Below are 54,889 nucleotides of genomic sequence, written 5' to 3'. Positions count from 1 at the left end.
AGCCAGCGTAGCGCCCCCTCGGCGAAGCGCCCGACATGCAGGCTGTAGAAGGCTCCATGCGTCAGGGCCGTGCCGCTGTCGCGGTCATCCCGATCCAGCAGCGCACCGCTCACGCCATGGAAGACCAGGCTCTGGCGGCTGGCGGCCAGGCGGTCGTCATCGCCGCGATTGATGTCGATGCGCGCTTCCGCATCGCCCGGGTTGCGGATGGTGACCCGCGCGACGCGCCCCCCCTCCCAGAGCCGCGCCGCCTCGGCCAGGATGGGGTCGATCGCCACCAGCGGCGCGGCCTGACCGGAGCGGCGGACCGGCGGCTGGCTGCCGAAGACCTCGGCGGTGAAAGTGCGGGGATCGTCGCGATAGGCGGCCTGCACGCCCCAGGGCATGTAGAGCAGCATCAGCGTGATCAGCCCGGTATAGGTGATCATCAGGTGGTAGGGCAGCGCCAGCACGGCGGTCACGGCATGCGCGTCGAGCCAGGAGCGCTGGCCCTTGCGCGGGCGGAAGGTGAAGAAGTCCGAGAAGATGCGCCGGTGCGTGATGATGCCGCTGACGATGGCGACCAGCATGAACATGGAGCAGAGGCCGACGATCCAGCGCGCCCAGATCGGCGACATGTAGTGCAGGTCGAAATGCAGCCGGAAGAAGAAGTCGCCGCCGCGGGTCTCGCGCGCCTTCAGGGCCTCGCCGCTGACAGGGTCGAGCAGGGCGGTGCGGAAGCCCCGGCCGCTGGCCGTGGGGTCGCGCCAGAAGGCGGAGGCCAGGGACAGGCGGGGATTGGGCAGCGTCAACGTCAGGTCATTGCCGCCGCTCATCCGCAGGGCGGCGTCCAGCACGGGCTGCAGCGAGGCCACCTCGGCCTGCGGCCGATGCAACTCCGGCCGCGCCCAGAACGAGATCTCGGGGCGGAAGTAGCTGGCGGTTCCGGTCAGGAAGATTAGGAACAGCACCCAGCCGACCAGCAGGCCGGACCAGGTGTGCAACCAAGCCATGGATTGCCGGAAGCCGGTCTTCATGGCGCCACCCAGCCTTGCGCCAGGAAGGCGATGCCGGCCAGCAGCGCCGCGGGCAGCAGGATGCCAAGCCAGGCCCGCAGCACGTCACGCGCCGCGAAGACCCAGACCACGGCGCCGCAATAGACAGCGAAGCTGGCCAGCATTCCGGTCAGCACCGCATCGGCCCGCTGCATCGGCAGGGCGAGGGCCGCCGCCGTGGCGGCGAGCGCGGCCAGCGCATAGCCGCCGCCGATGGCGGCGACCACGCGCAGCAGGATACCGAGCTTCCTGCGCCATTCGGCGGCGGGCGGCGCGGCGCGGCGCGCCGCCGTGCTGCCGGATGCGGCCATCAGAAGCGGTAGCGCAGCGAGCCGGTGACGGTGCGGCCATAGCCATACCAGCACCAGGCATAGGACAGGCAGCTCGCCACGTAGCGCGTATCTGCGACGTTCTGGATGTTGACCGCGAGCTGCATGCCGTTCAGGTCGCGGCTGACCTGGCCGAGATCATAGCGCAGCGCGGCGTCGAAGAGGGTCGCGGAATCCACCTTGAAGGTGTTCGCCGGATCGCCCCAGGAGGAGCCGAGGTAGCGCACGCCGCCCGCCACGCCGAGCCCGCCGAAGCGACCCTCCGGCGCGGTATAGTCCAGCCAGGCCGAGGCATTGTGGCGCGGGATGCCGGTCGGCACCTTGCCCTCCTGCCGCACCGTGCCGCCGCTCGCCCGCCCCTCGATGCCGTAGTCGATGCCGACGCTGTTGTTGCTCTTGGTGTATTCCATGTCGAGATAGGAATAGGCGGCGGTCAGGCTCAGGCCCTGCGCCAGCGTCGCCTTGGCCTCCAGCTCGAAACCCCGCGTGCGCACCTCGCCGTTCTGCACGCTGAACTGCGGATTGACCGGATCGGTGCTCAGCACGTTCTCCCGCAGCAGGTCGAAGGCGGCGACGGCGATCGAGAGATTGGTGCCCGGCGGCTGGTAGCGCAGGCCGATCTCGTACTGCCGCCCCGTGGTCGGGTCGAAGGGGTTCAGGTTGCGGTCGGTGCCGGTCTGCGGCTCGAAGCTCTCGGAGTAGCTCACATAGGGCGCGAGGCCGTTCTCGAAGAGATAGACGGCGCCGGCGCGGCCGGTGAAGGCGCTGTCGGTCTGCCGCGAGGTACCGGTCAGGGCGAAGCTGCCGGCGCGCCGGTTCTCCGTCGTGCTGTCCGACCAGTCGATGCGGCCGCCGGCCATCAGCACCAGCTGGCCGATCCGCACCTGATCCTGCAGATAGACGCCGAGCTGGTTCTGCCGCTGGCTGCTGTAGGTGGCGAAGCCGGGCCAGCGGGTGTTCTGGTTGGCATAGACCGGATTGAACAGGCTCTGCCGCAGGACGCCGTTCGGGGTGCGGCCGTTATAGACGTTCGAGCCGGTATAGACGTCGTTGAGCACGCGGAAGTAGTCGAGCCCGGCCAGCAGGGTGTGCCGCGCCGGCCCGGTGTCGAACTTGGCCTGCACCTGGTTGTCCAGGTTGAAGACATCGAGGTCGGCATCCGTGCCGAAGACCGAGCGGATCAGCTGCGTCATGTCGCTGCTGATCGCCGAGCCGTAGAGGCTGCGATACTCGCCCTGCGTGTGCATGTAGCGGAAGTTCTGCCGCACCGTCAGGGTGTCGTTGAAGCGGTGCTCGGCGAGATAGCCGATCTGGTAGTGCTCGCGGTTGCTGCGCTCGAAGTCCCAGTCACCGTCATAGAAGCGCGTGGCGATGCGGCCGTTCGGATTGGGCAGCGCCGAGCCCCAGCCCGGCACGCCGCCATAGGAGCCGGATTCCGGGTCGCGCTGGTAGTGGCCGAGGACGGTGATGGTGGTGTTGCTGGTCGGCCGCCAGGTCAGCGAGGGCGAGAAGAAGTAGCGCCGCTCGCGCACCTCATCGAGTTCGCCGTTGCCCTCGGCGTAGGAGCCGATGAAGCGGCCGAGCCATTCGCCGTTCTCGTCCAGCTTGCCGCCGTAGTCGCCGGCGACCCGCCAGTGCTCGCGCGTGCCGGCCTGCAGCAGCACCTCGCGGATGCGCTCCTCGGTCGGGCGCTTGCTGACGGCGTTGATGATGCCGCCCGGCGGCGTGGTGCCGTAGAGCACCGAGGCCGGGCCGCGCAGCACCTCCAGCCGCTCCAGCCGATAGGCGTCGAGGCTCGGATTGGCGTCGCGGCCGCCGGCGAGGCGCATGCCGTCGAGATACTGGCTCGGCGAGTAGCCGCGGATGGTCATCTGATCGAGGCGCACCGCGGCCGAGCCGCGCGTCTCGGTGACGGCGCCGACCGAGTAGCGCATGATCTGGTTGATGTTCTGCGCGTCGCGCGCGCGGATCTCGTCCGCGGTGATGACCGAGATGGATTGCGGCGTCTCGATCAGCGGCGTGTCGGTCTTGGTCGCGGTCGCGCTGACGCCGGCGACGAAGCCCTGCACCGGGCTGTATCCGCGTTCCACGCCGGCCTGCACGTTCACCTCGGGCAGCTGCACGGCATTGGGCGCCGGCGCGGCGGGAGATTGCGCGGAAGCCGTGAGCGGGCCGCCTGCCAGACCGGTGGCCAGGGCGAGGAGGGAGACGCTTCGTCGGAGAGAGGCTGCGCGACCGCAGGTCATGATGGAGGGCGTGCCTTGATCTGATATTGAGAGTCGCTCGCATATACAGGACGCAAGCATCTCTCAAGGCCGCCCGGCGACGAAAGGTGCGAATTTGTCGCATTCCGAAACACAGCGTGGCGTCACGGGCACAGTCGGCCCGCTGTCACGCGCGGAAGGCTGCCGCCCTTGTGGTAGCGGGGGGTGTCAGGAATAGGCGCGGGCGGTGCGCGGGCGGATCACGCAGGGCCGGCCGGGCTCATACCCGGCGCCGCCCTCGACCTCGATCTCGATCGTCAGCCCCGCCAGATCGACCTCCAGGTGGCGCCGCCCGCCGGCGGGCCGGCTGGCGCGGATGACGGCATTCCCCCCACCCTCCCCTGGCCCCTTCCCTGGCCCCTCCCCTGGCCCCTCCCCGGCGCACCGCACCTCCCACTCATGCGGCCGCACGAAGGCCAGGGCCGCGCCCTCGCGCCGCGGCGCGACCGCCAGGGCCGCGCCCGGCAACGTGCCCAGGCCAGGGTCCTCGAAGCGCAGCGTGCCGCCCTGGAAGCGGGCCGGCAGGCGGGCGGCATGGCCGAGGAAGCCGGCAACGAAGGCATTGGCCGGCCGCTCCAGCAACACCTCGGGCGGGTCGAACTGCGACACCTCCCCGGCCTGCATGACGGCCACCTTGTCGGCCAGCTCCATGGCCTCGTCCTGGTCGTGGGTGACGAAGACGATGGTGATGCCGAGCTGCGCGTGCAGCTCGCGCAGCCAGCGGCGCAACCCCTTGCGCACCTCGGCATCGAGCGCGCCGAAGGGCTCGTCGAGCAGCAGCAGCGGCGGCTCGATGGCCAGGGCGCGGGCCAGCGCCACGCGCTGCCGCTGCCCGCCCGAGATCTGGTCGGGATAGCGCCGCTCCAGCTCCGGGATCTGCACCATCTCCAGCAGGCGCCGCACCCGGCGGCCGATCTCCGCCTCCGGCGGGCGGGCGCGGCGCGGCCGGACGCGCAGGCCGAAGGCGACGTTCTCGAACACCGTCATGTGGCGGAACAGCGCGTAGTTCTGGAACACGAAGCCGATGCCGCGCTCGCGCGCCGGCACCTCCGCCATGTCCCGCCCCTCGATCCGCACCGTGCCCGAATCGGCGAAGTCGAGGCCGGCCAGGATGCGCAGCAGGGTGGTCTTGCCGGAGCCGGAGGGGCCGAGGAGGGCCACGAAGGCCCGCGCCGCGATGGAGAGAGACACGTCCCGGAGCGCCTGCGCCTCGCCGAACCGGCGCGACAGGCCGAGGATCTCGACACTCATGCGGGCGGTCGGCGGAGGCGGGCCAGGTCGCCGGAACGCTCGAGCAGCGCCTTGGCCGCCAGGGTCACGAGCGCCAGCAGGGCCAGCAGCCCGGCCACGGCGAAGGCCCCCACGAACTGGTACTCGTTGTAGAGGATCTCGATATGCAGCGGCATGGTGTTGGTCTCCCCGCGGATATGCCCCGATACCACGGACACCGCGCCGAACTCCCCCATGGCGCGGGCGTTGCAGAGCAGGACGCCGGAGAGCAGGGCCCAGCGGATGTCGGGCAGGGTGACACGCCGGAAGGTCTGCCAGCCCGAGGCGCCGAGCGTCGCCGCCGCCTCCTCCGCCGAGCGCCCCTGCTCCTGCATCAGCGGCACCAGGGTGCGCGCCACGAAGGGGAAGGTGACGAAGATCGTCGCCAGCACCAGCCCCGGCAGGGCGAAGACGATCTGGATGTCGCGCTCCTGCAGCCAGGGGCCGAGCCAGCCCTGCGCGCCGAAGAGCAGCACCCAGACCAGCCCCGAGATCACCGGCGAGACGGAGAAGGGCAGCTCGATCAGCGCCAGCAGCAGGGCACGGCCGGGGAAGTCGAACTTGGCGATGCACCAGGCGGCCGCCAGCCCGCCCAGGGTGTTGACCGGCACGGAGATCGCCGCGATCAGCAGCGTCAGGCGGATCGCGGCGAGGGCGTCGGGGTCGGTGATCGCGGCGACCACCGGCGTCCAGCCGCGGCGCAGCGCCTCCGTCGCCACGGCGAGCAGCGGCAGCAGCAGCAGCAGGCCGAGCACCAGCACGGCCAGCAGGATGGCCAGGCGGCGGACCCAGGGCGCCTCGGCCGCCACCTCGACACGGGGCTCGCCGCCGCGCCGCCTCATGCCGGCCGCCAGAAGCGGCTGGCCAGGTTGAGCACCAGCAGCAGAAGGAAGGACAGGAACAGCATGGCCAGGCCCACCGCCGCCGCGCCGGCGTAATCGAACTGCTCGAGCCGCACCACGATGAGCAGGGGCGCGATCTCGCTGACCATCGGCATGTTGCCGGCGATGAAGATGACGCTGCCATACTCCCCGATCGCCCGCGCCGCGGCCATGGTGAAGCCCGCCAGGAGCGCCGGGGCCAGGGCCGGCAGGATGACGCGCCGAAAGGTCTGCCCGCGGCCGGCGCCGAGGGTCGCCGCCGCCTCCTCCGCCTCGCGCGGCAGGTCGCGCAGCACCGGCTCCACGGTGCGGACCACGAAGGGGAGCCCGACGAAGGCCATGGCCAGCATCACGCCGAGCGGAGTGTAGGCGACCTTCACGCCCAGCGCCGCCAGCGGCGCGCCGAGCCAGCCGTTCGGCGCGTAGAGCGCCGTCAGCGCCAGGCCGGCGACGGCGGTCGGCAGGGCGAAGGGCAGGTCCACCATGCCATCCAGCAGGCGGCGGCCCGGAAAGCGGTAGCGCACCAGAACCCAGGCCGCCAGCAGGCCGATCGGCAGGTTCAGCGCCGCCGCCGCCAGCGCCGCCAGGAAGGAGAGCCGCAGCGCCGCCCAGACACGCGGCTCCGCCAGCGAGGCCCAGATCCCCGCCGGGCCCAGCTCCAGGGGCCGCAGCACCAGCGCCAGGAGCGGGATCAGCACGATCGTCGAGAGCCAGGCGAGGGTCAGGCCGAGACTGAGTCCGAAGCCGGGCAACACCCGGCGCCGCAGGCCGGAGGCGCCCCCGCCCCTCATCGTCCTGGTCGGTAGAGGCGGTCGAACAGGCCGCCATCCTCGAAGTGGTCCGCCTGGGCCTTGCGCCAGCCGCCGAAGAGCGGGTCGTCGATGGTGATCATCTCCAGCTGCGGGAAGCGGTCGCCGGCGGCGGCCAGGGCGGCGGGGTCGCGGGGGCGATAGAAATGCTGCGCCGCCAGGCTCTGGGCCTCGGGCTCGTAGAGCCCCTTCAGGAAGGCCTCGGCCGCGGCGCGGGTGCCGCGCCGGTCCACGTTCCGGTCCACCACCGCGACCGGCGGCTCGGCCAGGATGGAGAAGCCGGGATAGACGATGTCGAACTGCCCGCGGCCGAATTCGGCGAAGGCCAGATGCGCCTCGTTCTCCCAGGCCAGCAGCACATCGCCCTGGCCGCGCTGCACGAAGGTCGTGGTGGAGCCCCGCGCGCCGGTATCGAGCACCGGCACGTTGCGGAACAGCGCGGCGATATAGGTCTCGGCCGCCTGGGGCGAGCCGCCCGGCTGGCGCTGCGCCCAGGCCCAGCCGGCCAGGTAGTTCCAGCGCGCCCCGCCCGAGGTCTTGGGATTGGGGGTGATGACGGCGACGCCCGGCTTCGCCAGATCGCCCCAGTCGCGCAGCCCCTTCGGATTGCCCTTCCGCACCAGGAAGACGATGGTGCTCGTATAGGGGGCGCTGTTCTGCGGCAGGCGGCTCTGCCAGTTGGCGTCGATCAGCCCGCGCTCGGCGATGGCGTCGATGTCATAGGCCAGCGCCAGGGTCACGACATCGGCCTGCAGCCCGTCGATCACCGAGCGGGCCTGCCGGCCCGAGCCGCCGTGCGAGGTGCTGGCGCGGATGGTCTGTCCCGTCCTGCGCTTCCAGTCCTCGACGAAGAGCGCGTTGTAGGCGCGGTAGAATTCGCGTGTCGGGTCATAGGAGACATTGAGCAGCTGCGTCGCGCCCTGGGCGCGCGCGCCGCCGGCCAGGGCCGTGCCGAGCGCCAGGCCGGCTCCGGCGACGCTGCGGCGGGAGACGGGAAATCCCTGCATGATGCTTCTCCTCCGGCGACGGCGGACCAGGCCCGGGCCGGGCACTGGCCGCACAGGATAACAGAGACAGCGCCCGAAGCTGCAAGCGCCTGTCGGAGCTTTGTCCCAAGCGGGGCGTCCGGACTGAATTCCGCTTCCCTGAATCGCCAATTCCCCGCCTGCGGCTGGATCTTGACGTTTTCAGAACGCTATTCGCGCGTCAACACAATTCAATGTGGTGAATTTGACGGCAGGCCCTATGGCGCGGGGGCGGCGTGCCGCAGGAAAGCGGCCAGTTCCCGATAGCTCTCCCGCCGCGGGTCCGTGCGCCGCCAGACCAGGCCGATGCTGCGCCCCACCCGAGCATCGGCCAGCGGCCGCATGGCGATCAGCCCGCCCAGGTCGGCGCCCTCCTGCACCGCCAGTTTCGGCAGCAGGGAGAAGCCCTCCCCGGCCGCGATCATATGGCGCAGCATCTCCAGGCTGCTGGCGAAGCGCTCCTCCCCGTCCGCGCGCGGCAGGCCGCAGAGGGAGAGCGCCTGGTCCCGCAGGCAATGCCCCTCCTCCAGCAGCAGCAGGCCACCGCCCTCGAGATCGGCGAGCGTCACCTCCGGGCGGGACTGCAGGGGATGGCCCTGGGGACAGGCCAGCAGGAAGGGCTCGAAGAACAGCGCCTCGCTGGCCAGACCGGCGGAGGCGACCGGCAGGGCCACCAGGGCGGCATCCAGCTCCCCCTGTTCCAGCGCCCGCACCAGGGCGGCGGTGCGCCCTTCCTGCAGCCGCAGCACCAGTTGCGGAAAGCGGTCGCGCACGGCGCGCAGCACCATCGGCAGGTAGTAGGGGCCGAGGGTGGCGATGGCGCCCAGGCGCAGCGGCCCCGCCAGGGGGGAGGCCTGCTCCTGCGCCAGGTCGAGCAGGCGCCGCGCCTCGCGCATCACCGCGCGCGCCTGGGCCAGCAGCACCGCCCCCTGCGGCGTGACGCCGACGCGGCGGGCCTGCCGCTCGAAGAGCGTGACGCCCAGCATGGCTTCCAGCTTGCGGATCTGTTCGCTGAGGGTAGGCTGACTGACGCCGCAACGATCGGCGGCCTGGCCGAAGTGACGCAGTTCCTCGACGACCACGGCGTATTCCAGGTCGCGCAGGGACAGGCCGGCCAGGGTCTGTGCCGCCATGATCACCCCTTTCGATAGGTTAGGCCTATCGCAACAGAATAGAGGATCGATTTAACCGATCAAGCGGCGACTGGTAGAAGATCCTCACCCCTGCCGAGAGGAAATTCCGGAATGTCCGAAAACCGCAAGCCTCCCACCCTGACCACCACCGCCGGCGCCCCCGTCGCCGACAACCAGAACAGCCTCTCCGCCGGCCCGCGCGGCCCGCTGCTCCTGCAGGACTACCAGCTGATCGAGAAGCTGGCGCACCAGAACCGCGAGCGCATCCCCGAGCGGGTGGTGCATGCCAAGGGCTCCGGCGCCTATGGCACCCTGACCATCACCGGCGACATCAGCCGCTACACCCGCGCCAAGGCGCTGCAGCCCGGCGCGCGGACCGAGGCGCTGCTGCGCTTCTCCACCGTCGCCGGCGAGCGCGGCGCGGCGGACGCCGAGCGCGACGTGCGCGGCTTCGCCCTGAAGTTCTACACCGAGGACGGCAACTGGGACCTGGTGGGCAACAACACCCCGGTCTTCTTCGTCCGCGATCCGCTGAAGTTCCCCGACTTCATCCGCACGCAGAAGCGCCACCCGGCGACCAACCTGCGCTCGCCCACCGCGATGTGGGACTTCTGGTCGCTCTCGCCGGAGAGCCTGCACCAGGTCACGATCCTGTTCAGCGACCGCGGCCTGCCGCAGAGCTACCGGCACGTGAACGGCTATGGCAGCCACACCTACTCGCTCTGGAACGATGCCGGCGAGCGCCACTGGGTGAAGTTCCATTTCAAGACCCAGCAGGGCATCCGGACCTGGACCAACCGGGAGGCCAACGAGGTCATCGCCGAGGACCGCGAGAGCGCCCAGCGCGATCTCTACGAGGCCATCGAGCGCGGCGACTTCCCGCGCTGGACGGTGCAGGTGCAGATCATGCCGGAGCTGGACGCCGAGAAGACGCCCTACAATCCCTTCGACGTGACCAAGGTCTGGCCGCATGCCGACTATCCGCCGATCGACATCGGCGTGCTGGAGCTGAACCGCAACGCCAGGCACTATTTCGCGGAGATCGAGCAGTCCTCCTTCTCGCCCTCCAACATCGTGCCCGGCATCGGCTTCTCGCCGGACAAGATGCTGCAGGGCCGCATCTTCGCCTATGCCGACGCGCACCGCTACCGCGTCGGCACGCATTACGAGGCGCTGCCGGTCAACAAGCCGAAGGCGCAGGTCAACAGCTACCATGCCGATGGCGCCATGCGCTTCGACGCGCCGGTGGGCACGGACCACTACTACGAGCCCAACTCCTTCGACGGCCCGGTGCAGGACCCCGGCGTGAAGGAGCCGCCGCTGCGGATCTCGGGCGACGCCGACCACTACGACCACCGCGCCGGCAATGACGACTACACCCAGGCCGGCAACCTGTTCCGGCTGATGAACGCCGAGCAGAAGCGGCAGCTCTTCGAGAACATCGCCGGCGCGATGCAGGGCGTGCCCCGCTTCATCATCGACCGCCAGCTCGGGCATTTCCGCCGGGCGGACCCCGCCTATGCCGCCGGTGTCGAGGAGGCCATCAAGCGGGTCCATACCGCCCCGGCCTCGGCGCCGACCACCGCGGCCGACGTCGCCGCCGGATAAGGCTCCGGCCATCAGGAGGCCGGGCGCCGCGCCCGGCCTCCCCCTTCCCTCCCCGAGAGACTTCCCCGATGTCCGCCGTCCTTGACACCGCGCCGCCCCCGCTGGCGCGCCCGCGCCCGGCCGCCCTGCTGGCCGGGACGCGACAGAGCCCCCTCGCCCTGGCCCAGACCCAGCTCGTCCTGGAGGCGCTGGCGGCGGCCGGCGGCGCGGAGCCTGCCCTGGCCGTCCCGATCGGCACCACCGGCGACCGTGAGGCCCGCCGCCTGGCGGATCTCGGTGGCAAGGGCCTCTTCGCCAAGGAGATCCACGAGGCGCTGCTCGACCGGCGGATCGACTTCGCCGTGCACAGCCTGAAGGACCTGGAGACCGAGCTGCCGCCCGGCATCGCCATCGCCGCCGTGCTGCCGCGCGCCGATGTGCGCGACGCGCTGGTGCTGGCCCCCTCCTGCCCGCCCGAGGAACACCGCCTGCCGCTGCCTTTCCTGCCCGTCGGCGCCCGCATCGGCACCGCCTCGGCGCGCCGCGTGGCGCAGCTGCGCGCCCTGCGCCCCGACCTGCGCTTCGGGCTGCTGCGCGGCAATGTGCAGACGCGGCTGGCGCGGCTGGAACAGGGCGACTTCGCCGCCGCGCCCCTGGCGCTGGCCGGCCTGGACCGGCTGCGCCTGCGGCACCGCGCCAGCCTGGTGCTCGAGCCGGAGGTGATGCTGCCCGCCGCCGGCCAGGGCATCGTGGCCATCACCGCGCGGGCCGGCGACCATGCCACCCGGCTGCGGCTGGCCGCCATCGACGATGCCGCAGCGCGGCTCGCGATGACCGCGGAACGGGCCCTGCTGACCGGGCTCGAGGGTTCCTGCCGCACGCCGATCGGCGCCCATGCCCGCCTGCTGCCGGGCGGCAGGCTGCGGCTGGACGGGCTGGTGGCGCGGGAGGATGGTGGCTTCCTGCTGCGCCGCCATATCGAAGGCGCGCCGGCCGAGGCCGCCCGCATGGGCGCCGCCCTGGCCGCCGAGCTGCGGCGCCTGAGCCCGGGAGACCTTCTCGCATGACCCGCCAGCCCCCCGGCGGCGCCTCCTTCTCCGCCCCCGGCATCGGCGTGCTGCTGGTCAATCTCGGCACGCCCGATTCCACGGGCTACCGGGACATGCGCCGCTATCTGTCCGAGTTCCTGTCGGACCGGAGGGTGATCGAGAACAACCCCCTCCTCTGGCAGCCCTTGCTGCAGGGGGTCATCCTGACCACCCGCCCCTTCCGCAGCGGCGCCGCCTACCGCCGCATCTGGAACACGGCGCGCGACGAATCCCCCCTGCGCACCCATACCCGCGCCCAGGCGGCCCTGCTGCAATCGGCGCTGCTGCGGGATTGCGGGCAAGCGCCCGTCATCGACTGGGCCATGCGCTACGGCCGCCCCTCCATCGCCGAGCGGCTCTCGGCGCTGCGGGACCTGGGCTGCGACCGCATCCTGGTCGTGCCGCTCTATCCGCAGTACAGCGCCACCACGACGGCGACGGTGAACGACGACGTCTTCCGCGCCCTGATGCGGATGCGGCACCAGCCGGCGCTGCGCATCGCCCCCTCCTTCCCCGACCACCCGCTCTACATCGCGGCGCTGGCGGAGAGCCTGCGCGGGACCCTGGCCGGCCTGCCGCGGCAGCCGGAGCGCATCCTCGCCTCCTTCCACGGCCTGCCGGAACGCTACGTCGCCTCCGGCGACCCCTATCGCGCCGAATGCGAACGGACCATGGCGGCGCTGCGCGCGGCGCTCGGCCTCTCCGAGGCGGAGATGCCGCTCACCTTCCAGTCGCGCTTCGGGCGCGAACCGTGGCTGCAACCCTATACCGCCGAGACGGTGGTCGGCATGGCAAGGCAGGGGCTGCGTCACCTCGCCGTCATCACGCCCGGCTTCCTGTCCGACTGCATCGAGACGCTGGACGAGATCGGCCATGAGCTGCGCGACGAGTTCCTCGCCGCCGGCGGCGAAAGCCTGACGCTGATCCCCTGCCTGAATGACGGGCCGGGCGCCATCCGCCTGCTCGCGGCCATCGTCGCGCGGGAGACCTCCGGCTGGGGAGAAGTCCAGCCCCGCTGAGGGCGGCCTCCGGCGGAATTCATCCCGCCGGGCTTGCCGGGCGGCCGGACCGGGCGCAATTCTCCATCATGGAGTTCCATGCCCTCTACCGCCACGGCTTCGCCCGGGTGGCCGCCTGCACCACCCGCTGCCACCTGGCCGATCCGGCCCGCAATGCCGAGGCCATCCTGGCGGCGGCGCGGCGCTGCGATGCCGAGGGCGTGGCGCTCGCCGTCTTTCCCGAGCTGAGCCTGTCGGGCTACGCCATCGACGACCTGCTGCTGCAGGACACGCTGCTCGACGCGGTGGAGGCAGCGGTCGCGGAGCTGCTGGCGGCGACGGCGGCGATGCGCCCGCTGCTGCTGGTGGGCGCGCCGCTGCGCCATCGGGGCCGGCTGTACAATTGCGCCCTGGCCCTGCAGCGCGGCCGCCTGCTGGGTGTGGTGCCGAAGGTGCATCTGCCGAACTACCGCGAGTTCTACGAGCGCCGCCACTTCGCCGCCGGCGAGGGCACCGAGGGCGGGCACATCCGGCTCGCCGGGCAGGAAGCGCCCTTCGGCCCCGACCAGATCTTCCGCGCCGACGACCTGCCGGACCTCGCCATCCACGCCGAGATCTGCGAGGACGTCTGGGTGCCGGTGCCGCCCTCCAGCCAGGCGGCCCTGGCCGGCGCGCTGGTGCTCGCCAACCTCTCGGCCAGCAACATCACCGTGGGCAAGGCCGACACCCGCCGGCTGCTGGCGCAGGCGCAGTCGGCGCGCTGTCTCGCCGCCTATCTCTACGCCGCCGCCGGGGCGGGGGAATCCACCACCGATCTCGCCTGGGACGGGCAGGTCTCGATCTTCGAGAACGGCGCCATCCTGGCCGAGAGCGACCGCTTCCCCGAGGCCGACCAGATCGTCACCGCCGACATCGACCTCGACCTGCTGCGCCAGGAGCGCGCCCGCCAGGGCAGCTTCGACGACAACCGCCGCCGCCTGGCTCCCGCCTTCCGCGAGATCGGCTTCCGCCTCGACCCGCCCACCGGCGACATCGGCTTCCGCCGCGCGCTGGAGCGCTTCCCCTTCGTGCCCGCCAATCCGGAGCGGCTGCACCAGGACTGCTACGAGGCCTACAACATCCAGGTCTCCGGCCTGGTGCAGCGGCTGCGCGCCACGGGCAACGGCAAGCTCGTCATCGGCGTCTCCGGCGGGCTCGATTCGACCCAGGCGCTGATCGTCGCCGCGCGGGCCATGGACCTGATGCAGCGGCCGCGCACGGAGATCATCGGCTATACCCTGCCCGGTTTCGGCACCTCGGCCGGCACCAAGACCAACGCGCACCGGTTGATGGCGGCGCTCGGCATCGATGCCCGCGAGCTCGACATCCGCCCGGCGGCGCGGCAGATGCTGAGCGACCTCGGCCATCCCTTCGCCGCCGGCGAGCCGGTCTATGACGTCACCTTCGAGAACGTCCAGGCCGGGCTGCGCACCGACTACCTGTTCCGCGCCGCCAACCACGCCGGCGGCATGGTGCTCGGCACCGGCGATCTCTCCGAGCTGGCGCTCGGCTGGTGCACCTATGGCGTCGGCGACCAGATGTCGCACTACAATGTCAATGCCGGCGTGCCGAAGACGCTGATCCAGCACCTGATCCGCTGGGTGGCCGCCTCGGGGCAGTTCGAGGCGGAGGTGAACGAGACGCTGCTCTCGGTGCTGGATACCGAGATCTCGCCCGAGCTGATCCCGGCCGATGCCGAGACCCAGGCGCTGCAGAGCACCGAGGCCAGGATCGGCCCCTATGCGCTGCAGGACTTCAACCTGTTCTACACGCTGCGCTACGGGTTCCGCCCTTCCAAGATCGCCTTCCTGGCGTTGCAGGCCTGGGGCGATGCCGCCGCCGGCCGCTGGCCGCCCGGCTTTCCCGAGGCGCGGCGGCAGCATTACGACCTGCCGACCATCCGCCGCTGGTTGGAGGTCTTCCTGCAACGCTTCTTCGGCTTCAGCCAGTTCAAGCGCTCGGCCATGCCGAACGGGCCGAAGGTGGTGGCCGGCGGCTCGCTCTCGCCGCGCGGCGACTGGCGCGCGCCCTCCGACGGCAATGCCCGCGCCTGGCTGGAGGAGCTGCGCCGCAACGTGCCCGGCGACTGACACCGGCGCGCCGCCCTGCATCCCTCGCGCTCCTGGCTCATTCTTCACTCCGGGACAACGGGAGAAGGACGCCATGAGCAAGAAACCAGGTCTGCGCCAGGGCCCGCTCTCGGAGCGGTGCCTGCATCTCTGCATCGACATGCAGCGCCTCTTCGGACTGGGCTCGCCCTGGCACACGCCCTGGATGGAACGGGTCCTGCCGGTGGTCGAGCGGCTGGTGGCGGCACATCCGGACCGCACGGTCTTCACCCGCTTCATCCCGGCCCGGCGCCCGGGCGAGGGGCACGGCACCTGGAAGCGCTATTACGAGAGCTGGTCGGAGATGACGCTGGAGGCACTGCCGCCCGGCCAGACCGAGTTGCTGCCCGAGCTGGCGCGCTTCGCACCGCCGGCGCGGGTGCTGGACAAGACCGTCTACTCGCCCTGGCTGGATGGCGCGCTCGACCGGCTGCTGCAGGAGCGCGAGGCGGACACGCTGATCATCAGCGGCGCCGAGACGGATGTCTGCGTGCTGGCCGCCGTGCTCGGCGCGGTCGATCGTGGCTACCGGGTGGTGGTGCCGATGGACGCCATCTGCTCCTCCTCCGACCGCACGCATGACGCGCTGCTGACCCTCTACAACGAGCGCTACGGCCAGCAGATCGAGACGGCAGACAGCGAGGAGATCCTGCGCGCCTGGGCCTGAGGGACGGGCGGCCTCACGCCTCCGGCGCGCCGCCGGGGGGATGGCGGGGGGGCAGGCTGGGCGCGAGGCGGTTGCGGGTCTCGCGCAGCGCGCGGTCCGCATAGCTGCCGCGCACCGCCTCCCGGCCCCCGGCCTCGTAGAGATCCAGCACCAGGGCGCTGTGGATCAGGCCGAGATGGCTGAAAGCCTGCGGGAAGTTGCCGAGGAACTCGCCCGCCTCGCCGATTTCCTCGGCATAGAGGCCGACATCGTTGGCCATCGCCACCAGGGCGGCGAAGCGCTCCCGCGCCTCCCGCTCGCGGCCGAGCGCCAGCAGCGCGTCGACCAGCCAGAAGGCGCAAAGGAGGAAGGTTCCCTCGTGCCCCGGCAGCCCGTCCTCGGTCTTGTAGCGATAGACCAGCGGGCCGTGCCCCAGCCGCGCGATCACGGCATCGACGGTGCGCTCCAGCACCGCGTCATCCAGCGGGAAGCCGAGCATCGGCGCCAGCAGCAGCGCCGCGTCCACGTCCTCGCCGCCCATGACCTGCGTGAGATGGCCGCGCACCGGATGCACGCCCTCGCGCCGGATCGCCTCCTCGATCGCCTGCCGCTCGCGCAGCCAGTGCTCGCGCGCTCCTAAGCAGCGGATGGCGCGGTCCAGTGCCACCCAGTTCATCAGCGCGGCATGGACGTAGTGCTGTTCCGGCTGGCGCGGCTCCCACAGCCCCGCATCCGGCTCGCGCCACTCCCGGGCCACGAGGTCGGCCAGGGCGATGGCGGTGTCGCGCAGCGGGCCTTCCACCGCGCCGCCGATGCTGTGGTGGAAATGGATCAGGTCCAGCACCTGGCCATAGACGTCGAGCTGGTGCTGCTCCGCCGCCTCGTTGCCGTTGCGCACCGGGCGGCTGCCGCGATAGCCCTCGAAATGCGCCACCTCCTCCTCTGCCATCCCCCGGCTGCCGGTGATGTCGAAGAGCGGCGGCAGGCGCCCGTTCTCGCCGCGGCAAAGGCCGAGGACGAAGTCGAGGAAGGCCTGCGCCTCCCGCACCTGGCCGTGCTTCTTCAGGGCATAGAAGGCCAGGCAGGAATCGCGCAGCCAGCAGAAGCGGTAGTCCCAGTTGCGAATGCCGCCGACCTCCTCCGGCAGCGAGGTGGTGGCGGCGGCCACCATGGCGCCGGTCGGGCTGTAGGTCAGGCCCTTCAGCACCAGGGCACTGCGCTCCACCATCTCGCGCCAGGGGCCGGCATAGGTGGCGCCGCGCGACCACTCGCCCCAGCGTCGGGCCGCCTCATCCAGCAGGGCCTGGAAGCCGGGCAGCTCCTGCGTCGCGCTGGCGGCATCGCCCAACAGGAAGTGGCGCGCCGCCCCGGCGGCCAGGGTGAAGCGGGCCAGGGCGGCCTCTCCGGCCGGGGAGAACTCCACATCCGTCGCCAGGGAAGGACCCTCCGCCATATCGACCAGGCCGGGCGTCAGGCGCAGCGCCGGGAAGGCCGTGGCGAAGCCCGCCAGGGGCTGATGGCGCGCCACCATCACGACCTCGCCGACGAGGCCCTCGACGCGGCGCAGCAGCCGGTCCGGTCCCTGCCCGGAGGGCGGGCCGGCGACCAGGGCATCGGTCAGCAGCACCTCGCCCCGCGCCGTCCGGAAGCGGGTCTCCAGGATCATGGTGCCGGGGCGGTAGGCGCGCGTGACCGTGCAGGCCTCGGCCGGCCGGACCTGGAAGAAGCCGCCGCGGCGGCGGTCGAGCAGGCGCGAGAAGACCGGCTCGGCATCGAAGCGCGGCAGCGCCGCCCAGTCGATCGAGCCATCGCGCGCGACCAGCGCGCTGCCATGGCCGTCGCCCAGGAAGGCGTAATCCGCGATCGGCCGGTAGTCGCGCCCCGCCGGCTCGGCCTCGCCCTCCAGCGCCGGCAGAGCCAGCGGCTCGGAAGGCCGCATCAGCCGCGCCTCCGGCCCAGCGCGAGACCGACGCCGCAGGCCAGGGCCAGGGCCGCGCCGCCGGCCAGCGCCCGCGCCGCCCCGCCCGAGAGCCGCCGCGCCCGGTCCGTGGCCTCGGCGGCAGAGGGGCCGTCCAGCCGGTCGAAGACGGCGCGCGGCTCGAAGAGATTCCCCGCCGCCTGGGCCGGGCGCGGCGGCGCGGCCGGATCCATCTGCCCGGAGGGCGCGGCGCGGGCCAGGTAGCGGTCGGCGAGGCCCGGCATCAGGGGCCCGAGCAGCGCCATCAGCCCCGCGCCGCCGAGCCAGTGCTCACGGCCGCCATGGATCAGCGCCGCCTCGATGGCGCGGGCCGCCGCCTCGGGCGTCACCGCGCGGCCCATCGGACGGGGGCGGTGCGGCAAGCGCGCCCGGGCCCAGGCGAATTGCGGGGTGTTGACCGCCGGCAGGTGCACCTCGGTCACGCTGATCCGGCTGCCTTCCTGCCGCAGCTCGGCGCGGAGCGAATCCGTGAAGCCCTGGATGGCATGCTTGGCGCCGCTATAGGCGCCCTGCAGCGGAATGCCGTGATAGGCCAGCGCCGAGCCGACCTGGAGGATACGGCCGGGCCGGTTCCGCCCCCGCATCCGCCGCAGGGCCGCCATGGTGCCGTGGACATAGCCCAGGTAGCAGACCTCGGTGACGCGGCGGAACTCCTCCGGGCTGACGTCATGGATCGGGGCGTAGAGCGTGACCATGGCGTTGTTGATCCAGGCGTCGATCGGGCCGAGCACGCGCTCGGCCCCCCCCCGCGGCCCCCTCGCCCGCCGCCGCCTCGACCGCCGCGGCATCGGCCACGTCGCAGGGCAGCGGCAGGGCCTCGGCGCCCAGGGCCCGGACCTCGCGGGCCAGCGCCTCCAGGGGCTCGGCGCCGCGCGCGATCAGGCCGATATGCCAGCCGGCCCGCGCCAGGCGCAGCACCGTGGCCCGGCCCACCCCGGCCGAAGCCCCCGTGACCACCGCCACCCGGTCCCTGTTGCGCATGCCGGCTCCTTCCTCGAATGCCAGGGAAGAAGAGGCGGCCGGCCGGAAAGTTGCCGTTTTGTCATACGGTGCCGCTCTCGCTCCCCGCCCCGGCTTGCCGCATTCTGGAACCGGGGAGATGCCCGACGCGGACAAGGACCCGACGCGGACAAGGAAAGGTCATGCACGCCCGACGCTACAAGGGTCCGATCATCGACGCCCACCATCACCTGTGGGACCTGTCGATGCGCCGCCATCCCTGGATCTCGGGCCGGCATGTCGGTGTGCTGGGCGATGTCAGCCATCTGCAGCAGGACTACCTGATCGACGACCTGCTGGCGGACATGGCGGGCCAGGGCGTCGTCGGCTCGGTGCATGTCGAGGCGCTGTGGGACCGGATCCACGATCCCTCGGAGGAGACGCTCTGGCTGGAGGGGCTGGCGCGCCCGGCGGGAATCGCCGGACGCTATGTCGGCTATGTGCCGCTCGCGGCCGGCGGCGCGGCCGAGATGCTGGAGCGCCAGCTCGCCGCCTCCCCCCGCCTCGCCGGCCTGCGCGAAACCATCCGCTGGCATCCCGATCCGGCGCGGAGCTGGACCCTGCGCGGCCTGACGGAGCACGCCGCCTGGCGCCAGGGGCTCGCGCTGCTGCGCGCGCACGGCCTGGTCATGGAGCTGCTCATGAACCCCTACCAGGCCGAGGAGGTGGCGGCGCTGGCGGCGGCCCTGCCGGACCAGGTCTTCATCGTCGACCACTGCGCCTCGCCGCTCGACCGCGACGCGGCGGGGCTGGAGCGCTGGCGCCGCGGGCTGGCGATCCTGGCGGCGCGGCCCAATGTCGCCATCAAGCTCTCGCACCCGAGCGCCTACAGCGAGGGCACGGAGACAAAGGCGCTGGCGGCCGTGGTGCTGCCCTGCCTCGAGGCCTTCGGGCCCGGGCGGGCGATGTTCGGCAGCGACTATCCCATGGCCCGCCGCAGCATGTCCTACGCCGCCATCTGCGACGGCCTGCGGGAGATCCTGGCCCCCTTCAGCCCGTCGGAGCAGCGCGCCGTCTTTCACGACAACGCGGCGCGCTACTACCGCTTCCCACCGACGGAACCGCCGCGCCTCAGCCCGCCAGAAGGCCCGCGGACGGTGGCCCGGGCGGCCGGGACCCGGCGGCGGGGCTCGCCGAGGGAGAGGCCAGGGGAGCGGCCAGCGGATCCGCCGCCAGGGTGATCGGCCGGCCATGGGGTGTCGCCGCGGCCGCCCGCGCCCAGGCCTGGCGGCGCGCCTCCAGCGCCTCCGGCGCGACGATCCCCTTCTCCGCCAGCAAGGCCTCCAGCGCATCCAGCCACTGCGCGTAGTAGGAGCCGTCGCCGGCGGCGATGCGGCGGCCGAGCGCCTCCGCCCATTCGCCCCAGCCGAAGCATCCCGCCTCGTGCAGGGCCACGGCCATGGCGAAGGCCTGGGCTTCCCAGGGCTCGGCGAAGACCGGACCCTCCGCGTCGCGCGGCAGGCTCAGCGCCTCGGCCGTCGCATCGTCACACCGGCTCAAGATAGGACTCCCAGGCATCGAGGGTGACGGTGACGGCCGGATCGGCGCCCTCGCCCCAGAGCTCGCCGGCGGTGAAACGGACGGCGTAGAGCCATTGCGGCGCCTCGTCGCCGCCCAGCGCCAGCGTGTCCGGAAAGACGAAGACGCCATGCACCCGCTCGATGACACCCCGCCGCCCGCGCGCGTAGCGCGGCAGGCGGGTATGGCCGCCGGTCTGGAAGTTGCGCGCCCGCACGGCCTCCCCCTCGGCGAATCGCGCCGGCGCCCCCGCCGGGCGGGAATAGGGCGAGCCGCGCGCCAGCATCGGCGCGACCTCGGCGGCGGCGAGCGGCTTCAGCGGCCTGCCGGGCCCGTATGCCTTGCCATCGCGCAGTTCGGCCTCGGTCACCAGGCCCTTCTGCAGCAGCAGCTTCTCCAGACCCTTGATCCAGATCTCGTAGTAGCTGGAGGTCAGGTACTCGCCCGGCGGCAGGGTCTCCCGCGCATGCCGCGCGGCATCGATGCTCCATTGCCCGAGCGCCCCGGCCGCGAGCGTCACCGCCAGGGCGCGCTTCTCCCAGCCGGCATGGAAGCGGACCTCCTCCGGCTCCGGCCGCACCGGGCCGAAGCCCTGCATGCCGCCCAGGTCCTGCGCGCCGTTCATGCCGCCGGCTCGCGCGCCAGGGCGGTGCCGATCATGGAATCGCGGCTGACGAGATCGGCCAGCCGCGATTCCTCCCAGTCCTCGGTGCCGGCGGGCCGGCGGGGGATGACGAGGTAGCGCGTCTCGGCCGTGGAATCCCAGACGCGGATGCGCGTCGTCTCCGGCAGGGTGACGCCGAAATCGGCCAGCACGCCCCGCGGATCGAGCACGGCGCGGGAGCGGTAGGCGGGCGACTTGTACCAGGCGGGCGGCAGGCCCAGCACTGGCCAGGGGTAGCAGGAGCACAGGGTGCAGACGACCATGTTGTGCTCCGCCTCGGTGTTCTCCACCGCCACCATGTGCTCGCCCTGGCGTCCGGTATAGCCGAGGGAATGGATGGCGGCCGAGGCGTCGCGCCGCAGCCAGTCGCGGAAGTCGGGATCGGCCCAGGCCTTCGCCACGACGCGGGCGCCGTTGCGCGGGCCGATGCGCGTCTCGTAGGTCTCAATCAGCGCGTCCAGCGCGGCCGGATCGGCGTAGCCCTTCTCGACCAGCAGGGATTCCAGCGCGCGCACGCGCAGCGCCATCCCCGAGAGCTCGCTACCCTCGTCATGATGGTCATGGTCATGGTGGTGATGGTGATCGGGCCCGCTCATCGCCGCTCTCCCTGCCTGGGACACGACACCATTCCGCCGGGCGCCGAAGGGGTCAAGACCGGAGGGGGCGGGGCCGGAAATGCCGGGGGCGGCGGAGCACCCGGAGGCCTCCGCCGCGCGCCGTCAGCCGGCCTCGCCGAGGCGGCTCTTGAGATCCTTGGCCGGCTTGAACTTCACGGTGCGGCTGGCGGCGATCTCCACCACCTCGCCGGTGGCCGGGTTGCGGCCCTGGCGGGCGGCGCGCTCGCTCACCGCGAAGGAGCCGAACCCGGCCAGGCGAACCTCGCGCCCGGCCCCGAGGGTGTCGCCCAGGGTCGACAGCACGGCCTTCAGCACCGCATCGGCCTGGGTCTTGGGCAGGCCCGTGGCGGCGGCGGCGGAATCGATCAGATCCTGGCGGCTCAGCGGGCGGGTATCTTCGGTCAAGGCGTCACTCCGACTTGGTGGTAATGCCCGAGGAGAGACACAACCGCCCGTGGCCGGTCAAGCGCGCGCCCGGCCCGGAAGGCCCGCGAAGCCCCGCCTTCCACAGGTTTTTTGGCGGGACGGCCCGAAAATGACGCTCCTGTCATCCCCGGGCGGGCCGGGACCCGCAGCGGCGGGCTGGGCGGCGCGGCGGGCCCGGCCTAGAAGACGGGGAGAGACAGGGAGACAGAGAATGCCGGTTCACCCCCTTCACCGTCGCCAGGGCGCCGCCCGCTGATGCGGGTCCTCGTCGCCGGCCGCACCGGCCAGCTCGCCCTGGCGCTCTCCCGCCGCCTGCCGCGGGACGGGCACGAGGTCACCGCCCTGGAGGCGCCCGAGCTGGACCTGACGGACGCGGCCTCGATCGCCCGCGCCGTGGCCGACACGGCGCCGGAGGTCGTCATCAACGCCGCCGCCTATACGGCGGTGGACCGCGCCGAGGACGAGCGCGACCTGGCCTATGCCATCAATGCGACCGGCGCGGCCCTGCTGGCCGAGGCCGCGGCCCGGCGCGGCCTGCCCTTCGTGCATGTCTCCACCGACTATGTCTTCGACGGGCTGAAGGGCAGCCCCTATGTCGAGACCGACGCCGCCAGCCCGGCCGGTGTCTATGGCGCCTCCAAGCGCGCCGGGGAGGAGGCCGTGCTGGCCGCCAATCCCCGCTCCGCCATCCTGCGCACCGCCTGGGTCTGCAGCGCCGACGGCAACAACTTCCTCAAGACCATGCTGCGCCTCGGCGCCGAGCGGGAGACGCTCAGCGTCGTCGCCGACCAGCACGGCGCGCCCACCTTCGCCGCCGACCTGGCAGAGGCCATCGCCCGGATGCTGCCGCGCCTGGCCGCCGCCGGGGCTGGCGACGAGGCCTTCGGCCTGTTCCACCTGACCGGCGCGCCCTGGACCACCTGGCACGGTTTCGCCGCCGAGATCTTCGCCCAGGCGGCGGAACGCGGCGCCAGGGTGCCGACGCTAAAGGCCATCACCACCGCCGAGTATCCGACCAAGGCGCGGCGCCCGGCCGATGGCCGGCTGGATTGCGGGCGGATCGGCCGGGTGCACGGCATCGAGCCGGCGGACTGGCGCCGCTCGCTGGCCGCCGCGCTGGAGGTGCTGCTGCCCCGCTGAGGCGAGAGGGCCGATTGTGCTTGACGGCGCCGGCGCGGCTTTGCCACCCTGCGCCGCGTCCGCCGAAGCCAGGCAGGAGAGCGCGGCAGGCCCTCGTCAGAGGCGCCATGCCGCCGCCGACGGAGCAACCCCCCAGGAAACTCTCAGGCACCCGGACTGCAGGGCGAGGACGATCTGGAGAGAGGCGGACCGGGCATGGCCCCGGCACCGCCCGCCGAAGGGGATATCCCGGCGCGCCGGGTTAAGCTCTCAGGCACCGTGACAGATGGGGGCAGACGGGCGCGGCCGAGGACCGCACCGCGCTGCCGCGCCATCCTCACGGAGACGGCTCGACCCATGAGCAAGATCGCCATCATCGGCGCCGGGATCACCGGCGTGACCACCGCCTATGCCCTGCTGCAACGCGGCCACCAGGTGGTGCTGCTCGACCGGCACCGCTATGCCGCGATGGAGACCTCCTTCGCCAATGGCGGCCAGCTCTCGGCCAGCAATGCCGAGGTCTGGAACAGCTGGGCGACGGTGCTGAAGGGCATGAAGTGGATGCTGCGGCAGGATGCGCCGCTGCTGCTGAACCCCCGCCCTGGCTGGCACAAGTACAGCTGGATGGGCGAGTTCCTGGGACAGATCCGCCACTACCGCGCCCATACGATCGAGACCACACGCCTGGCCATCGCGGCGCGCAGGCACCTTTTCGACATCGCCGCGCTGGAGGGCATCGACTTCGACCTGGAGCGGCGCGGCATTCTGCACATCTACCGCGACCGGCCGGGCTTCGAGGCGGCGCAGCGCACCAACGCGCTGCTGACCGAGGGCGGGCTCGACCGCCGCGCCGTGACGCCGGAGGAGATGCGCGCCATCGAGCCGGCGCTGCAGGGCACCTATTACGGCGGATTCTTCACGCCCTCGGATTCCACCGGCGACATCCACAGGTTCACCCGCGGCCTGGCCGAGGCCTGCCAGCGCCATGGCGCCCGCTTCGTCGCCGAGGCCGAGGTCAGCCGCATCACCCACACCGCGCGCGGCATCGAGATCGCCTGGGACAAGGCCGGGCGGGGCGTGCCGGGCGGCGTGGAGGTGGTGGACCGCCTCGTGGTCTGCGCCGGCATTGCCAGCCGCCGCTTCGCCGCGCTGCTGGGCGACCGCGTCAACGTCTATCCGGTGAAGGGCTATTCCATCACCGTGCACCTGGACGATGCGCGGAGCCAGGACGCCGCGCCCCAGGTCAGCCTGCTGGACGACGCCACCAAGATCGTCACCAGCCGGCTGGGCCGCGACCGCTTCCGCGTCGCCGGCACGGCCGAGTTCAACGGCGAGAACCGCGACATCCGCGCCGACCGCGTCCGGCCCCTGGTCGATTGGGTGCGCGACCTCTTCCCCGAGGTCAGCACGGCGCGCTGCGTCCCCTGGGCGGGGCTGCGCCCGATGACGCCGGGCATGATGCCGCGCATCGGCCGCGGCAGTCGTCCGGGCGTCTTCTACAACACCGGCCATGGCCATCTCGGCTGGACCCTCTCCGCCGCGACGGCGCAGATGGTGGCCGAGGCGATCGGCGAGGAGGCGCGGCGCAACATCGCCGCCTGAGGCGGCCGGGCCGCGTCTCGCGGGATTGTGAGGCACGCCGGACTCCTCCGTGACTCCTGAGCCGAATCAATCGCTTGACGCGTCTCGTGACCGTCCCGCTAGCCTGCGGCGCATGAGCCTTCCTGTCCTCGCGGCGGCGCCCGACCCCACCACGCCGCTCTACTACGCGCATGGCTATGCGCTGCATCTCCTCTGCGCCTGCGGCCAGGAGGCCTGGCCGACGGTGGAGGAGATCGCGCTCTCGCGGCGTTTCGCCCGCGACACCCGCCTGGCCGACCTGCCGCGCCGCCTGCCCTGCGCGGGTTGCGGCGCGACGCCGGAGCTTCGGGCGGTCCTGCCGGCCCCCCGGGCGGGACAGGGCGGGCGCTAGCACCGGCGGCGGCTTCACGCCCGGCGCCCTTCGGCGCACTCTGCCGCCTCACCGGGAAGGAGCACGGCGATGCGGGGCATGGTGGTGGCGGCGCAGCCGGAAGCGGTGGAGGCCGGGGTCGAGGTGCTGCGGCGCGGCGGCAACGCCGTGGATGCCGCGATCGCCTGCGCCTTCAGCCAGGGCGTCGTCGATCCGCAGATGTGCGGCATCGGCGGCTTCGGCGCCATGCAGCTCTGCCTGCCGCGCCAGGGCGTGCACACGGTGCTGGAATTCTTCTGCCGCGCTCCGCTCGCCGCCACGCCCACGATGTGGACGGAGAAGTTCATCGGCCAGTCGCGCGACGGCTTCGTCTTCCTGCTCTCCGACCAGGGCAACGATCTCGGCCACGGCGCCATCGGAACGCCGGGCAATGTCGCGGGCTATTGCGAGGCGCTGTCGCGCTTCGGGACGATGCCGCTGGCCGAGGTGATGGCGCCGGCCATCGCCCAGGCGCATCGCGGCGTACTGGTGCGGCCCTACATGCACTACTACTGGACCATCGACCACGGCGGCGACGGCCAGGTGAATGTCGAGGACAAGCTGCGCTTCAGCACGGAGGGGCGGCAGGTCTATTTTCGGCCGGACGGGCGGCTGAAGCGCCCCGGCGAGACGCTGCGCAACCCCGGGATGGCGCGCACGCTGGAGCGCATCGCCGCCGGCGGCGCGGAAGAGTTCTATCGCGGCGCCCTGGCGCGCGAGATGGTCTCGGACATCCAGGCGGGCGGCGGGCTGATCACCCTGGAGGATCTGGCCGCCTATCGCGTGCGGGAGAAGGCGCCCGTCTGGGGTCGTTACCGCGGCCTACGCATCGCCTCCAACCCGCCGCCCGCCGGCGGCGCCTCGCTGATCGAGCTGCTGCAGATCCTCGGGCATTTCGAGCTCGGCGCGCTCGGCCATGGCAGCACGGAGCACCTGCGCCTGCTGGCCGAGGCGATGAAGTGGATGACCATCGACAGGGACGCCCATATGGGCGACCCCGACTTCGTCGACGTGCCGCTCGGCCGGCTGCTCTCGCCGGAGCACGCCGCCCTGCTCGCCGGCCGCATCCGCGCCGGCGAGGTGGCGCATGTCGAGCGCGCCGGGGAGCCCCTGGACCCGCCGGACACCACCGTGGTCTGCGTCGTCGATGCCGAGGGCAACGCCGTCTCGCTGACGCACACGCTGGGCATCCCCTCGGGCGTCATCACGCCGGGGCTGGGCTTCATGTACAATGGCTGCATGAGCGGCTTCGACCCGCGCCCCGGCCGCGCCGCCTCCATCGCGCCGGGCAAGAGCCGCGGCAGCGCCATGGCGCCGACGATCCTCTTCGAGGGCGAGGCCCCGGTCATGGTGCTGGCCGCGCCGGGCGGCACCTACATCGTCCCGGCCCTGGCCCAGGCGATCATGAACGTGGTGGATTTCGGCATGGGCATGGCCGAGGCCGTGGCGGCGCCGCGCATCGTCGCGCTGTCCGACACCATCGACCTCTGCAACCGCATCCCGCACGGCACCGAGGCGGCGTTGCGGGCCATGGGCTATCCCACGGCGCGCTCCTACCAGAGCCACGCCTTCGGCGCGCCGCATGGCCTGCTGCTGCGCGACGGCCGCTGGGAAGGCGGCGCCGACCCGCAGCGGGACGGGATGGCGATGGCGGCCTGAGCCGGACGGAAGCGCCGCCTCAGCCGCGGCGCGGCCCATCCTGGGCCGGATCGGTGCTCACCCAGTAGGTGCCCTCGAACGGCACGGCCGAGAAGCGGCGGTTGATCTCCTCCAGCGTCGCGGCGGGATCGAGATCGGCGAAGAGGTCCGGCCGCCCCCAGCGGGCCACCGCCTCGGCGGCGACCATGCCGATCGGGCTGCCGGTGAAGAAGTTCCACAGCCCGTGCAGCCGCCCGTCGCGCACCGCGCCGAGGCTGCGCCATTCCGCCTCGCGCGCCAGCCGGGCCAGGCTCTCCCGCGCCACGGCCGCCGGCACGCCGCTGCCCAGGGCCAGGCCGCCGTCCCGGCCATCGCCGGACAGCGCCAGGCCGGTGCCGATCACCAGATCCGGCCGCATCGCCAGCACCTGCTCCAGCCCGGTCAGGCCGCCATCCGCCAGCCCGGCCTGGCCCTCGGTCGCGTTGCGCAGCCCGGCGGGCGCCAGGTACTCGCCGCCGCCCGAGGCGCCGGCCACCCAGCAGCAGGGCCAGCGGCCGGGGAAGGCGGTCAGCAGGGCCAGGGGCCCCGGCGGGCGGCCGGCAACGCGCTCGCGGAGACGGGCCAGCCGCGCCTCGTGCAGGGCGACGAATTCCGCCGCGGCCTCGCGCCGGTCCAGCACCTCGCCCAGCAGGCGGATGCTGGGGCCGACATTCTCCAGCGGCCTGCGGAAGACATCGATGAACAGCACCGGGATGCCGGCGGTCTCCAGCAGCGCCAGCTCCTGCGCCGAATCGTCGCGCCGCCTCTGCCACGCGCCGAGGATGACGAGATCCGGCCGCAGCGAGAGCACGCGCTCCAGCGAGAAGGCCTGCCCCACCCCGCCCGTCACCTCCGGCACCGTGGCCAGCGCCGGGAAGCGGCGCAGCCAGGCCTCGTGGCTCCGCGGGTCGGCCTGGCGCAGATCACCGCCCATGCCGGCCAGCAGCGAGACCGGATCGGGGTGCAGAAGCCCCATGGCCAGGAGCTGGAAGCTCTCGCCCAGCAGGATGGCCCGTGGCGGCGCCTTCAGCGTCACGGTCCTCCCCGCCATGTCGGTGACGCGCCGCGGCCAGGCGGGCTGCGCCGCGGCGCGGATCGCCGGCAGCACCAACGGCGTGGCCAGGAGCGAGAGGAAGCCGGCGCGGGTGAGGCGCACGGATCAGCCCAGCCCGTTCCTGACGAAGCGGCCACCGCGCAGGATGGCGCGCAACGCCGCCTCCCGCTGCAGCAGCGCCGGGTCGCGGTAGGGATCGCCCTCGACCACCAGCAGGTCGGCATGGGCGCCGGGGGCGATGACGCCGATCTCCCCCTCCATCCGCAGCAGCCGCGCCGCGACGGTGGTGGCCGAGGCGATGATCTCGGCCGCCGGAAGCACCCGGGCGCGGATCTCGAACTCCATCGACTGGTGCCGGTGCAGCCCGCCCAGCAGGTCGGTGCCGAAGGCCATGGGCAGGCCGGCGCGGCGCATGATGTCGAGCGATTCGAGGCCCGAGCGCCGCACCGTCTCGATCTTGGCGACCGATTCCGGCTTCAGCCCCATGGCCGCGCCCTCCATCGCCAGGGCCTCGTAGGTGACCAGCGTTGGCACCGCGATCGCCCCGGCCGCCGCCGCCTGCGCCGCCGTCTCGGCGGTGATCAGGTTGCAGTGCTCCAGGGAATGGACCCCGCATTCCACCGCCCGGCGGATCGCCACGTCGGTGTAGAGATGCGCCGAGACATAGGTTCCGAAATTCTCCGCCTCCTCGACCACCGCGCGGATCTCCTCGCGCGAGAAGCCGAGGGCGTGGATCGGGTCGCTCGGCGAGGCGACGCCGCCATTGGCCATGATCTTGATGAAGCGGGCCCCCGCCTTCAGCTCCTCGCGCGCGGCGCGGCGCACGGCGTCCACGCCGTCGCAGAGGCGGCCGAGCGCGCCGACCCGTTCGGAGAAGATGCCGGGCCGGTCGTCGAAGGGGCTGCGCAGGTCGGAATGCCCGCCGGTCTGGCTCAGCGCCTTGCCGCAGACGACGAGGCGCGGGCCCTCCACCAGCCCCTCCTCGACCGCGATGGCCAGGCCGGCATCAGCGCCGCCCACGTCGCGCACCGTGGTGAAGCCGCGCATCAGCATGCCGCGCATCACCGCCCCGGCGCGGAAGGCCGCCAGCGAGGAGGGCTGCATGGCATTGGCGCCCAGATCGACCATGGCGGCGATGACGTGGACATGCGCGTCGATCAGGCCGGGCATCAGCGTGAGGCCATCGAGGTCCAGGCGCGTCGCCGAGGCGCTGTGGATCGGGCGGTCCGACACCTCGCGCACCCGGCCGCCCTCGACCAGCACGGAGAAGCCGTCCAGCAGCCGGTCCCGCGCCGGGTCCAGCAGGCGTCCGCCGGTGAAGAGGAAGGATTCCATCGCGCTGCTCCATGCTCGCCGGCGTGGCCGGCGGCCCGCCTCTTGCTTCCTCCTCTAGGCACTTCAGCAGGGAGCGTGAAGATGGCTTTGTCACGTCGCGGACTCATGGCCGCCGGGGCCAGCGGATTGATCGGCGGCGGGTTGGGCCTGCCCATCCCGGGCGCAGTCCGCGCCGCGCATGCCCAGGCGCCGGGCACGAGCGGCGGCACCATCCGCTACGGCATCTCGATGGCCGACATCCCGCAGACCACCGGCCAGCCGGACCGCGGCGCCGGCGCCTACCAGTTCACCGGTCACACGATCTACGATCCGCTGGTGGCCTGGGAGATGGATGTCGCCGAGCGTCCCGGCAAGCTGGTGCCCGGCCTCGCCACCTCCTGGGAGACCGATCCCGCCGACCGGACGAAGTGGATCTTCCGGCTGCGCCCGGGCGTCACCTTCCATGACGGCAGCGCCTTCGACGCCGATGCGGTGATCTGGAACTTCGAGAAGGTGATGAACAGCCAGGCGCCGCACTTCGACAACCGCCAGGCGGCGCAGGTGCGGCCGCGCCTGCCCTCCGTCGCGGCGTGGCGGAAGCTGGACGCCATGACGGTCGAGGTCACCACCAAGGCGGTGGACAGCCTCTTCCCCTACCAGCTGCTGTGGTTCCTGATCTCCTCCCCCGCGCAGTACGAGAAGCTCGGGCGGAGCTGGGAGAAATTCGCCTTCGAGCCCTCCGGCACCGGCCCCTTCCGGCTGGCGAAGCTGGTGCCCCGCGCCAGCGCCGAGCTGGTGCGGCATGACGGATACTGGAACCCGGCCCGCCGGGCCAAGGCGGAGCGCATCATCCTGCTCTGCGCGCCGGATGCCGTCTCGCGCACCAACGCGCTGATCGGCGGGCAGTTCGACATGATCGAGACCCCCGCGCCCGACATGGTGCCGCAGCTGCGCGCCTCCGGCTCGCGCATCGTCGAGAACGTCACGCCGCATGTCTGGAACTACCATCTCTCGCTGCTGGAGGGCTCGCCCTGGCGCGACATCCGCCTTCGCAAGGCGGCCAACCTCGCCATCAACCGCGAGGAGGTGGTGGCGCTGATGAACGGCCTGGCCAAGCCGGCGGTGGGCGTGGTGGACCCCTCCTCCCCCTGGTTCGGCAAGCCGGGATTCGAGGTGAAGTACGACCCCGACGCCGCGCGCAAGCTGGTGGCCGAGGCCGGCTACGGCCCGCGCAACCCGCTGAGGACAAAGTTCCTGGTGGCGACCGGCGGCTCGGGGCAGATGCTCTCCATGCCGATCAACGAATACTGCCAGCAGTCGCTGCGCGAGGTCGGGCTGGAGATCGAGCTGGTGCCGGTGGAGCTGGAGGTGCTCTACACCTGCTGGCGCCAGGGCGCCGCGGGGGAGCTGGCGAAGCGCAACGCCGTCACCGCCAACAATGTCGCCTATGTCACCTCCGACCCGCTCTACGCGCTGATCCGCTTCTTCCATTCGAAGCAGGTCGCGCCGACGGGGGTGAACTGGAGCCACTTCAGCGACGCGGAGGTGGACCGGCTGATCGACCAGGCGGTGACCAGCTTCGACACCGCCGAGCAGGACCGGCTGATGGCCGAGGTGCACCAGCGCGTGGTGGACGAGGCGTTGCTGGTCTTCGTCGTGCACGACACCAACCCGCACGCGATGACCCGCAAGGTCGCCGGCTACACCCAGGCGCAGCACTGGTTCCAGGACCTGACGACGCTGGCCTGAGGCGCCGCCGGGAGGGCCGCGCCCCTCCCGGCCCCGCCGCTCACAGCGGCGGGCGCCGCTCCATCCAGCCCGCCGCCTGCTCATAGGCCTGGGCAACGCGCAGCAGCATCGCCTCGTCATGGTTGCGCCCGACGAGCTGCACCGAGAGGGGCAGGCCATTGGCCGCGAAGCCGGCCGGCACGGCGAGGGCCGGATGACCCGTCGCGTTGAACGGGCCGGTCAGGGGATGCTGCCAGCGGAACGGGCCCTCATCCACCGCATCGACCCGCGGCGCGGCCGCGGCGATGTCGGGGCAGAGGATGGCGTCGCAGCCGGCGAGCACGGCATCGACCTCCGCCGCGATCATCCGCCGCAGCCGCTGCGCCTGCACGTAATGCGGCCCGGTCACGAAGGCGCCGACCATCAGCCGCTCCCGCGTCACGCGGCCATAATCCTGCGGCCGCTCGCGCAGGTCCCGCTGGTGGATGGCGAAGCCCTCGGCCAGCAGGATGACCTGCAGGCAGGCATCCATCACCCGTCGCGGCGGCAGCCTCACCTCGACGATCTCGGCGCCGAGCAGGGCGAGCAGCTCGGCGGCGGCGGATAGCGCCGCCGAGGTCTCGGCATCCAGCAGCGCCTCCTCGTTGAAGCGCGGGGCGATGCCGATGCGCAGGCCGGCGACACCGGCCCGCAGCTCGCGCAGATAGTCGCCGGGCGGCACCGGGGCCGAGGCCGGGTCGCGCGGATCGTGCCCGGCCAGCACCTGCATGGCCAGGGCGCAGTCCTCCACCGTCCGGGTCAGCGGGCCGGTATGGTCCATGCCGAAGCTCAGTGGCACGACGCCGTGGCGGCTGAGCCGGCCATAGGTCGGCTTCAGGCCGACCACGCCGCAATAGGCGGCGGGCAGGCGGATCGACCCGCCGGTGTCGCTGCCCATGGCCAGCCCCACCATGCCCGAGGCGACGGCCACGCCGGAGCCGGAGCTGGACCCGCCGGCGAAGTGCTCGACATTCCAGGGGTTGCGCGCGTTCGGCCAGGGCAGTTCGTCGGTCGGGCCGCCGCGGGCGAACTCATGCGTGGACAGCTTGCCGAGCAGGACCATGCCGGCCGCCTCGAGCCGCTCGGTCGCGTCGCTGTCGGCCTCGGCCACATGGCCGCGGCGCAGCCGGGAATGCGCCGTGGTGGGCAGGCCGGCGGCGTCGTAGATGTCCTTCAGCGCGAAGGGGACGCCGTGCAGCGGCCCGCGCCGGCGGCCGGCACGGATCTCGGCCTCGGCGCGGCGGGCGGCGGCCAGGGCGCGGTCCGCGGCCAGGGTGACGAAGGCATGCAGCCTGCCGTCGAGCGCGGCGATGCGCGCCAGCGCCGCCTCGGTCAGGGCGGTCGGGGATTCACCGGCGGCGATGCGCGCCGAGGCCTCGGCGAGGCCCGGGACCGGCGGCGGAAGGGCGGCGCTCACGACCGCCCCGCCGCCCGCCCGGCGCCCGGCGCCGCCGGCGTGAAGACGGCCGCCGGCTCGGCCGCGTAGGGGTAGGGCTCGTCCAGCACCGAGGCCAGCTCGGCATAGGCCAGATAGGCTTCGTACATGGCCGGCTCACGTTCGGGCGGGACGCTGATCCCGGCCCGCGCGAGGCAGGCCCTGAACTCGGCACGCAGATCCTGAGGCATCGTTCGTTCTCTCCAGTCGGGCGCCGCGGCGATCAGCCCATGCGGATCGGCGTCAGGTCCTGGAACCAGGACTGCGCCTGCACGAAGCCCTGCACCCTGGGGCTGATCGCCCGGGGATTGAGGTCGTGCGCGGCGAAGAGGAACAGCGCCTCGTCGACGATCTTCTCATGGACCCTGGCCAGCAGCGCGTCCTGCTTCGCCGCGTCGAAGGTGTTGTAGACCTCGGTGAACAGGGCATCGAAGGCGGGATCGTTGAACCAGCCCCAGTTGACGCCGCGCGGCGCGTGCAGATCCGATTTCAGCAGGCGGATGAAGGCGCTGTAGGGGTCGAAGGCGGCGTAGGAGAAGTTGATGCCGGTGCAGCCGCGCACATTGGGGCCCTTGGCGCCGCCCTGCCAGATGGTGATCAGCGTGTTCCAGTCGAAGACCTCGAAGCTGATGTCGAAATAGGCCTCCTTCAGCGCCTGCTGGATGTACTCGTTCATGGGCAGCGGCTGCATCTGGCCGGAGCCCGAGGAGGAGATGCCGATCCGGGTGCGCAGCGGGTTGGCGGCGCTGAAGCCGGCCTCGCCCATCAGCTTGCGCGCCTGCGGGAGGTCATGGACCAGCTTGAAGGACGGGTTGCCGGCCCAGGGGTTGCCCGGCGGCACCAGCCCGTTGCCCTCGATCATCAGCCCGCCCAGCAGTTCCTTCAGCTCCGCGCGGTTCAGCGCCAGGTTGGCCGCCTTGCGCACGCGGATGTCGCGCCACGGCGAGCCCTCGACCATCGAGAGGTGCCAGGTCCAGTTGTGCGGATAGGCATTGGTGATGATCCGGAAGTTGGCCGCCCTGAGGCTGTCCAGCGCATCCGGCGGCGGCGCCTCGATGAAGTCGACCTGTCCGGAGCGCAGCGCGGCGACGCGGGTATTGGCCTCGGGCAGCGGCAGCAGGGTCAGCCGCGCCGACTTCGCCACGCGCGCCTTGTCCCAGTACTCGTCGAAGCGGGCCAGCTCCGCCCGCTCACGCACGCTGAAGCTGGTGAGCTTCCACGGGCCGGTGCCCACCGCCTTCAGCAGGTAGTTGTCCCAGTTGCTGCCGGCCGCCTCCCAGGCGCCCTTGTGCACCACGCCGAGCCAGGTCAGCGCGTAGGGGATGGTGCTGTCGGGGATCGAGGTCTCCAGCCAGAAGCGGCCATCCTCCCCGGCGCCCCAGCGCGCGAGCGTCGGGAAGCGGGGCGTCACCTGGGCGGAGGCGCGGGCGTCGAACCAGGGCGCGTCGCGCTTGAAGGCGCGGTCGAAGGTGAAGACCAGATCCTCGACCGTCAGCACATGGCCGTCATGGAACGGCACGCCCTGCCGCAGGGTGAAGAGCCAGCGCTTCGGGTCGCCGGGATCGACGGCCCATTCCGTCGCGAGGCCGGGCTTCAGCGTGGCCGCCTTGTCGGACTGCGAGAGATCCCACATCACGAGCTGGTCGTAGAGGGTGATGCCCATGAAGCGCTGCCCCTCGCCGCCCTGGTCGGGGCAGCCGTTGGAGAGCGGCACGGCCGAGGCCGTCATGCCGACGCGCAGATGGCCGCCCGGCGCCTGGGCCAGGGCCGGGTCCCAGCCGATGGCGGCGGGACCCATCCAGGCCGGCAGGGCGGCGGCGGCAGCGGCGGCGGAAGCGCGGAACAGGCCGCGGCGGTCGAGGGAGAAGGTCATGTCCGGCTCCGGGAGGCGGGGTTCAGGAACGCACGTCCATGGCCGAGCGAAGCCCGTCGCTGACCAGGTTGAAGCAGATGCTGGTGGCGAAGATGCAGAGGCCCGGCAGCATGGCGATCAGCGGCTGGCTGTAGATCGCGGTCCGCAGCGTGTTCAGCATCAGCCCCCATTCGGCCTCCGGCGGGCGGGTGCCGAGGCCGAGGAAGGAGAGGCCCGAGGCCAGGATCATCGAGACGCTGATCAGGCTCGTGGCATAGACGAAGATCGGGCCCAGGACGTTGGGCAGGACATGCACCCGCACCACCGTCAGCGCGCCGGCGCCGCTGGCCCGCGCCGATTCCACGTAGTCGAGGTTGCGCACGGCGGTGGTGGTGGTCTCGGAGACGCGGATGATCTGCGGGATGAAGACCAGCGTCAGCGACAGCATGGCGTTGGAGATGCCCGGCCCCAGCGCGCCGCTGATGGCGACGGCCAGCAGCACCGAGGGGAAGGCGTAGAACACGTCGGTCGTGCGCATGATCAGCATGTTCACCCAGCCCCCGGCGAAGCCCGCGACGATGCCGAGCAGGCCGCCGATGCCGAAGGCGATGATCACCGGGGTGATGCCGAGGAACCAGGAGAGCCGGCCGCCATAGAGCAGGCGTGTCAGCATGTCGCGGCCCAGCTCGTCGGTGCCGAGGGGGTAGCGCCCGTCCTGGAACCAGACCGGCTTCAGGCGGCGGATCATGCTGGTCTGGTAGGGGTCGTGCGGCGCGATCCAGGGGGCGAGCAGGATCGCCGCCAGCATCAGCAGCAGGATGGCGCCGCAGACCAGCGTCACCGGATCGCGCGAGAGGCGCTTCATCACCCCGGCCCAGTAGCCCTTGCTGCGGGCCGGCGCGGCGGGCGTTGCGAGAAGGGTGGGGTTGTTGGCCACGGCGCTGTTCATGTGCGGCGGATCCGGGGATCGAGCGCGGTCTGCAGCAGATCGACCGCGAGGTTGAGCACCACGAAGAAGAGGGCGAGCACCAGGATCGTGCCCTGCAGCACGGGGATGTCGCGCTGGAAGATGGCGCTGTTCAGCAGGAAGCCGGTGCCGGGCCAGGAGAAGACGGTCTCGACCAGGATGGAGCCGCCCATCAGGTAGCCGAGCTGGAGGCCCATGATGGCCAGCACGCTGGGCGCCGCGTTCTTCACCACGTGGCGCACGACGCCGCCCCGGCGCAGCCCCTTGCCGCGCAGCGTGGTGATGAAGTCCTGGTTCAGGATCTCGACCACCGTGCCACGCACGGCGCGGGTGACGATGCCCATCGGGATGACGCTCAGCGTCAGCGCCGGCAGCACCAGGAACTGGATGTGCTGCCAGTCCCAGGCCCAGGAGGCCGAACCGCCCGGCCCCGCCCCCATCGCCGGCAGCGCGTTCAGCATGACGCTGAACACCACCACCATGACCATGCCGAGCCAGTAGTGCGGCACCGAGACGCCGGCCGAGGCGAAGGCCACCGCCAGCTTGTCCACCCAGGTGCCGCGGAAGGCGGCGGCGAGCGTGCCGAAGGCGGTGCCGGCGAGGAAGCCGATGCCGGCCGCGGCCAGCGCCAGCATCAGCGTGTTGCCGACGGCGGCGTAGAGATCCTCCGAGACGCTGCGGCCGGTGGCCAGCGAGCGGCCGAGATCGCCCTGCAGCACATGCCAGAGCCAGAGCACGAACTGCACCGGCAGCGGCTTGTCGAGCCCGTATTCGCGGCGGATCTGCTCGACCACGGCGGCCGGGGCGTCGGCGGGGACGATGGCGTTGACCGGGTCGCCCGGCGCGATATGCACCAACAGGAAGCAGACCAGGCTGACCGAGAGGGCAATCGGCACCGCGTAGAGCAGGCGGCGGAGCAGGTAGAAGAACATGGCCTTCTCCTCAGGCGGCGGCGTGCAGGGCGAGGTCGGGCACCCGTACGCAGCGGGCGGCGCGGCCGGGCTCGGGGCTGCGCCGGGACGGCACCGCGGCCAGGCATTCCTCGGCGGCGAAGGCGCAGCGCGGCGCGAAGGCGCAGCCCTGCGGCAGCCGCTCCAGGTTGGGCGGCGCGCCGGGGATGGTGGTCAGCCGCTGGCCGCGCAGCCCGGCATGCACCGTGGCGCCGAGCAGCCCCTGGGCGTAGGGATGCAGCGGCCCGCGCATCAGCGCCTCGGTCGGCCCCTCCTCGATGAAGCGGCCGGCATACATGACGGCGATGCGGTCGGCGATCTCGCCCGCCACGCCGAGGTCGTGGGTGACGAAGATCACCCCCATGCCCAGCTCCTGCTGCAACTGGCGCAGCAGCAGCAGGATCTGGATCTGCACCGTGGCGTCGAGCGCGGTGGTCGGCTCGTCGGCCAGCAGCAGCTTCGGCCGGCAGGAGAGCGCGATGGCGATCATGGCGCGCTGCCTGAGCCCGCCCGAGAGCTCGTGCGGATAGGCGGCGAGGCGGCGCTTGGCCGAGGGGATCTGCACCAGTTCCAGCAGCTCCAGCGCCCGTGCCTCGGCGGCCGCCCGGCCGACGCCCTCGTGCCGGATCACGGTCTCGGTGATCTGCCGGCCGATGGTGAAGACCGGGTCGAGCGCCGTCATCGGCTCCTGGAAGATCATGGCGACGCTGCTGCCGCGCAGATCGGCCATCGCCGCCTCGGAGGCGCCGATCACATCCCGTCCGGCGACCCTCAGCGTGCCCTTCAGCACGGTGCGGCGCGGCGGGTTCAGGCGCATCAGCGCGCGCAGCGTCACCGACTTGCCGGAACCGCTCTCGCCCAGGATGCACAGGCTCTCGCCCTGGGCCAGGTCGAAGTCGACGCCGTTGACGGCATGCACCGTGGCATCGCGTGAGACGAAGCGGACCTCGAGGTCGCGCACATGGACGAGCGGTGCGGGGGACGCGCTCATGCCGCCGCCTCCAGGGCGGGCGCGCGCGAGTGGCCGCTGCCGGGGACCAGCATCAAGCAGGCCGCCTCTTGGCCGGAGGGCGCCGGGCTGAGCGCCGGCACGCGGCCGGCGCAGAGGTCCTCGGCATATGCGCAGCGGGTGCGGAAGCGGCAGCCGGAGGGCGGGTTGATCGGGTTCGGCGGGTCGCCCGAGAGCGGTGGCTCGGTGCGGCGGCGGCCGGGGATCATCGAGGGCCGGCTGGCCAGCAGCGCGGCGGTGTAGGGATGCGCCGGCGTGTCGTAGATCGCGTCCACGGCGCCGATCTCGGCGACCTGCCCGAGATACATGACCAGCAGCCGGTCCGACATGTACTGCACGACGTTGAGGTCGTGGCTGATGAAGAGATAGGTCAGGCCGAACTGCGCCTTGAGGTCGGTCAGCAGGTTCAGCACCTGCGCCTCGACCGACTTGTCGAGCGCCGAGACGGGCTCGTCGAGGATGATCAGCCGTGGCCGCAGCGCCAGGGCGCGGGCGATGTTTACCCGCTGCCGCTGCCCGCCCGAGAGCTCGTGCGGATAGCGGCGGGCGAAGTTGGCCGGATCGAGCCCGACGGCGGCGAGCAGCTCGCCCGCGCGCGCCAGCGCGTCGCGTCCGGCCAGGCCGTGCACCTTCGGCGCGAAGGCGATGCTCTCCTCGATGGTCAGGCGCGGGTTCAGCGAGGCGTAGCTGTCCTGGAACACCATCTGCACCTGGCGGCGGTATTCCTTCAGCGTCATGCCGCCGGGCCCGACCGTCTGGCCGTCGAAGATCACCTCGCCCGCCGTGGGCCGCATCAGCGCCATGATGAGGCGGGAGGTGGTGGACTTGCCGCAGCCCGATTCTCCCACGATGCCGAGCGTCTCGCCCTTGCGGAGGGAGAAGCTGACGCCGTCCACCGCCTGGACGACGCCGGCACTGCGGCCGAAGAATCCCGATGAGAGGGGGAAATGCTTGGTCAATCCCCGCACCGTCAGCAGCGGCTGGGCGGGGCCGCCGAGATCGGGCATGGGATGCAGGATGGACGGGGTCGTCAGCGGACAGGCCCTCCGGGGCTGCTGGAAGGAGACGGCAATCACCAAGCAGGTTTCGTGCCAGCAGAGGCCATGCCGCCGGAGGAGGACCGCGCCCGGCCGCCCTCGGCTTGCGGCCGGGCAGGACCGGCCATAGCCTGGACCGCCCGCAACGGAGAGACGCCCATGCCTGTCGGATTCCGCATCCTGCCACGCCGTCGCAAAGCGGAATCCCGCTGGATCGAGGCCTTCCGCCCGCTGCCCGTCGCCAATGTCAGCGACGTCATGGCGCGGATGACGGCGGGCGGCCCGCGCCTCCGTCCGATGCATCGCGCCGGTGCCACCGTGCTGGCCGGGCCGGCGCTCACCGTGCGCACGCGGCCGGGCGACAATCTGATGATCCACAAGGCGATCGGCCTGGCGGAGCCGGGTGATGTCATCGTCGTCGATGGCGGCGGCGACCTGACCAACGCGCTGATCGGCGAGCTGATGCTGGGCCAGATGATCTTCCGCAAGCTCGGCGGCATCGTCATCAACGGCGCCATCCGCGACAGCGCCGCCATCGCCGGGCAGGACTTCCCGGTCTATGCCGCCGGCGTCACCCATCGCGGCCCCTACAAGGACGGGCCGGGCGAGATCAACGTGCCGGTCGCGCTGGACGGCATGGTGATCGAGCCGGGCGACCTGATCCTCGGCGATGCCGACGGCCTGCTCTGCGTGCCCTATGCCGAGCTGGAGACGGTGCAGGCGGCGGCGGCGGCCAAGCAGGCGGCCGAGGCGAAGCAGATCGCCGAGATCGAGGCCGGCACCAACGACACGGGCTGGGTGGACGCGGCGCTGCGCCGCCTCGGCTGCGAGGGGCTGGACTGATCACGGCGGCCGGCCCCTCCCGCCGCGCGGCCTGAGGCGGAGCGGCGGCGATGCGCTGGCGCTGGCTGCGCCGGGGCCTGTCGGCCCTGCTGCTGCTGCTGTTGCTCGGCGCCGCCTGGCGCGGCACCGACTGGTATCGCGTGCGCGATCTCGTGCTGTCGGAGGAGCCGCCGCGCCGGGCCGCGCGCCTGGCCCTGCCCGCGCGGGACAGCAGCCTTTCCGTCGACCTGCGCGTGTCCTTCGATCTGCTCCGCCAGGCGGTGGAGCAGCGGCTTCCCGCCTCCTTCAGCCATGCCGGCGAAGGGGAGGACACGCGCTACGACTTCACCCTCCGCCGCACCACGCCGGTCGCCTTCTCCGAGGCCGGCGGGCGGCTGCGCGCCAGCTTCGGCGTCGATGCGCGAGGCACGGCGGGGCTGCGCGGCTGGCTCGCCGACACCGTCGGGCTGGGGCGGAAGAACTTCCAGGCCGCCGCCAGGGTGCAGGCGGATCTCGGCCTGCGCCTGGACCAGGGCTGGTGCCCGCATGTCGCCATGGACATCGCCTATGACTGGACCGAGGCGCCGCGGCTGGAGGTGATCGGCGGTGTCTGGATGGGGGTCGAGGGGCAGTTGCGCACCGCCGTCGATGCCGCCCTGCGCGAGCTTCCCGCGCAGCTGCACGGGCTGATCCCCTGCGAGCGGGTCCGCGCCGAGGTGGCGCAGCTCTGGCGGCGCCAGGAGATTCCGCTGCAGCTGCCCGCCGCGCCGCCGCTTTTCGTGCAGATCGAGCCGGTCTCCCTCGGCACGCCCGGTCTCGTCGTCGCGGCGGACCATCTGCGGCTGCCGCTGTCGCTCCGTGCCCGCACCGCCGTCACCGACACGGCGCAGAAGGCCGCCCCCGCCCCGCCGTTGCCGCCGCTGCGCGACCTGCCGCCGGAGGCGAGCCGCCTGCGCCTCGCCATCCCCGTGCGCGCCGGCTACGACATGGTGCGCGACTGGATGATGCGGGAGTTCGGCGGGCGCGATTACCCGCTGGATGTCGCCGGATGGACCGTCCGGCTGCAGATCCGCGACATCTTCCTCTACCCCAGCGATCCCGGGCTGGCGCTGGCCGTCCGCTTCTCGGCCAGGACGCCCGGCGGCTGGCTCGACACCTCAGGCCGGGTGATCTTCTGGGCCCGCCCGGTGCTGGAGCAGGGCGGCACGCGGCTGCGCCTGACCGAGCTGCGCTTCGCCCGCGAGCTGGACAACCTCGTCTGGTCCATCGCCAGCGCCGCCTTCGAGGAGCGGATCCGCGCCCGGCTGAGCGAACTGGCGGTCTACGACTTCGCGCCGCTGATGGCCGAGGGTCTGGCCCGGCTGCGCCGGAGCCTGGACGATCCGGCGCTGACCGCCGGCCTGCGCCTGGAGGTCGCGAGGCCCCGGCTGCGGCTGGAGCGGATCGTGGCGGAGGAGGACGCCCTGGCGGTGCTGGGGGCGGCGGAGGCGGAGGTGGCGGCGGAGCTGGCCATCCTGCCGGAGGGGGGCTAGGCCGGCCCGCCGGACCGCGGCGGGAGGCCGGACACCGCCCTGGAATGTTCTGTTTTCAAGGCTCTTCCTCCGGCCGGCTGGCAAGGTTCACAGGGACGCCGCCGCCCGGCCCGCTTGCCCCTACCCACCGGCCGGGCCTAATCACACGCCCCTGCCCCGCCGCCGCAGGAGGATCCATGCGCAACGACCCGATGTCCCTCGCCACCCTGTCGGCCGAGGTCGAAGCCAGGAGCCCCGCCTTCGCCGCCATGGCCGACCGGATCTGGGGCCATGCCGAGCTGCGCTTCCAGGAGCACCGCTCGATCGAGGAGCAGATCGCCCTGCTGGAGGCGGAAGGCTTCCGCGTCACCCGCAATCTCGGCGGCATCCCGACCGCCTTCATGGCCGAGGCCGGCTCCGGCGGCCCGGTCCTGGGCTTCCTCGGCGAGTTCGACGCCCTGGCCGGGCTGAGCCAGGAGGCCGGCATCGCCGAGCAGAAGGCGGTGACGCCCGGCGCCACAGGCCATGGCTGCGGCCACAACCTGCTCGGCGCCGGGGCCATGCTGGCCGCCGTCGCGGCGCGCGATGCCCTGGCGGCGCAGGGCCTGCCGGGCACGGTGCGCTACTACGGCTGCCCCGGCGAGGAGGGCGGCTCGGGCAAGACCTTTATGGCCCGCGCCGGCGCCTTCGACGACCTCGACGCCGCCGTCTCCTGGCATCCGGGCGTGGTCAGCAGCGTCATGTCCTCCCGCTCGCTGGCCAACTTCCAGGTCTACTTCCGCTTCCACGGCCGCGCCTCGCACGCCGCCGGCTCGCCCTGGCTGGGCCGCTCGGCGCTCGATGCCGTGGAGATCATGAATGTCGGCGTGAACTATCTGCGCGAGCACATGCCGCTCGACTGCCGCGTGCACTACGCCATCACCAACAGCGGCGGCAATTCGCCCAATGTGGTGCAGGCCGAGGCGGAGGTGCTCTACCTGATCCGCGGACCGCGCGTGAAGGAGGCGCAGGCGCTGTTCGAGCGGGTGAAGGCCTGCGCGGAGGGCGCCGCCATCATGACGGGCACCCGCATGAGCCTGGAGATCGACAAGGCCTGCTCCGACACCATCCCCAACACGGCGCTGGAGATGCGGATGTTCGAGAATCTCGCCGCCCTCGGCGCCCCCGCCTTCGACGAGGCCGACCTCGCCTATGCCCGCGACATCCGCCGCACGCTGAGCGAGGAGGACATCGCCGACAGCATCGGCGCCGTCGGCGCGCCGGAGGCGGTGGGCGGACAGCCGCTGCACCAGGGCGTGCTGCATTTCGACGGCCAGTCGCGGCCCGGGAACGGCTCGACCGATGTCGGCGACGTCAGCCAGATCGTGCCGACGGTCCAGTGCTGGGGCGCCACCTGGGCGGTCGGCACGCCCTTCCACACCTGGCAGGCCGTGGCCCAGGGCAAGAGCCCGCATGCGCACAAGGGCATGGTGCAGGCGGCCAAGGCCATGGCGGCGACGGCGCTCGACGCCTTCCGCGACCCGGAGCTGCTGGCCCGCGCCAAGGCCGAGCTGCGGGAGCGCACCGGCGGCAGGCCCTATGCCTGCCCGATCCCGGCCGAGGTGCTGCCGCCGCCGCTGCGCGCGCCGCGGGCGTGACGGCCTGACCTATCCCGCCTTGGCCTATCCCGCGTCGGCCTATCCCGCATCGGCCTATCCCGCGCATGCCGCGAGATAGATCCGGGCCAGGGCCTCGATCCCCGTCTGGTCCTCCGGCGTGAAGCGGGCGGGGCGCGGGCTGTCGAGGTCGATCACGCCCAGCACGGCGCCGTCCCGCAGCAGCGGCACCACCAGCTCGGAGCGCGAGGCCGCGTCGCAGGCGATGTGGCCGGGAAAGGCGTGCACATCCTCGACCAGCACGCTCTCCCGCCGCACCACGGCGGCGCCGCAGACGCCGCGCCCGACCGGGATGCGGACGCAGGCGGGCTTGCCCTGGAAGGGGCCGAGCACCAGCATCCCGTCCCGCATGAGGTAGAAGCCGGCCCAGTTGAGGTCGGGCAGGCTGTGGAACAGCAGGGCGGACATGTTGGCGGCATTGGCCACCGGGTCCCGCTCGCCCCGCAACAGGGCCTCCAGCTGCACCGCCAGCTCGCGGTAGAGCCCGGGCTTGTCGGTGCTGGTCAGGGTCGCGGCCTCGAACATGTCTGTCGCCTCCTCGTTTCCGGCTGATGCGGCGGCCGCGATATAGGCGGCCCGCCCGCCGCGGCCAATGTTCCCCGCTCAGCCGGGGCGGAGGCCGGACAGCTCGCCCAGCCGCTCCGCGGCCACGCGGTTGCTCTCCGCCTCGATGGCCCGGTAGTGACGGATCACCGTCTCGCCCGCCGGTGTCAGCCGCGCGCCGCCGCCCCGGGCGCCGCCCGTCGCGGTCTCCACCACCGGCCGGCCAACGGCCTGGTTCAGCGCCTCCACCAGCTCCCAGGCGCGGCGATAGGACATGCGCAGGGCGCGCCCGGCCCCCGAGATCGAGCCGTTGCGGCCGATCTCTTCCAGCAGACGCACCTTGCCCGGGCCGATCCGCCTGCCGCCGCCCAGATCCAGGCGGATGCTCAGGCGCGGCGCTTCCTCGGCGCCGTCGGCGGCGGCAGGGCGGAGACGGGGCATGGCGGCAACTCCATCACGCCCTCGCGGCGGGCGCAATCGTAGCTCTCCGCCGTCTCGGCCACGCTGCCGAAGCCGTGCCGGCGCAACAGCCCCTGCCCCTCCGGCGAGAGAATGAAGAAGGAGAGCCACGCCGCCTCGGGCCGGCCGGAGAGCAGGGCCAGCGCGAAGTCGGTGGTGGCGGCGAGATCGGCCGGCAGGTCCAGCACCCTGGCGCCCGGGCAGGCGGCCAGCGTGACGGCGGCACCGCAGCGCAGGCCGAGGACCAGATCGAAGCGGCCGGTGCGCAGGCCCCGACCCAGGCCGCGCCCGGTGCCGGCGAGATGCGGCAGCGGCAGCGCCCGCGCCTCGGTCGCCGCCCGGGCGCCGGGTGCGAGCAGCTCCGCCCGGTCCAGGACGCCGCCGGCCAGGGCGGCGCCATCGGCGGCGACGGCGAGACCGAGCCGCAGCCCCGGGTCCAGCAGCAGATCCAGCGCGGGGCGTGGCCGGTCCAGCAGGCCGGGCCGCAGATAGAGGCAGGGCAGGCCGCGGGCGAAGACCACGGCGGGCGCCGTCGATCCCGGCCGCGTCGCCGCCCGCGCCCGGGCCAGGCCGGCCACGGCGATGAGATCCGGTGCCGGGTAGATGTCGAGGCGATGGCGCATATCCTGCGGCGGGGTCGAAACGACCCGCGCCGGCGCGCGATGCGTCGTGGTGAAGGCCCCGGCGATCTCGCCCAGGACGGTCTCCAGCCCCTCCTGCGCCAGCAGCGTAACCTCGTTCCCCATGCGGGCGCCCTCACTCCGATGCCGGGCCGCCTGCCTCCGGGGTGGTGGCGCTGAAGGCGACGGACTTGACCAGCGCCCAGACGGGCATCCCCGGCACAAGCGCGAGTCTTACGATAGCATCTCTCGTTATGCGGGAAAGTATCCGCGTGTCACCGACCTTCAGTCGCAGCATGATTTCCGCCGGGCGAGGGCTCTCGATGGCCTCGATCTCCGCCGGAAGGATGTTCTGCACGGAGAGGCCGGCCGGCCTTTGCGTGGCGATCGAGACGTCCCGCGCCCGCATGCGGAGCCGCAGGGCGGAACCGGGCGCGGCGGCCAGCAGCGACACCAGCAGCGTGCCCCCGGCGAAGGACAGGCGGCTCAGCCCCCGGTCCGGCAGGTGCTCCAGCACCGTGCAGGCCAGCACCGCCCCGGCATCGCGGCGCAGGGCGAGCAGTGGCAGGTCGGTCCGGAGGGAAAGCGCCTCCGGCGTGTCCTCGGCCAGGACGCGGCCGGCCTGCATCAGCACCATGCGGTCCGCCAGATGGTCCACCTCCTCCAGCGCGTGGGTGACGTAGAGGAGGGGGATGCGCAACCGCTGCCGCAGGCGGGCGAGGAAGGGGAGCAACTCCGCCTTGCGGCCGGCGTCCAGCGCCGCCATCGGCTCGTCCATCAGCAGCAGCCGGGGCCGCGCCAGCAGGGCCCGGCCCAGCGCCACCCGCTGCCGCTCGCCGCCCGAGAGCGCCGCGGGGCGGCGGCCCAGCAGGGGCTCGATGCCGAGCAGGGCCACCACCTCCCCGAAGCCCGGCTCCTCCCCCTCCGCCTCGCGCGGCGCCCGGCGCTGGCCGTAGCGCAGGTTGCCCTCCACCGAGAGATGCGGGAACAGCCGGGCATCCTGGAACACCACGCCGCAGCGCCGCTTCTCCGGCGGCAGCACCCGGCGCGCGGCGCTGTCGAGCAGCACCGTCGCGCCCAGCCGGATGCGGCCGGCATCGGGGCGCAGCAGGCCGGCGACGGCGGCCAGCACGGTCGACTTGCCGCAGCCCGAGGGGCCGAACAGCGCCGTCACCCGGCCGGCGGGCGCGGTGAAGGCGGCGTCCAGCGCGAAGCCCGCGCTCCCCCCGCCGTCTGGAAAACGATGCCGCAGGGCCACCTCCAGCGGCGGGCGGAGCGGGTCCGGGCCGTGCGGCATCAGCGCGGGCCCTGGCCCAGCAGCACCCGCATGCGGCGCCCCAGCATCTCGGCCAGCAGCAGCCCGGCCACCGCCAGCACCAGGGAGAAGCCGGCCAGGCGGGCGGCCGTCGCCTCGCCCCCCGGCGTCTGGGTGGCGGCATAGATGGCCAGCGGCAGGGTCTGGGTCTCGCCGGGAATGTTCGAGGCGAAGGTGATGACGGCCCCGAACTCACCCAGCCCGGCGGCGAAGGCGGTCACGGCGCCGGAGAGGATGCCCGGCAGGGCGAGCGGCAGGGTGACGGTCAGGAAGCGGTCCAGCGGGCCGGCGCCAAGGCTGCGGGCCGCCGCCTCCAGGCCGGGATCGACGGCATCGAGGCTGAGCCGCACGGCCCGCACGATGAGCGGGAAGGACATCACCGCCGTGGCCAGGGAGGCGCCGGCGGTGGTGAAGACCAGCCGTAGGCCGAACCAGTCGTTCAGCAGCGCGCCCACCGGCCCGCGCACGCCGAAGGTGACGAGCAGCAGCCAGCCCACCACGACCGGCGGCATGACCAGCGGCAGATGCACCAGGGCATCCAGCAGCGCCCGGCCCGGGAAGCGGCCGCGCGCGAGCAGCCAGGCCGCCAGCACCGCCGGCGGCAGGCCGAAGGCCACCGAGCGCAGCGCCACGGCCAGGCTGAGGCGGACCGCCTGCCACTCCTCCGGGCTCAACCCCAGCGCCCCGCCCTCCATGCGCCCTCCATCCCCCTGGCCTAGGGCGCGCGCAGGCCGAAGCCGAAGCGGCGCCAGGTGTCGGCGGCCCGCGGACCGGACAGGAAGTCCAGCAGGGCGCGGGCCTCGGCATTCCCCTCGGCGCGGCGGGTCAGCGCGAAGGGGTAGGTCACCGGCGGATGGCTGCCCGCCGGGAAGGTGCCGACCACCTTGACGGCCGGCGCGGCGGCAGCGTCCGTGGCATAGACGATGCCGAGCGGCGCCTCGCCACGCTCGACCAGCAGCAGGGCGGAGCGGACATTGTCGGCGCGGGCCAGGCGCGGCGAGACCGTCTCCCACTGCCCCATCCAGCGCAGCGCCGCCTCGGCGTATCTGCCGGCCGGAACATGGGCGGGATCGCCGGTCGCGATGCGGCCGGCGGGCCCGGCCATGGCCAGCAGGTCGCTCTCCCGCTCCAGGGTGACAGCGGCCTGCGGCGAGGCGGCAGGCGCGATCAGCACCAGCGTATTGGCCAGCGGGCTGGTGCGGCTGGCGTCGAGGATCAGGCCGCGCTGCTGCACGTAATCCATCCAGGGCTCGTCGGCCGAGAGGAAGAGATCGGCCGGTGCGCCCTGCTCGATCTGCCGCGCCAGGGCGGAGGAGGCGGCGAAGGACAGGCGTGGCGCCGGGTGGCCCTGGGCGCGCCACTGCTCGGCCAGGGCGCGCAGCGCATCGGTCAGGCTGGCGGCGGCGAAGACGGTGGGGCCTTCCTGGGCCCGGGCCACCGGCGCGGCGGCGAGGCCGGCCAGCAGCAGCAGGGCCGCGAGGCTTCCACGGAGGACGGAACGGCGCGTCATGGCGGGGCTCCCATCGTTGTTCCCGATTGAATATATCGTGGGGCGCCGGCTGCCAATCTCCACCTTCGCCTCAGCCCCTCACACGCCGGCCTCTCCCCCGGGCGGCCGCAGCCGGCGGGGCCGCCGGGTGGCGGGGGCCTCCGCCAGGCCGGCCTCGCTCATGGTGGCCAGGTCGAAGTAGTCGCGCGTGCCGGCATAGCCCTGGCCGCCCATCCGCCCCACCAGGTCCAGCACGGCGGGATCGACGTGGAAGCGTGCATCCACCGCGTCGGCGCGGATATGCGCCTGCACCACCGTGCCCAGCACCACCTCGCGCGAGCCGCCGAGATCCAGGAAGGAATGCAGCCGGCACTCCAGCGCCGCCGGGGCGAGCGCGATGCGCGGGCTGGCCACCGCGACGCCCGGCCGGGTCTCCAGCCCCGCGCGGGCCAGCTCGTCGACCTCCGGCCCGAAGGGCACGGCGGTGACGTTCATCGCCTCCATCAGCGCGTCCGACACCAGGTTGACGGTGAAGACGCCGGTCTCGCGGATGTTGCGGCCGGTGTCCTTGGGGGTGCCGTCGGGGCGGAACTCGATGCCGAGGGCGACCACCGGCGGATCGGCCGACAGGCAGTTGAAGAAGCTGAACGGCGCCGCATTGGCCCGTCCCGTGCCATCCACCGTCGTCACCCAGGCGATCGGCCGCGGCATCACCGTGCCGATCAGCAGCTTGTAGCGCTCGCGCGGGCCGAGGGCGGTGAAGTCGAAGGCGGCGGTCTCCATCGGCGGGCGGTCTCCGGAAGGTCGGGTTCGGGGGCCGGATTGCTCCGGCGCGGCGGCTTCCCATAGGCTGCGGCGGCGGTCCGGTCGATGCCGCGACGCGAAGCGAGGGGGGAAAAGTGCCATGACCGCCGATCTGCTGCTGAGGAATGTGCGCCCGATGGGCGGCGCGGCCACGGATGTCCTGCTGCGCGACGGCCGCATCGCCCGCATCGCGCCGGATCAGCGGGTGGAGAGCGGCGGGATGGAGAACGTGGTCGTGGAGGACGGCGGCGGCGCCATTCTCCTGCCCGGCCTGGTCGAGGCCCACACCCATCTGGACAAGACGCTCTGGGGCATGGGCTGGGTGCCGAACAGCGCCGGCCCCTCGCTGCAGGACAAGATCGACAACGAGCGGGAGAAGCGCCGGGCCCTCGGCATCGATCCGGCGCGGCAATCGGCCCGGCAGGTGGTGCAGTCGGTGGCCAAGGGCACCACGGCGATCCGCAGCCATGTCGATGTGGATACGGTGGTCGGCCTCGCCGGCGTGGAAGGGGTGCTGGCGACGCGCGAGCGCCTGGGCGGGATCTGCGCCATCGAGCTGGTGGCCTTCCCGCAATCCGGCCTGCTGGTGCGCCCCGGCACGCTGGCGCTGATGGAGGAGGCCATGCGCCTCGGCTGCGAGGTGGTGGGCGGCCTCGACCCCTGCGGCATCGACCGCGACCCGAAGGGGCATCTCGACGCCGTCTTCGAGCTGGCGCAGCGCTTCGGCCGGCCGGTCGACATCCATCTGCATGAGGCCGGCCTGCTCGGCGCCTTCAGCATGGAGCTGATCTTCGAGCGGGTGCGGGCGCTCGGGATGCGGGGACAGGCGACGATCAGCCACGCCTTCTGCCTCGGCGACCCGGACACCGCCCTGGTCGAGCGCCTGCTGGCCGAGATCGCCGCGCTCGACATCGCCATCATGACCACCGGCAGCGCCAGCCGCCCGGTGCCCGCCGTGGCGCGGCTGGCCGCGCTCGGCATCCGCACCTGCGCCGGCTCCGACGGCATCCGCGACTGCTGGAACCCCTATGGCGATGGCGACATGCTGGAGCGCGCCATGCTGATCGGCCTGCGCAACAACTTCCGCCGGAACGAGGAGATCGCCCTCGCCCTCGATGTCTGCACCCGCGGCGGCGCCTCGGTGATGCGGCTGCCGGATTACGGGCTGGCGGAGGGCTGCGTGGCCGATCTCGTCCTCGTCGCGGGGGAGAGCCTGGCCGAGGCGGTGGTCGCGCATCGCGAGCGGAAGCTGGTGCTGCGGCGGGGCCAGGTGGTGGCGCGGGACGGCAGGGCCCTGGTCACGGTTCCCTGAGGCGGGCCCTTGTCCCCGCCCTCCCCGACGCGGCTCCATTGTTGGCGAGGGGGGATTGGCCCTAGAGTCACCCCGCCATCCGCGCGGATGGCCTGGAATGGCTGGTTGCGGGGGGCTGGCAGAAAACCGCCCCGGAGGGCGGAAGGCCGGGAAGGCCATGCTGCATCCGGATCGCTACTGACACGTTTCAGCCTCATCGACAGCCGTAAACGCGATAACCCTGGAGAACGGGATGCCAGCCAAGAAGACCGGTGAAGCCAAGGCCACCACCAAGCCGAAGGCCACCACCAAGCCCAAGGATGGCAGCAAGCCGAATGCCCTGCAGAAGCCGCTGACCCCCTCGGCCGAGCTCGCCGCCATCGTGGGCGACGGCCAGATCGCCCGCGGCGAGGTGGTCAGCAAGGTCTGGGACTACATCAAGTCGAACAACCTGCAGAATCCCGAGAACAAGCGGGAGATCCTGGCGGATGCGAAGCTGGAGAAGGTCTTCGGCAAGCCCAAGGCGACCATGTTCGAGATGAACAAGTTCCTGGCCGCTCACCTGAAATAGCCTCCTCCCGGGAGGAGGCGCCGGGGACGCGCGAGGCGTCCCCGCATGTTCCCCGTCATCCCGTGACGAGCTTGCAACCACCGTCGGCGATGGGCCGGAAGGCCTGATCCGCTGGTGTGGTGCCTACCAGCTTCAACAGGTCCCACGGGCCGCTGCTCTCCTCCGGCTTCTTGGCCTCGAAGAGGTAGGCCGGGTGGATCTTGCGCCCGTCGGCCCGAATCAGGCCCCGGCCGAAGCAGTCGTCATCCGTCGGCATGGCTTTCATCGCGGCACAGACCGCGCGCCCATCCGCCTTGGCGCGTGCCACGCCCATCTCGGCCACCACCTTCAGGTAGTGCAGTGTGGCCGAATAGGCCGAGGCATGGTCCATGTTCGGATAGTTGCCATTGGCCAGGCGCGGCCTGACCCGCTGGGTGAAGGCCCGCGTGCGGTCATTCAGATCCCAGTAGAAGGTCTCGGTCAACGTCAGCCCCTGCGCGACATTCAGGCCGAGGGCCTTGACGTCCTGGATGAAGGCGACCAGCGCGGCAATGCGGATGCCCTGGCGGTTCAGGCCGAATTCCGCCGCCTGCTTGACGCAGTTCAGCATGTCGGTGCCGGCATTGGCGAGGGCGAGGACGTCGGCCCTGCGCGCCCGCGCCTGGATCAGATAGGAGGAGAAGTCCGTATTGCCCGGGAAGGGATGCAGGGCGGCGCCGACGACCTCGCCACCCTCCGCCTCGATCATCCGCGTGGCATCGGCCTGCATGGTCTTGCCGAAGGAATAGTCGGCCACCAGGAAGAACCAGCGTTTGCCGCCGGCTCGCACCAGGGAGCGGGCGGTCGAATTGGCATTGCACCATGTGTCGTAAGGCCAGTGAATGGTGTTGGGGCTGCACTGGCGGCCGGTCAGCTCGGAACTGGCGGCGCCGGTGTTGAGGTGCAGCTTGTTGCGCTCCGTCACCAGGCCGTTCACCGCCAGGGCGATGGCCGATTGCCCTGCATCCATCACCACGTCGACATCCCCCTGGTCGAACCACTGCCGGACGATGTTGAGGCCGACATCGGGGCGGTGCTGGTGATCCGCAAGCAGCACCTCGACCTTGATGCCGCGCTCGGCGGCACCGAAGTCGAGCACCGCCTGCTCGGCGCAAATGGCGCCATTCTGGCCCGTGATGTCCTTGTAGGCGCCGGACAGATCAGTCAGCACGCCGATGCGCAGGGTGTCGCCCTTCTGCGCCCGCGCGGGCCGCTGCATGCCGGGCGCGAGGAGTGTGGCCGCGCCAGTGCCCAGCAAGGCGCGACGGCCCAGCCCCGAAGATACCAGCCCCGAAGATACCTGCATCTTGAATCCCTCCCTGATATCGCAATTTCATTGAATGAAATTGCATTTCAGGAATGATGGCAGTTTCTCGAACGGGATGGAACGTGATTCACGCCCCGACGCCGCTCAGGCCAGGGCGGCGTCGAACCCATCCGGCACCACGCCGCGCGGCGCGGCGGCGGCATAGGGGCCTCGTGCCAGGAACCGGCCGGAGCCGGGGCGCGCCAGCACCTCCCCCTCGCGCACCGCCACCTCGCCGCGCCGGATCGTCACCACCGGCCAGCCCTTCACCGCCATCCCCTCCCAGGGGGTGTAGTCGATGGCGTGGTGCAGTTCGGCATTGCGGATGGTGCGCTCGGCATCGGGGTCCCAGAGCGCCAGGTCGGCATCGGCGCCCGGCATCAGGCTGCCCTTGCGTCCCTCCAGCCCGAAGAGCCGCGCGGCGTTGGCGGAGGAGAGACGGACGAAGGCCGGCAGGTCGATCCGCCCTTTCGACACGCCCTCGGAGAACAGCACCGGCAGCCGCGTCTCGATTCCCGGCACGCCGTTCGGGATGGCGTTGAAGGCCGGGGTGCCATCGGGGCGGGAGGCCGCCTCCCCCGTGCCATAGGCGCTGCTCCCCGCCACGCGCTTCTGCGTGGCGAAGGAGAAGCCGCAATGATCGGAGCTGACGACGTCCAGCGTGCCGTCCTGGATGCGCGCCCAGACCCGCTCGCGCTCCGCCGCCTCGCGCAGCGCCGGGGAGCAGACCGCCTTGGCGCCGGCGAAGTCCGGCCCGACCAGATCCTCGTGCGAGAGCGTCAGATACTGCGGGCAGGTCTCGCCCCAGACCTTCACGCCGCGCGAACGGGCCCGGGCGATCTCGGCCGCCGCCTCCTCGCAGGAGACATGGAACACCTGGATCGGCTGGTCCACCAGCTCGGCGAGCGCGATGGCGCGGTGTGTCGCCTCCCGCTCCACCACCGGCGGGCGCGACCAGGCGTGCTGCAGCGGATCCGTCAGCCCGGCCTTCAGCAGGGCCTGGATGCGCCAGCCGATGGCATCGAAATTCTCGCAATGCACGGTGACGAAGGCCCCGAGCCGCTTCGCCGTGGCCAGCACCTCCAGGTACTGCGCATCGGTCAGGCGCAGCGGGTCATAGGTCAGGAAGACCTTCAGGCTGCGGATGCCGCGGGCGACCAGCGCCGGCACCTCGCGCGCCATGACCTCGGGCGTCGGGTCGGTGATGATCTGGTGGAAGGAGTAGTCGGCGCGGGAGGCGCGGGCGCGCGCCTCGTAGCCGGGCGCGCTGGCGGCCAGGCTGTGGCCCTTCCATTGCGGCAGGAAGCAGAGGAAGGCGGTGGTGCCGCCGGCCAGGGCGGCGGCCGAGCCGCTGTCGAAGCTCTCCTCCTGCGCCGAGCCGTCCTGGCCCAGCTCCTCCAGGTGGCAATGCGAATCCAGCCCGCCGGGGGTGACGATCAGGCCGCGCGCGTCGATCTCCTCGGCGCCGCGGCCGAGCCCCCGGCCGAGCGCCGCGATGCGCCCCTCGCGGATGCCGAGATCCGCCTCGAACACTTCCGCCGCGCTGGCCAGGGTGCCGCCACGGATCACCAGGTCGAAGTCATGCGCCGCCATCGGTCGCTCCTTTTCCGTCTCTGTTCCCGGGATCAGTCGCGCAGCGCGCCGAAGAGGCGGCCCCAGCCTTCGACGCGGGCGGGATCGACGCCGGCGAGGACCAGGCTCTTCCAGACCACCGTCGCGATGGTGTCATAGACCGGCAGGCCCAGTTCCGCCTCCATCGCCTCGACCAGCGGCGCGGCGCGCAGATTGGTGCAGACCACGGCCAGGGCGTCCGCCCCCTCCCCGGCCACCGCCCGCGCCAGGTCGCGCAGCCGCCCGGCCCCCACCTCGGAGAAGGCGAAGTTCTCGCTGAGGCCGAGATGCCGCTCGGCGGCGCAGGGAAAGCCGAGCGCCGCGTAGTTGGCCAGGATGCGGGACTGTACGTCGGCGGTATAGGGCGTCACCAGGCCCAGGCGCTGCACGCCGGTCCGGCGCAGGATCTCGTTCAGCGCCAGCATCGAGGTGGTGGCGGGGATGCCGGTGGCCTCGGTGATGCGGCGGCAGAGCCGCTCATCCGCCTCGAAGCCCAGCCAGCCGGAGGAGGTGCCGTTCCAGGCGATGACATCGACCCGGGCATGGCCCAGCAGTTCGGCGGCGCGCAGGATCTCGCTATCGTCGAACTGCGCCAGGGCGCCGGGCGACAGGGCGATCTCGGTGACGCGGAAGCGGGCGAAATGCGCCGAGACCTCGGGCAGGCCCGCGACCATGGCCTGGGTCACCGGCTCCAGCACGGTGTTGGAAGAGGGCGTCAGCATGCCCAGCAGCACGCGCCGGGGGGTCTCGGTCTCGGCCATGATCGTCTCCATCGGCGGTCGGGGCGGCGGAAAGCCAGCAAGCAGCATGCCAGCCAGGGCGGCGGGCGCAATCCACCCCGGCCGCCGATTTGACGCGGCCCCGCCGGGCCGCAACTCTGTGCCCGGCCGATGGGACAGCCGCGGGGAGAGGATGAGGCGGGATTTCGACACGGTGGTGCTGGGCGGCGGCATGATGGGCGCCGCCATCGGCTACGGCCTGGCCCGGCTCGGGCAGCGCTGCGCCATTCTGGACGAGGGCGACACGGCCTTCCGCGCCAGCCGGGGCAACTTCGCGCTCGTCTGGGTGCAGAGCAAGGGGCTGGGCCTGCCCGCCTACTCCGACTGGACGCGGCGCTCCGCCGCGCTCTGGCCCGGCTTCGCCGCCGCGCTGCGGGAGGAGACCGGCGTGGATTGCGGCCTGTCCCAGCCCGGCGGCTTCACCCTGCTGCTCTCCGAGGCCGAGGCCGCCCGCCGCGTGGATCTCATGACCCGGCTGCAGGCCCAGCCGGGCTTCAATCCCTTCCCCTGGGAGATCTGGGACCGTGCCCGGCTGCGCCAGGTCTTTCCCGGCATCGGGCCCGAGGTGATCGGCGCCTGCCACACGCCGCTGGATGGGCATGTGAACGCGCTCCGCGGCTTCCGCGCCCTGCACACCGCCTTCGCGCAGCGGGGTGGGGCCTACCGGCCGGAACATCCGGTCGAGCGGCTGGAGGCGCTGCCGGGGGGTGGCTTCCGCATCGCCACCCCGCACGGGGCCTTCTCCGCCGGGCGGGTCGTGCTGGCCGCCGGCAATGCCAATGCCCGGCTGGCGCCGATGCTCGGCCTGCGCGCGCCCGTGCGGCCGCAACGCGGCCAGGTGCTGGTGACGGAGAAAGCGGCGCCCTTCCTCACCCATCCCGTCGTCAACCTGCGGCAGACCGACGAGGGCGGCATCATGATTGGCGACAGCGCCGAGGAGGCGGGCTTCGACACCGGCCAGGGCCTCGGCGTCATGGCGCTGATGGCGCGCCGCGCCGCCCGCATGTTTCCCGACCTCGCCCGGCTCAACATCGTCCGCGCCTGGTCGGCCCTGCGGGTCATGACGCCGGATGGCTTCCCGATCTACGAGGAATCGGACAGCGCCCCCGGTGCCTTCCTCTGCAACTGCCACAGCGGCGTCACCCTGGCCGCCGCGCATGCCCTGGCGCTGGCGCCCATGCTGGCGGAGGGCCGGCTGGAGGCCGGGACCCTCGGCCCCTTCACCGCCCGGAGGTTCGATGTTCCAGCGACTGCCTGAGGCGCGCCGCCCCGCCCTGCCCTTCCTGCTGGATGGCGCGCCGGCGGAAGGGCGCGAGGGCGACAGCGTCGCCGCCGCCCTGCTGGCGCTGGGCCAGGATGCCTGCCGCGAGAGCGCGGTCTCCGGCCAGCCGCGCGGCGGCTACTGCATGATGGGCGTCTGCTTCGACTGCCTGGTGGTGATCGACGGCATTGGCAACCGCCAGGCCTGCCTGACGCCGCTGCGCGCCGGCATGGTGGTGGAGACGCAGCGCGGCCGGCGGGAGCCGGCGCGGTGAGCGCCCCGCCCCCGGGCGAAGCCGCCCCGCGCGACGCCTATGACATCGTCGTCGTCGGCGCCGGCCCGGCGGGGCTGTCCGCCGCCGCCGTGGCCGCCGGGCAGGGCGCCTCGGTGCTGCTGCTGGACGAGGGGATGGGACCGGGCGGGCAGATCTATCGTGGCATCGCCAACCCCGCCCTGCCGGACCGCCGCATCCTCGGCGCCGATTACTGGAAGGGCGAGGCGCTGCTCCGCGCCTTCGCCGCCAGCGGCGCCGCCTATCATCCCTGCGCCGCCGTCTGGCATCTGGATGCGGCGCGGCGGGTGGGCTTCTCGCGGGAGGGCAGGGCGCATCTGGTGCAGGCCGGGCAGGTGGTGCTGGCGACCGGGGCGCTGGAACGTCCCTTCCCCGTCGCCGGCTGGACGCTGCCGGGCGTGCTGAGCGCCGGCGCGGCGCAGACGCTGCTGAAGGCGCAGGGCCTGGCCGCCACGGGCCGCGTCGTGCTGGCCGGCTGCGGCCCGCTGCTCTGGCTGCTGGCCAGCCAGCTCGTCGCCGCCGGGCGGCCCCCGGCCCTGCTGCTCGACACCACGCCGGCGGGCAACTGGCGCCACGCCCTGCCCCACCTGCCGGGCTTCCTGGCCTCGCCCTATGCCCGCAAGGGGCTGGCGCTGATGGCCCGGGTGCGGCGCGCCGTGCCGGTCATCGGCGGCGTCACCGATCTGGCCATCGAGGGCGAGGCGCGGGCCGGGCGCGTGACCTATCGGCGGGGCGGCGCGGCCCCGGCCGGCCTGCCGGTGGACCATGTGCTGCTGCACCAGGGCGTGACGCCCAACCTCAACCTGGCCGCCGCCGCCGGCTGCGCGCTGGACTGGGAACCGGTCCAGGCCTGCTTCCAGCCGCGCACCGATGCCTGGGGCCTGACCACCCGGCCGGGGATCTGGCTGGCGGGCGACGGGGCGGGCATCGCCGGGGCCGAGGCCGCCGCGGCGCGCGGC

53 protein-coding genes and 2 riboswitches (1 of these 55 cut by a window edge) are annotated in these 54,889 nt (G+C 72.5%); of the genes, 19 read left to right on the top strand and 34 right to left on the bottom strand.

What is annotated here, in order from left to right; genetic code table 11:
- The 8 genes from ACVMLK_RS03835 to ACVMLK_RS03800 all read right to left on the bottom strand — a co-directional run.
- Positions 1 to 1,016 carry the 5' portion of a PepSY-associated TM helix domain-containing protein gene (locus ACVMLK_RS03835; protein WP_422925168.1) on the bottom strand. The gene continues 547 nt to the left of window position 1, outside the view, so the window shows 1,016 of its 1,563 coding nt (coding positions 1-1,016); it begins with the start codon at positions 1,014 to 1,016; the stop codon falls past the left edge of the window.
- On the bottom strand, positions 1,013 to 1,345 hold the full coding sequence (locus tag ACVMLK_RS03830) for a DUF3649 domain-containing protein (protein WP_457485679.1): 333 nt from the start codon (positions 1,343 to 1,345) through the stop codon (positions 1,013 to 1,015). The genes ACVMLK_RS03835 and ACVMLK_RS03830 overlap by 4 nt, the downstream gene beginning before the upstream one ends.
- Positions 1,345 to 3,486 (bottom strand): TonB-dependent siderophore receptor, encoded by a 2,142-nt coding sequence (locus ACVMLK_RS03825; protein ID WP_457485678.1) that lies wholly within the window; start codon positions 3,484 to 3,486, stop codon positions 1,345 to 1,347. Before ACVMLK_RS03825 ends, ACVMLK_RS03830 begins: the two co-directional genes overlap by 1 nt.
- Positions 3,487 to 3,795: 309 nt before the next feature.
- Positions 3,796 to 4,878 (bottom strand): sulfate/molybdate ABC transporter ATP-binding protein, encoded by a 1,083-nt coding sequence (locus tag ACVMLK_RS03820; protein WP_457485677.1) that lies wholly within the window; start codon positions 4,876 to 4,878, stop codon positions 3,796 to 3,798.
- Positions 4,875 to 5,738, bottom strand: a complete 864-nt coding sequence (cysW, locus tag ACVMLK_RS03815) for a sulfate ABC transporter permease subunit CysW (RefSeq protein ID WP_422925161.1) — start codon at positions 5,736 to 5,738, stop codon at positions 4,875 to 4,877. The genes ACVMLK_RS03820 and cysW overlap by 4 nt, the downstream gene beginning before the upstream one ends.
- Positions 5,735 to 6,532 (bottom strand): sulfate ABC transporter permease subunit CysT, encoded by a 798-nt coding sequence (gene cysT / locus ACVMLK_RS03810; protein WP_457485685.1) that lies wholly within the window; start codon positions 6,530 to 6,532, stop codon positions 5,735 to 5,737. Before cysT ends, cysW begins: the two co-directional genes overlap by 4 nt.
- Before the next feature lie 32 nt (positions 6,533 to 6,564).
- Positions 6,565 to 7,593, bottom strand: coding sequence for a sulfate ABC transporter substrate-binding protein (locus tag ACVMLK_RS03805; protein ID WP_422925159.1), 1,029 nt, complete (start codon positions 7,591 to 7,593; stop codon positions 6,565 to 6,567).
- A gap of 236 nt (positions 7,594 to 7,829) precedes the next feature.
- Positions 7,830 to 8,744 carry a LysR substrate-binding domain-containing protein gene (locus tag ACVMLK_RS03800; protein WP_198366906.1) on the bottom strand — a complete coding sequence of 305 codons (915 nt, stop codon included), beginning with the start codon at positions 8,742 to 8,744 and terminating at the stop codon, positions 7,830 to 7,832.
- 111 nt (positions 8,745 to 8,855) lie between these two features.
- Here ACVMLK_RS03800 and ACVMLK_RS03795 point away from each other — a divergent pair, with 111 nt between their 5' ends.
- From ACVMLK_RS03795 to ACVMLK_RS03775, 5 genes are all read left to right on the top strand, one after another.
- Positions 8,856 to 10,352, top strand: coding sequence for a catalase (locus ACVMLK_RS03795; RefSeq protein ID WP_457485676.1), 1,497 nt, complete (start codon positions 8,856 to 8,858; stop codon positions 10,350 to 10,352).
- 68 nt (positions 10,353 to 10,420) lie between these two features.
- Positions 10,421 to 11,398: a hydroxymethylbilane synthase gene (gene hemC / locus ACVMLK_RS03790; protein ID WP_457485675.1), complete on the top strand. Its 978-nt coding sequence runs from the start codon at positions 10,421 to 10,423 to the stop codon at positions 11,396 to 11,398.
- Positions 11,395 to 12,438 (top strand): ferrochelatase, encoded by a 1,044-nt coding sequence (gene hemH, locus ACVMLK_RS03785; protein ID WP_457485674.1) that lies wholly within the window; start codon positions 11,395 to 11,397, stop codon positions 12,436 to 12,438. The genes hemC and hemH overlap by 4 nt, the downstream gene beginning before the upstream one ends.
- Positions 12,439 to 12,506: 68 nt before the next feature.
- Positions 12,507 to 14,546, top strand: coding sequence for an NAD(+) synthase (locus tag ACVMLK_RS03780; protein ID WP_198366902.1), 2,040 nt, complete (start codon positions 12,507 to 12,509; stop codon positions 14,544 to 14,546).
- Between the two features lie 73 nt (positions 14,547 to 14,619).
- Positions 14,620 to 15,231, top strand: a complete 612-nt coding sequence (locus ACVMLK_RS03775) for a cysteine hydrolase family protein (RefSeq protein WP_232477166.1) — start codon at positions 14,620 to 14,622, stop codon at positions 15,229 to 15,231.
- A gap of 13 nt (positions 15,232 to 15,244) precedes the next feature.
- Here ACVMLK_RS03775 and ACVMLK_RS03770 read toward each other — a convergent pair whose 3' ends face one another.
- Genes ACVMLK_RS03770 through ACVMLK_RS03760 form a run of 3 tightly spaced genes read right to left on the bottom strand, consistent with a single transcriptional unit; the run spans position 15,245 to position 18,169 of the window.
- The gene (locus ACVMLK_RS03770; RefSeq protein WP_457485673.1) at positions 15,245 to 17,149 is read right to left on the bottom strand and encodes a glycoside hydrolase family 15 protein; all 1,905 of its coding nucleotides are present in this window, start codon (positions 17,147 to 17,149) and stop codon (positions 15,245 to 15,247) included.
- Complete coding sequence (locus ACVMLK_RS03765) at positions 17,149 to 17,919, bottom strand: SDR family oxidoreductase (RefSeq protein ID WP_457485672.1); 771 nt, start codon at positions 17,917 to 17,919, stop codon at positions 17,149 to 17,151. Before ACVMLK_RS03765 ends, ACVMLK_RS03770 begins: the two co-directional genes overlap by 1 nt.
- Entirely contained in the window at positions 17,855 to 18,169 is a 315-nt protein-coding gene (locus ACVMLK_RS03760; RefSeq protein ID WP_457485671.1) for an SDR family NAD(P)-dependent oxidoreductase, read from the bottom strand. The genes ACVMLK_RS03765 and ACVMLK_RS03760 overlap by 65 nt, the downstream gene beginning before the upstream one ends.
- Positions 18,170 to 18,330: 161 nt before the next feature.
- On the opposite strand from ACVMLK_RS03760, the gene ACVMLK_RS03755 reads away from it, so the two are divergent.
- Positions 18,331 to 19,368: an amidohydrolase family protein gene (locus ACVMLK_RS03755; RefSeq protein WP_457485670.1), complete on the top strand. Its 1,038-nt coding sequence runs from the start codon at positions 18,331 to 18,333 to the stop codon at positions 19,366 to 19,368.
- On the opposite strand, the gene ACVMLK_RS03750 is transcribed toward ACVMLK_RS03755, so the two are convergent.
- The 4 genes from ACVMLK_RS03750 to ACVMLK_RS03735 form a co-directional block, all read right to left on the bottom strand.
- On the bottom strand, positions 19,259 to 19,687 hold the full coding sequence (locus ACVMLK_RS03750) for a nitrile hydratase accessory protein (RefSeq protein ID WP_457485669.1): 429 nt from the start codon (positions 19,685 to 19,687) through the stop codon (positions 19,259 to 19,261). The two genes, ACVMLK_RS03755 and ACVMLK_RS03750, sit on opposite strands and share 110 nt — an antisense overlap.
- Positions 19,674 to 20,330: a nitrile hydratase subunit beta gene (nthB, locus tag ACVMLK_RS03745; protein ID WP_457485668.1), complete on the bottom strand. Its 657-nt coding sequence runs from the start codon at positions 20,328 to 20,330 to the stop codon at positions 19,674 to 19,676. Before nthB ends, ACVMLK_RS03750 begins: the two co-directional genes overlap by 14 nt.
- Positions 20,327 to 20,965: a nitrile hydratase subunit alpha gene (nthA, locus tag ACVMLK_RS03740; protein ID WP_457485667.1), complete on the bottom strand. Its 639-nt coding sequence runs from the start codon at positions 20,963 to 20,965 to the stop codon at positions 20,327 to 20,329. Before nthA ends, nthB begins: the two co-directional genes overlap by 4 nt.
- Before the next feature lie 123 nt (positions 20,966 to 21,088).
- The gene (locus ACVMLK_RS03735) at positions 21,089 to 21,391 is read right to left on the bottom strand and encodes an HU family DNA-binding protein (protein WP_232477164.1); all 303 of its coding nucleotides are present in this window, start codon (positions 21,389 to 21,391) and stop codon (positions 21,089 to 21,091) included.
- A 276-nt stretch (positions 21,392 to 21,667) separates the two neighbouring features.
- On the opposite strand from ACVMLK_RS03735, the gene rfbD reads away from it, so the two are divergent.
- The 4 genes from rfbD to ggt all read left to right on the top strand — a co-directional run bounded on the left by rfbD (position 21,668) and on the right by ggt (position 26,180).
- Positions 21,668 to 22,552, top strand: a complete 885-nt coding sequence (rfbD, locus tag ACVMLK_RS03730) for a dTDP-4-dehydrorhamnose reductase (RefSeq protein WP_457485666.1) — start codon at positions 21,668 to 21,670, stop codon at positions 22,550 to 22,552.
- A 63-nt stretch (positions 22,553 to 22,615) separates the two neighbouring features.
- Positions 22,616 to 22,721, top strand: a riboswitch (glycine riboswitch).
- Between the two features lie 3 nt (positions 22,722 to 22,724).
- Positions 22,725 to 22,819: riboswitch (glycine riboswitch) on the top strand.
- Between the two features lie 69 nt (positions 22,820 to 22,888).
- Complete coding sequence (locus ACVMLK_RS03725) at positions 22,889 to 24,133, top strand: D-amino acid dehydrogenase (protein WP_457485665.1); 1,245 nt, start codon at positions 22,889 to 22,891, stop codon at positions 24,131 to 24,133.
- 112 nt (positions 24,134 to 24,245) lie between these two features.
- Positions 24,246 to 24,503: a hypothetical protein gene (locus tag ACVMLK_RS03720; RefSeq protein ID WP_457485664.1), complete on the top strand. Its 258-nt coding sequence runs from the start codon at positions 24,246 to 24,248 to the stop codon at positions 24,501 to 24,503.
- Positions 24,504 to 24,572: 69 nt separating this feature from the next.
- Entirely contained in the window at positions 24,573 to 26,180 is a 1,608-nt protein-coding gene (ggt, locus tag ACVMLK_RS03715; protein WP_457485663.1) for a gamma-glutamyltransferase, read from the top strand.
- Positions 26,181 to 26,199: 19 nt separating this feature from the next.
- Here the strand turns inward: ggt and ACVMLK_RS03710 are convergent, their stop codons facing one another.
- Positions 26,200 to 27,354, bottom strand: coding sequence for an ABC transporter substrate-binding protein (locus ACVMLK_RS03710; RefSeq protein WP_457485662.1), 1,155 nt, complete (start codon positions 27,352 to 27,354; stop codon positions 26,200 to 26,202).
- A gap of 3 nt (positions 27,355 to 27,357) precedes the next feature.
- Positions 27,358 to 28,587, bottom strand: a complete 1,230-nt coding sequence (locus ACVMLK_RS03705) for an amidohydrolase family protein (RefSeq protein WP_457485661.1) — start codon at positions 28,585 to 28,587, stop codon at positions 27,358 to 27,360.
- An 81-nt stretch (positions 28,588 to 28,668) separates the two neighbouring features.
- Between ACVMLK_RS03705 and ACVMLK_RS03700 the strand changes: the two genes are divergently transcribed.
- Complete coding sequence (locus ACVMLK_RS03700; protein WP_457485660.1) at positions 28,669 to 30,315, top strand: ABC transporter substrate-binding protein; 1,647 nt, start codon at positions 28,669 to 28,671, stop codon at positions 30,313 to 30,315.
- Positions 30,316 to 30,355: 40 nt separating this feature from the next.
- Here ACVMLK_RS03700 and ACVMLK_RS03695 read toward each other — a convergent pair whose 3' ends face one another.
- Genes ACVMLK_RS03695 through ACVMLK_RS03665 form a run of 7 tightly spaced genes read right to left on the bottom strand, consistent with a single transcriptional unit; the run spans position 30,356 to position 37,553 of the window.
- Positions 30,356 to 31,750 carry an amidase gene (locus tag ACVMLK_RS03695; protein ID WP_457485659.1) on the bottom strand — a complete coding sequence of 465 codons (1,395 nt, stop codon included), beginning with the start codon at positions 31,748 to 31,750 and terminating at the stop codon, positions 30,356 to 30,358.
- Complete coding sequence (locus ACVMLK_RS03690; RefSeq protein WP_198366888.1) at positions 31,747 to 31,959, bottom strand: hypothetical protein; 213 nt, start codon at positions 31,957 to 31,959, stop codon at positions 31,747 to 31,749. The genes ACVMLK_RS03695 and ACVMLK_RS03690 overlap by 4 nt, the downstream gene beginning before the upstream one ends.
- A 32-nt stretch (positions 31,960 to 31,991) precedes the next feature.
- Positions 31,992 to 33,641 carry an ABC transporter substrate-binding protein gene (locus tag ACVMLK_RS03685; RefSeq protein ID WP_198366887.1) on the bottom strand — a complete coding sequence of 550 codons (1,650 nt, stop codon included), beginning with the start codon at positions 33,639 to 33,641 and terminating at the stop codon, positions 31,992 to 31,994.
- A 22-nt stretch (positions 33,642 to 33,663) separates the two neighbouring features.
- Entirely contained in the window at positions 33,664 to 34,569 is a 906-nt protein-coding gene (locus ACVMLK_RS03680; protein ID WP_198366886.1) for an ABC transporter permease, read from the bottom strand.
- Complete coding sequence (locus ACVMLK_RS03675; protein WP_198366885.1) at positions 34,566 to 35,519, bottom strand: ABC transporter permease; 954 nt, start codon at positions 35,517 to 35,519, stop codon at positions 34,566 to 34,568. Before ACVMLK_RS03675 ends, ACVMLK_RS03680 begins: the two co-directional genes overlap by 4 nt.
- Positions 35,520 to 35,529: 10 nt before the next feature.
- Positions 35,530 to 36,528 (bottom strand): ABC transporter ATP-binding protein, encoded by a 999-nt coding sequence (locus tag ACVMLK_RS03670; protein ID WP_198366884.1) that lies wholly within the window; start codon positions 36,526 to 36,528, stop codon positions 35,530 to 35,532.
- Positions 36,525 to 37,553 carry an ABC transporter ATP-binding protein gene (locus ACVMLK_RS03665; protein WP_457485658.1) on the bottom strand — a complete coding sequence of 343 codons (1,029 nt, stop codon included), beginning with the start codon at positions 37,551 to 37,553 and terminating at the stop codon, positions 36,525 to 36,527. Before ACVMLK_RS03665 ends, ACVMLK_RS03670 begins: the two co-directional genes overlap by 4 nt.
- Before the next feature lie 189 nt (positions 37,554 to 37,742).
- Here ACVMLK_RS03665 and ACVMLK_RS03660 point away from each other — a divergent pair, with 189 nt between their 5' ends.
- The 3 genes from ACVMLK_RS03660 to ACVMLK_RS03650 all read left to right on the top strand — a co-directional run bounded on the left by ACVMLK_RS03660 (position 37,743) and on the right by ACVMLK_RS03650 (position 41,553).
- On the top strand, positions 37,743 to 38,426 hold the full coding sequence (locus ACVMLK_RS03660; RefSeq protein ID WP_198366883.1) for an RraA family protein: 684 nt from the start codon (positions 37,743 to 37,745) through the stop codon (positions 38,424 to 38,426).
- A gap of 50 nt (positions 38,427 to 38,476) precedes the next feature.
- The gene (locus tag ACVMLK_RS03655; protein ID WP_457485657.1) at positions 38,477 to 39,937 is read left to right on the top strand and encodes a DUF4403 family protein; all 1,461 of its coding nucleotides are present in this window, start codon (positions 38,477 to 38,479) and stop codon (positions 39,935 to 39,937) included.
- Positions 39,938 to 40,113: 176 nt separating this feature from the next.
- Entirely contained in the window at positions 40,114 to 41,553 is a 1,440-nt protein-coding gene (locus ACVMLK_RS03650; protein ID WP_457485656.1) for a M20 family metallopeptidase, read from the top strand.
- A gap of 54 nt (positions 41,554 to 41,607) precedes the next feature.
- Here ACVMLK_RS03650 and ACVMLK_RS03645 read toward each other — a convergent pair whose 3' ends face one another.
- From ACVMLK_RS03645 to ACVMLK_RS03615, 7 genes are all read right to left on the bottom strand, one after another.
- A complete protein-coding gene (locus tag ACVMLK_RS03645) occupies positions 41,608 to 42,096 on the bottom strand; it encodes a GAF domain-containing protein (RefSeq protein WP_457485655.1) in 489 nt (162 codons plus the stop codon).
- Positions 42,097 to 42,174: 78 nt separating this feature from the next.
- A complete protein-coding gene (locus tag ACVMLK_RS03640; protein WP_198366879.1) occupies positions 42,175 to 42,555 on the bottom strand; it encodes a winged helix-turn-helix domain-containing protein in 381 nt (126 codons plus the stop codon).
- Positions 42,501 to 43,319 (bottom strand): substrate-binding domain-containing protein, encoded by an 819-nt coding sequence (locus tag ACVMLK_RS03635; protein ID WP_457485654.1) that lies wholly within the window; start codon positions 43,317 to 43,319, stop codon positions 42,501 to 42,503. The genes ACVMLK_RS03640 and ACVMLK_RS03635 overlap by 55 nt, the downstream gene beginning before the upstream one ends.
- 10 nt (positions 43,320 to 43,329) lie before the next feature.
- Entirely contained in the window at positions 43,330 to 44,490 is a 1,161-nt protein-coding gene (gene modC, locus ACVMLK_RS03630) for a molybdenum ABC transporter ATP-binding protein (protein ID WP_422925108.1), read from the bottom strand.
- Positions 44,490 to 45,203 (bottom strand): molybdate ABC transporter permease subunit, encoded by a 714-nt coding sequence (modB, locus tag ACVMLK_RS03625; RefSeq protein ID WP_198366876.1) that lies wholly within the window; start codon positions 45,201 to 45,203, stop codon positions 44,490 to 44,492. The genes modC and modB overlap by 1 nt, the downstream gene beginning before the upstream one ends.
- A gap of 20 nt (positions 45,204 to 45,223) precedes the next feature.
- The gene (gene modA / locus ACVMLK_RS03620) at positions 45,224 to 46,018 is read right to left on the bottom strand and encodes a molybdate ABC transporter substrate-binding protein (RefSeq protein ID WP_457485653.1); all 795 of its coding nucleotides are present in this window, start codon (positions 46,016 to 46,018) and stop codon (positions 45,224 to 45,226) included.
- A gap of 78 nt (positions 46,019 to 46,096) precedes the next feature.
- Entirely contained in the window at positions 46,097 to 46,780 is a 684-nt protein-coding gene (locus ACVMLK_RS03615) for a flavin reductase family protein (protein WP_457485652.1), read from the bottom strand.
- A gap of 121 nt (positions 46,781 to 46,901) precedes the next feature.
- On the opposite strand from ACVMLK_RS03615, the gene ACVMLK_RS03610 reads away from it, so the two are divergent.
- Positions 46,902 to 48,113 carry an amidohydrolase family protein gene (locus ACVMLK_RS03610; protein WP_457485651.1) on the top strand — a complete coding sequence of 404 codons (1,212 nt, stop codon included), beginning with the start codon at positions 46,902 to 46,904 and terminating at the stop codon, positions 48,111 to 48,113.
- A 232-nt stretch (positions 48,114 to 48,345) separates the two neighbouring features.
- Entirely contained in the window at positions 48,346 to 48,663 is a 318-nt protein-coding gene (locus tag ACVMLK_RS03605; RefSeq protein WP_198366872.1) for an SWIB/MDM2 domain-containing protein, read from the top strand.
- Positions 48,664 to 48,718: 55 nt separating this feature from the next.
- Here the strand turns inward: ACVMLK_RS03605 and ACVMLK_RS03600 are convergent, their stop codons facing one another.
- The 3 genes from ACVMLK_RS03600 to ACVMLK_RS03590 all read right to left on the bottom strand — a co-directional run bounded on the left by ACVMLK_RS03600 (position 48,719) and on the right by ACVMLK_RS03590 (position 52,359).
- Complete coding sequence (locus ACVMLK_RS03600) at positions 48,719 to 49,900, bottom strand: ABC transporter substrate-binding protein (RefSeq protein ID WP_457485650.1); 1,182 nt, start codon at positions 49,898 to 49,900, stop codon at positions 48,719 to 48,721.
- 192 nt (positions 49,901 to 50,092) lie between these two features.
- Positions 50,093 to 51,580, bottom strand: a complete 1,488-nt coding sequence (hydA, locus tag ACVMLK_RS03595; RefSeq protein WP_198366870.1) for a dihydropyrimidinase — start codon at positions 51,578 to 51,580, stop codon at positions 50,093 to 50,095.
- Positions 51,581 to 51,612: 32 nt separating this feature from the next.
- Positions 51,613 to 52,359 carry a maleate cis-trans isomerase family protein gene (locus ACVMLK_RS03590; protein ID WP_457485649.1) on the bottom strand — a complete coding sequence of 249 codons (747 nt, stop codon included), beginning with the start codon at positions 52,357 to 52,359 and terminating at the stop codon, positions 51,613 to 51,615.
- Between the two features lie 151 nt (positions 52,360 to 52,510).
- Between ACVMLK_RS03590 and ACVMLK_RS03585 the strand changes: the two genes are divergently transcribed.
- From ACVMLK_RS03585 to ACVMLK_RS03575, 3 genes are all read left to right on the top strand, one after another.
- The gene (locus tag ACVMLK_RS03585; protein WP_457485648.1) at positions 52,511 to 53,635 is read left to right on the top strand and encodes an NAD(P)/FAD-dependent oxidoreductase; all 1,125 of its coding nucleotides are present in this window, start codon (positions 52,511 to 52,513) and stop codon (positions 53,633 to 53,635) included.
- The gene (locus ACVMLK_RS03580; RefSeq protein WP_198366867.1) at positions 53,616 to 53,912 is read left to right on the top strand and encodes a (2Fe-2S)-binding protein; all 297 of its coding nucleotides are present in this window, start codon (positions 53,616 to 53,618) and stop codon (positions 53,910 to 53,912) included. The genes ACVMLK_RS03585 and ACVMLK_RS03580 overlap by 20 nt, the downstream gene beginning before the upstream one ends.
- The coding region (locus tag ACVMLK_RS03575; RefSeq protein ID WP_457485647.1) for an FAD-dependent oxidoreductase at positions 53,909 to 54,889 on the top strand (981 nt) is incomplete at its 3' end. The genes ACVMLK_RS03580 and ACVMLK_RS03575, both read left to right, overlap by 4 nt.

Source organism: Teichococcus aerofrigidensis, from assembly GCF_054073225.1.
The sequence above is the reverse complement of the archived record's forward strand: the minus strand, read 5'-3'. Positions and strand labels throughout refer to the sequence as shown.

Coding starts and splice junctions, on each gene's coding strand:
- ggt (WP_457485663.1), top strand. CDS start 24,573: ATGCGGGGCATGGTGGTGGCGGCGCAGCCGGAAGCGGTGGAGGCCGGG.
- modB (WP_198366876.1), bottom strand. CDS start 45,203: ATGGAGGGCGGGGCGCTGGGGTTGAGCCCGGAGGAGTGGCAGGCGGTC.
- ACVMLK_RS03690 (WP_198366888.1), bottom strand. CDS start 31,959: ATGCCTCAGGATCTGCGTGCCGAGTTCAGGGCCTGCCTCGCGCGGGCC.
- cysW (WP_422925161.1), bottom strand. CDS start 5,738: ATGAGGCGGCGCGGCGGCGAGCCCCGTGTCGAGGTGGCGGCCGAGGCG.
- rfbD (WP_457485666.1), top strand. CDS start 21,668: ATGCGGGTCCTCGTCGCCGGCCGCACCGGCCAGCTCGCCCTGGCGCTC.
- ACVMLK_RS03700 (WP_457485660.1), top strand. CDS start 28,669: ATGGCTTTGTCACGTCGCGGACTCATGGCCGCCGGGGCCAGCGGATTG.
- ACVMLK_RS03640 (WP_198366879.1), bottom strand. CDS start 42,555: ATGCCCCGTCTCCGCCCTGCCGCCGCCGACGGCGCCGAGGAAGCGCCG.
- ACVMLK_RS03685 (WP_198366887.1), bottom strand. CDS start 33,641: ATGACCTTCTCCCTCGACCGCCGCGGCCTGTTCCGCGCTTCCGCCGCC.
- ACVMLK_RS03705 (WP_457485661.1), bottom strand. CDS start 28,587: ATGGAATCCTTCCTCTTCACCGGCGGACGCCTGCTGGACCCGGCGCGG.
- ACVMLK_RS03585 (WP_457485648.1), top strand. CDS start 52,511: ATGAGGCGGGATTTCGACACGGTGGTGCTGGGCGGCGGCATGATGGGC.
- ACVMLK_RS03795 (WP_457485676.1), top strand. CDS start 8,856: ATGTCCGAAAACCGCAAGCCTCCCACCCTGACCACCACCGCCGGCGCC.
- nthB (WP_457485668.1), bottom strand. CDS start 20,330: ATGAACGGCGCGCAGGACCTGGGCGGCATGCAGGGCTTCGGCCCGGTG.
- ACVMLK_RS03830 (WP_457485679.1), bottom strand. CDS start 1,345: ATGGCCGCATCCGGCAGCACGGCGGCGCGCCGCGCCGCGCCGCCCGCC.
- ACVMLK_RS03680 (WP_198366886.1), bottom strand. CDS start 34,569: ATGAACAGCGCCGTGGCCAACAACCCCACCCTTCTCGCAACGCCCGCC.
- ACVMLK_RS03580 (WP_198366867.1), top strand. CDS start 53,616: ATGTTCCAGCGACTGCCTGAGGCGCGCCGCCCCGCCCTGCCCTTCCTG.
- ACVMLK_RS03635 (WP_457485654.1), bottom strand. CDS start 43,319: ATGGGGAACGAGGTTACGCTGCTGGCGCAGGAGGGGCTGGAGACCGTC.
- ACVMLK_RS03800 (WP_198366906.1), bottom strand. CDS start 8,744: ATGGCGGCACAGACCCTGGCCGGCCTGTCCCTGCGCGACCTGGAATAC.
- ACVMLK_RS03645 (WP_457485655.1), bottom strand. CDS start 42,096: ATGTTCGAGGCCGCGACCCTGACCAGCACCGACAAGCCCGGGCTCTAC.
- ACVMLK_RS03820 (WP_457485677.1), bottom strand. CDS start 4,878: ATGAGTGTCGAGATCCTCGGCCTGTCGCGCCGGTTCGGCGAGGCGCAG.
- nthA (WP_457485667.1), bottom strand. CDS start 20,965: ATGAGCGGGCCCGATCACCATCACCACCATGACCATGACCATCATGAC.
- ACVMLK_RS03610 (WP_457485651.1), top strand. CDS start 46,902: ATGACCGCCGATCTGCTGCTGAGGAATGTGCGCCCGATGGGCGGCGCG.
- ACVMLK_RS03770 (WP_457485673.1), bottom strand. CDS start 17,149: ATGCGGCCTTCCGAGCCGCTGGCTCTGCCGGCGCTGGAGGGCGAGGCC.
- ACVMLK_RS03725 (WP_457485665.1), top strand. CDS start 22,889: ATGAGCAAGATCGCCATCATCGGCGCCGGGATCACCGGCGTGACCACC.
- modC (WP_422925108.1), bottom strand. CDS start 44,490: ATGCCGCACGGCCCGGACCCGCTCCGCCCGCCGCTGGAGGTGGCCCTG.
- ACVMLK_RS03760 (WP_457485671.1), bottom strand. CDS start 18,169: ATGCGCAACAGGGACCGGGTGGCGGTGGTCACGGGGGCTTCGGCCGGG.
- ACVMLK_RS03615 (WP_457485652.1), bottom strand. CDS start 46,780: ATGGAGACCGCCGCCTTCGACTTCACCGCCCTCGGCCCGCGCGAGCGC.
- modA (WP_457485653.1), bottom strand. CDS start 46,018: ATGACGCGCCGTTCCGTCCTCCGTGGAAGCCTCGCGGCCCTGCTGCTG.
- ACVMLK_RS03590 (WP_457485649.1), bottom strand. CDS start 52,359: ATGGCCGAGACCGAGACCCCCCGGCGCGTGCTGCTGGGCATGCTGACG.
- ACVMLK_RS03605 (WP_198366872.1), top strand. CDS start 48,346: ATGCCAGCCAAGAAGACCGGTGAAGCCAAGGCCACCACCAAGCCGAAG.
- ACVMLK_RS03655 (WP_457485657.1), top strand. CDS start 38,477: ATGCGCTGGCGCTGGCTGCGCCGGGGCCTGTCGGCCCTGCTGCTGCTG.
- ACVMLK_RS03670 (WP_198366884.1), bottom strand. CDS start 36,528: ATGAGCGCGTCCCCCGCACCGCTCGTCCATGTGCGCGACCTCGAGGTC.
- hemH (WP_457485674.1), top strand. CDS start 11,395: ATGACCCGCCAGCCCCCCGGCGGCGCCTCCTTCTCCGCCCCCGGCATC.
- hydA (WP_198366870.1), bottom strand. CDS start 51,580: ATGGCGGCGCATGACTTCGACCTGGTGATCCGTGGCGGCACCCTGGCC.
- ACVMLK_RS03755 (WP_457485670.1), top strand. CDS start 18,331: ATGCACGCCCGACGCTACAAGGGTCCGATCATCGACGCCCACCATCAC.
- ACVMLK_RS03675 (WP_198366885.1), bottom strand. CDS start 35,519: ATGTTCTTCTACCTGCTCCGCCGCCTGCTCTACGCGGTGCCGATTGCC.
- ACVMLK_RS03720 (WP_457485664.1), top strand. CDS start 24,246: ATGAGCCTTCCTGTCCTCGCGGCGGCGCCCGACCCCACCACGCCGCTC.
- ACVMLK_RS03660 (WP_198366883.1), top strand. CDS start 37,743: ATGCCTGTCGGATTCCGCATCCTGCCACGCCGTCGCAAAGCGGAATCC.
- ACVMLK_RS03775 (WP_232477166.1), top strand. CDS start 14,620: ATGAGCAAGAAACCAGGTCTGCGCCAGGGCCCGCTCTCGGAGCGGTGC.
- ACVMLK_RS03805 (WP_422925159.1), bottom strand. CDS start 7,593: ATGCAGGGATTTCCCGTCTCCCGCCGCAGCGTCGCCGGAGCCGGCCTG.
- ACVMLK_RS03780 (WP_198366902.1), top strand. CDS start 12,507: ATGGAGTTCCATGCCCTCTACCGCCACGGCTTCGCCCGGGTGGCCGCC.
- hemC (WP_457485675.1), top strand. CDS start 10,421: ATGTCCGCCGTCCTTGACACCGCGCCGCCCCCGCTGGCGCGCCCGCGC.
- ACVMLK_RS03665 (WP_457485658.1), bottom strand. CDS start 37,553: ATGCCCGATCTCGGCGGCCCCGCCCAGCCGCTGCTGACGGTGCGGGGA.
- ACVMLK_RS03650 (WP_457485656.1), top strand. CDS start 40,114: ATGCGCAACGACCCGATGTCCCTCGCCACCCTGTCGGCCGAGGTCGAA.
- ACVMLK_RS03600 (WP_457485650.1), bottom strand. CDS start 49,900: ATGCAGCGGCCCGCGCGGGCGCAGAAGGGCGACACCCTGCGCATCGGC.